Genomic DNA, 57671 nt, shown 5'->3' with positions numbered 1-57671 from the left:
TCAGCCGGAGAAACACCCGCCGAATCTTTCGATGATTCCTCTCCTCGTCACCCTCACGGCTGTCACCCGTGTGGCCCGGCGCTTTGCGTCAGCTTGTGGTACACATTCCTTCTTTCAATGTTTTTGGCGCTCAGTGCATTCCCAGCATTTTATGCAGCTTGGGCTGCCACTTCAGCTTATACAGCAGCAGCATATTGCACAGTGCACGGTCGTACAGAGCAAAGGCCACGTTACCCATAGCCAGCGTGAGCAGGGTCATTGCCAGCGCAGTGGTGCGCAGCTCCTGCGAAACGCTGCCCGCCGGTACTATCACCAGCAGCAGGCCGTACATCGCCAGCACCGCCGCGTTGCACAGCAGCAGCTTGCACACCAGCTGCAACGCCCGGGGACGGATGCGGTCAAATTTGGGCTTGATCAGTGGGTAATAGCCCAGCAGCACGGTGAAGATCAGAGCGATTTCCTTATCCGGCACAAAGAGCAGCCCCAGCAGGCTGACGGCTGCGTACGCCGTCCATGCCATGGTGATGCCGCACTCCATGCATACCGTTGCGATGAGAAAGCTGGCCACCGCAGGCGCGATGAACATGGCAATGGGGATGATGGTGCCCAGCAGCATCAGTGCCACGCACAGTGCCGCTGCCATGCCGCAGTAGGCCATGGCCCAGCTTTTGCTTTTTCGTTTCTTCATGGGATCTCCCATTTTTCAGTGTCTGCATCCTGTTCCAGCGGGTAGACCGCGTGCTGCAGGCCCAAAATCATGATATTGTTCAGCAGGGTGTCATTCAGTTTGAGATCCAGCATCTTGTACGCCCGCATCAGGTCGTTGACCGCTGCCAGCGCCTGCCGCCGGGCGTTCTCTATAGCGGCAGCCTGCCCGTTGAGCTCGTTGACCACGAACACGTTGTACTGACCGTTGCGGCGGTCGGTCTCAAAGCGCTCGGCCTTATCCAGCAGATAGAAGATGCGGCCGATGCAGCTGCCGATATACCGCATACTCTTGCGCTGGTTGGGATCGTCCGTAGCCAGCGTGGAGTACAGCGCGCCGTAAATGTTGCTCATGGGCTCAGCCGCAAGGGCGTAGTTTTTGGCGCTCAGGTTCATCTGCACCACCGCCTGCTCCCGCTCCTGCGCAAACAGCCGCTCCAGTGCCGGGTTCTCCTGCCGGGCTTTCTCGTAGGCGCGGCGCAGCAGCAACTTGTCCGCTGCGCGGCGCAAGCGCTTGACCGGGCGCAGCTCGCTGTACTTGCGGTCCTGCAAATTATGCCAGCCCATCAAGATCTCCGTCTGCGCCGCCTGCCGGATGCCCAGCGTCTGGCACATCATGCTGCGCTGGAACGGCGTACCGGGCACCCGCTGCCGTTTGCAGGTGGGCATACGCCCCGCCAGACTGTCGGACAGGATGGCAAACAGCACCCCGTTGGTGCGCAGCAGATGGCAGGCATAGAAGCCGTAAGACTTGTACATCTGCCGCCGCACCCCGCGGAGGTAACGCATATAGGTGTTGTAGTCCCGGATCGTCAGTTCCGGCAGATAGGGCCGCATCCGTCCCTTCATAAGAGCCAGCCATCCTTTCTGTACAGTTTTTGTATCCTGCGGTCAATAAGGTTAGTATAATCCTTTTTGTTCGGCAACGCAACTACCGGATGCAAAAACTGCTGTAATTTGTCATTATGCCGAATTTTGTGAAATCTATTTTTCTATTAAAAATACCCGCAGACCGTCTCTTTTCAGCAAAAGATGATCTGCGGGTGTTTGTGCCGGATTTTCCCGGAAAAGACACACTTTTTCAGTGCAATGTCTGCCGGGCGGGCAGTCAAATGACCTTACTTCTTTTCAAAATGGGTGCGCTTGCCGTCAAAGCCGGATTTAGGCATGGGCTTTGCCATCTTTTCGGTCTTGGGGGCGTTATAGTACATATACAGCTGGCAGGGGATCATGCCGTTGTACATTTTGCGGCGCTTGTTGGCGCGCTTGCCGTAATGCAGTTCAAAGTCCATATCGGCGGTAATAGCGTACAGACCGGCGCAGGGGTTTGCTTCCATCTGCTGTCCCAGCGTGCGCGCCAGCTTGGCAGCGCCCTCAATGGTGCCCAGACGCTCGCCATACGGGGGGTTCGTCAGCACGATGGCTTCCGGCTTTGCGGCAAAGGTGGCAACATCGGCCACCTCAAAGTGGCAACGGTTCTCCACGCCCGCCAGCTTGGCGTTGACGTTGGCCTGTGCCACGGCGGCGGGGTCGATATCGTAGCCGAAAGCTTCAAAGCCCACGTCCAGTTTGGACTCTGCCAGCGCCTTCTGGCGCTGCTCTGCCCACAGGGCAGCGGGCACAAAGCTGTAACGCTCGGCGGCAAAGCGGCGCTTCAGACCCGGGGCGATGTTCATGGCCTTCTGTGCGGCTTCGATCAGCAATGTGCCGCTGCCACAGAAAGGATCCTCCACCAGGCTGTCGCGGCGCACGCGGCCAAGGTCGGCGATGGTAGCCGCCAGCGTCTCACGCAGGGGGGCTTCCATGGCGTTGCGGCGGTAGCCGCGCTTGTGCAGACCCTCGCCGGTGGTGTCCAGCATGATCTCGCACACATTTTTGCGCAGCATAAAGCGCACCTTGTACTCCACGCCGCTCTCGGGCAGCACAGTGGTGCGGTGACCCTTCATCAGGCGCTTGACCACCGCCTTTTTGATGACGCTCTGGCAGGCGGGGATGCTGGTCAGCTGGCTGTTCAGGGAAGAGCCGGTGACCGGGAAAGCAGCGTCCGCGGGCAGAAACTCCTCCCACGGGATGGAATACACGCCGTCGAACAGCTCGTCAAAGGTGGTGGCCTTGTAGCGTGCCAGCAGCAGCATCACGCGCTCCACGGTGCGCAGGTTGAGGTTTGCGGCGGCGATCATCTCTGCCCCGCCGCAGAAGCTCAGACGGCCATCCTCCACCCGGATGTTCTCTGCGCCAATGCGGGTCAGCTCAAATTTAGCGGTGGATTCGCACCCGAAAAAGCAGGGCGCGATCAGTTCAAATTTTGCGGGCATGGTAGTTCCTTTCTGTTCTGTACCGAAAAAACAGACCTGTCCGACCGGGGACAGGCCTGCCTGTGTTCCTTGTGATCCCAGCTGATGCAATGGCTCAGCGGCCACGGCGGCTGCGGGGGGCATAACCGCCGCCCCGGCGGTTGTTGGTCTCGTGATCGAGATCTGCCATTTTCTCCTCGCTCTGGCTCTTGAAGCGGCTCATCATGTCCTCAAAGCTCAGGTTGTCGGAGCGGGCGGGTGCCTTGGGCTGCCACACGCGGGGAGCAGCCTCCCGGGCAGGGCCACGGCCGCCTTCACGGGGGGCACGGCCTGCGCCGCGCGCACCGCCGGAGCGTCCACCCTCCTGCCCATTGCGGAAGCCGCCCGGACGGGGGCCTGCGGGGCGGCCCTCCCGGGGCTGACGCGGAGCCGGGGGCAGCAGCCGCTTGATGGACAGTGCGATCTTGCCGTCCGGTGCAATGTTGATGACCTGCACCTTTACTGCATCGCCATCGTGCAGCACGGTGTTAATATCCTGCACGAACTCGTTGGATACCTCGGAAATGTGGACCATGCCGACACGTCCCTCCGGCAGCGCAACAAATGCGCCAAAGGGCTTTACACCGGTCACGCGGCCTTCAAATACGTTCCCTACCTCAATTGCCAAAACTCAATACTCCTTGTTTTCCAAAACTCTTGACCTGCCGCGTGGTCAGTTACCGGTCACATCCACAAAGATGCGCTCGTTGGGTGCGGCGTAGTTGTAAGAGTCGCGTGCGACCCATTCGGTGATCTGGTCGGCATCGCCGCTCAGTACGCGCTGCAGTTCCTGATTTTCCGTCTGTTGCTGCGCCACCTGTTCGTTCAGTGTTTCCAGTTCTGCCCGCTTGGAGCTGATGGTGACCTGATTGGAGATATAAGCCGCCAGCATACTCAGCAAAAGCAGCACGAAAAACAGGCGGAACGCCATGGTGACCACTGCATTCTTTCTGCGCTTTTTGCGTCCCGTATTCGTCATTGCCTTACGCTCCTGTCTGAACAGCAGACCTTTTGCGTCTGTTCTCTTACTTTGATACGTTTGAATTATACAACAATGCCCGCTGGTTTGGCAAGTTCTTTTTGGATTTTTTTGCGGTTCTTTCTGCGTTCCGGCGTAATTTGCGGGCAGTTTTAGCCGCAGCACGGCGGCGGCGCACAGGCTGCAACGCAAAACGGTGCAAAATACGGCCGGGCAGGCACAAAACAGCCCCGATCCCCCGCCCCAGCACCCGCAGCGGGATGCCCAGCACCCCGGCAGCACAAAGGGCGGCGGCAAAGGCTGCCGCCACCATGTACCATCGCAGCACGCCCGCATTGCTGTACCCGGCGGCGTAGCTCTGACACACCAGCAGCACCGCGCCGGAAAGCAGCACATCCGGCACAAAAGCCGCCCTGCCCCGCACCGGCAAAAATGCCCGCACCGCACCAAGGGCTGCGCCCAGCGCAGCACAGGCGGCTGCTTCCTGCAAGAGCCGGGCGGGCAGCAGAACCTGTACCATCAGCGCAGCAGCCGGTGCCAGAAGCCCCCGGCTGCGCGGGCGGCGGTGTACTCCAGCTCATCGAACCGCCCGGTCAGCTTTGCCTCCCCGGCTTCCAAGTCCAGCGTCTGCATACTGATCTGCGCACCGGACAGGTGCAGAATGCCCTTGCCGGTCTCCAGCGCGGCGCTTTCGGCGCTGCAATGCAGCACCCGCTGCACCCCGGTAACAGTCAGCCTGCTGCGGCTCTCCAGGATCAGGTCATGGGGCAGCGGCGGCTTTGCGGCAGCTTTTTCCATAGGCAGTCCCCCTCTGCCAGCATTGTATGCGGGCAGGGCGGGCGGTTATTCCGCGATCACCTCGTACATCTCGCGGGCAACGTCCTTGGTGCGGGGCTCTTCATCCGAGAGCACCCGCACCTTGATGGGACGGTTGCCGAAGGTGACCTCGATGATGTCCCCGGCGTTGACGGCCTGACTGGCCTTTGCCACCTTGCCGTTAATGAGGATGCGGCCTGCATCCGCCACCTCGTTTGCCACGGTGCGGCGCTTGATGAGGCGGGAGACCTTGAGATATTTATCCAGACGCATTTGGATTGTTCCTTTCCTTTCAGCAAAAAAGCCGCCGAACCTTGTGCAGGCAGCGGCGGCGTGACAGAACCGATTACAGGGTGTCCTTCAGGGACTTGCCGGGCTTGAACACGATGCTGCGGGAAGCAGCGATGGTGATGGGCTCGCGAGTACGGGGATTGATGCCCTGACGCTCGGCGCGCTCGCGCACCTCAAAGGTGCCGAAGCCGGAGATGCTGATCTTTTCGCCCTCGGTCATAGCCTTGCCCAGTGCTTCAAAAACGGCGTTGACAGCCTGCTCAGCGCTCTTCTTGCTCATTTCGGTGTTTGCCGCAACCTGTGCGATCAAGTCGGTCTTGGTCATATTATTTGCCTCCATCTGTTTTTTTGTCTTAAATTCTCTCGTTCTATCGGAGCAGGTCATTCGACCTGAATACCGCTTTGTTCCTGTTCCAGACACTGCTGTGCAAAGCGCTTGGACGCAAAAGTCAGCGCTTCCTCTGCATCCACCCCCGCAAGCCGGGCGGCGTTCACCGCTGCAAACAGCAGCTGGCCTGCGGCTTCCTGCTTTGCGGCGTCCTCTACCTTGCCAAAATTCTGCACGGCGGCTTCCAGCTGATGCTGCGCTGCGGCTGCGTCCTGTTGCCCAAGGCCATGCCCGGCGGCACGCTTTTGCAGCTTTTGCGCCCGCATGAGTGCGGGCAGCGTAGCGGGCACGGTGGCCAGTTCGTCGGCCAGAGTGGTGCGACCCTTTTCCTTATTTTTGAGCGCATCCCAGCCATTTATACCGGCGTTTTCCGCTGCGGAGGATGCAAAGATATTGGGGTGCCGGAACACCAGCTTTTCGCAGACATTGCGGCACACATCCTCAAAGGTAAAGCGTCCCCGCTCTTCCTCCATGGCGGCGTGGAACACCACCTGCATCAGCACGTCCCCCAGCTCTTCCCGGAGCAGCACGGCATCGTCTGCATCAATGGCTTCCAGCGCCTCGCAGGTCTCTTCCAGAAAATTTTTGCGGATGGACGCATGGGTCTGCACCTTATCCCACGGACAGCCGTTTTCCGGATCCCGCAGGATGCGGATCACCTGCAGCAGCTGCTCCGCTGTATAGGGCGGCTGTGGGTTCCAGTCCAGCACACGTTCCATCTCCTTTTTGAAAAGATATTGTAGATTCTACCGCAGTCGCTGCGGTTTTTCAAGCAAAAAGCCGCAATTTTCCCGCTTTGTTCATGGTTTTCTGCGCTTTTCACAAAAACAGGACGGCGTCCTGTGGGGGATACCGCCCTGTTGCAAACTTTTCCGGTTACGGGCTTACAGCTGTGCGCCGCACTTATTGCAGAACAGTGCATCGTCCGAGACGGGCGCGCCGCACTGCGGGCAGGTCTTGCGGGCAGGCTGAGCGGGCTGTTCCGGGGCAGCTTCTTCTGCCTCCTCCATGGGGGCTTCGTAGTCCACCTCGGCGGCTTCGACCGGGGTCAAGGTAGCCTTCAGGCGGGTGATCTCCTGCTCAATGGTATCGATCATCTCGATATATTTATCCACCAGCGGCTGGTTCTCCTCCTTGCCCTTGGCAAGGCTGTATACCAGTGCACCCAGCTGACGCTGTGCCTTGAGCAGCTTGCCCTGCTCGTTGACCAGCAGCGCCTGCGTCTTGCCCTTTTCGGCCAGATCCATGGCAGCGTTCTTGCCCTTTTCGGCATATTCCAAACCCATCGCTTTGATCTTGTTAAAGTCCATAAAAGACACCTCTCTTATTCTGGCAGTATTCTCTGCAGACTGCGGCGCACAGTGCGCCATACCGGGGTCGTATTCCCATTATAGCGCAGCGTTATGTCAATTGCAACGAATGCACCGCAATTTTTACAGTTTGGTGCCGGTTTGGAAACAAATTTTACGCATTTTTCACCGGTTAGGTGCGGCTGCCGTAGAACTCGCACAGCATGCTGTCAGCGGGCAGCAGCTCCAGCGGCAGCGGGTCCACCTGCTCAAAGCGGCGGGCGGTCTCGTCCCACAGCTCGGCGTTATGGCCCTCCAGCGTGAACTGACGGCGCACCTCGCCCAGCAGCCGGGAGATCAGTCCCAGCTCGTAGGTAAAAGAGGTGTCCAGCAGAAAGTCTGCGGTGGTCTTGAAGCCCTTGATATAGCGTGTTTCACCGTCCAGCACCCTGTCCCACATGGAAAGGGTCTTGGCGGGGCTGCGGCCGCGGGCTGCGGCGTCCCGCAGGGTGCGGCGGCACAGGCGGATATCCTGCGTATTGATGACCCGGCGTCCATCGATGCAGTATTCCTCCCGCAGACCGGCGTAGATGCGGTAGATCTGGTCGTCCGGCACAAGGCCGGTCAGCTCCGGGTTCAAAGCATGGATACCCTCCACGATGCACACACCGCCCTGCAGATCGATGGGCTCCACCTCGGCAGAGCGCTGCTCGGTGGCAAAATCATAGATGGGCAGCTCGGTCTTGCCGGTCTCGCTGAGCTGGTGCAGACACTGCTTGATGAGGGGCAGATCCAGCGTTTCAAGGTTTTCGTAGTCCAGTGTGCCGTCCGGCATTTTGGGGTAGTAGGCAGCGCCTTTAAAAAAGTTGTCCAGACTGACCACCTGTGCCGGGGTGCCCTGCTGTACCAAGGCCTTTGCCAGACAGTGGGCGCTGGTGGTCTTGCCACTGGCCGAGGGGCCGGTCAGCATAACGATCTTTGCCCCGGAGCCGTGTACCTTCTGGGCGGCATACTGCACCCGCCGGGCGTAGCTGTTCTCGCTCAGCTGTGCCAGCGCCTGCGGGCTGCGGGCTGCTACGTTATAAAGATCTATTTCAACCAGTCGTTTCGGTACCCAGATCGTGATCATAAAACTCAGCCACTCCTTTTTTCCGATCCAGTACCTCCGCAAAGCGCTGGATATACTCGTTCGGATACTTAAAATTGAAGATGCGCTGCATCCGTTTGCCCCCATCGGCTACCAGTTTGGTGCTGCCGCCTGCACCCGCCGAAAGGATAGTCTGGACTTCCTCCATGATATAGATATTATAGTAACCCTCGTGACCTGGCTTGCACCAGCCCACGTTTTCCAGATTTTGCAGCGTATTCTTCTGCCGGTAGAGGTAATAGGGGCGGTAACCCGCTTCGGCCAGCAAATGGCATTTTTCCAGCATGGCGGCTACGTCCGCGTAGTCGTTCTCCTTCTGATCCTCAATGACGATGCGGGACGCCCGCTTGAGGGTAAGGGTGTGGACGGTGATATTCTCCGGCTGCAGGGCAATCGCCTGCCGCAGGCTGTGCTCAAAGCCCTCCACCGTATCCCCGGGCAGACCGGCAATGAGGTCCATGTTGATGTCCTCGTGCCCGGCACGGCGGGCATCGGCATAACAATCCAGAATGTCCTGTGCCGAATGCTTGCGGCCGATGTTGGCCAGCACTTCGTCCGAGAAGGTCTGGGGATTGATGGAGATGCGGGTAGCGCCGTATTCCTTGATGACCGCCAGCTTTTCAGCGTCGGTGCAGTCCGGGCGGCCAGCTTCTACGGTATATTCTACGACCTTAGTCAGGTCAAAATTCTCCCGCACAGTGCCCATGAGCTGCCGCAGCTGGGCAGCGGAAAGGCTGGTGGGCGTACCGCCGCCGATGTAGATGCTGCACAAGGTCAGCCCTGCACGCTCGGCCTGCACCCGGATCTCTGCAACCTCCCTGCACAGGCAGTCCACATAGGGCTGCACCATCTTGCGGTCGCGGTCCAGATTGCAGCTGACAAAGCTGCAATAGCTGCACCGGGAGGGGCAGAACGGGATGCCGATATACAAACTGTACGTCTTGGGGGCACTGCCCAGCTGCAAGATCGGCTCCTGCAGGTCGGCAATTTCCTTCGCCATTTCGTATTTTTGCTCCGAGCAGTCAAACCGCTGCAAAAAGAAGCGGTCGATCTGCTCTGCGCTCCACCCGGCGGCGCGCTTATCGTGGATCAGCCGCACCGGGCGCACACCGGTCATCTTGCCCCAAGGCGGGCGAATGCCCGTCCACTGGCGCAGCAGGTCATAAGTCAGGCTGGCAAGGGCAAACTCCGGCGTTTCGCCGCCCTGCTCCACCGGCAGCGGCAGCGGAGCTTCCAGCGTTTTGCTCTTTTCTCCCTGCCGCACCAGCACCCGCAGACCGGTATCGGTCTTTTCAGCCCACAGACAGTCCTCGGCAGGCTCCGGCGGGGTCAGGGTCAGGGGTGCCATGGGGTAAAACAGGCGGGCAAGATGCTCCACCTCGTACCCGGAGGGCAGCCCAGTGATATAGATCTTCATGTCGTTCTCTCTTTAAAAAATGTCGTTGCCGCCGCGCAGGGCGCTGCGGATATAGTAGTTGTTGTCCAGCTCCGCGCCAAAGGTGGAAAATTCGCCGTGGCCGGGCAGCACCTGTGTTTCGCGGGGGATGGGCAGCTGTGCCAGCTTGCGCAGGCTGTCTGCCATCTGTGCGCTGCTGCCGCCCTCAAGGTCGGTGCGGCCGATGCTGCCTGCAAACAGCGTATCGCCGCAGAACAGATGCTCGCCGCACAGCAGCACCACGCTGCCAGGGGTGTGGCCGGGGGTGTGCCACGCGGTAAAACGCAGCTCGTCCACCGCGATCTGTTCCCCTTCCGTGTAGCCGCAGTCCGCAGCGGAAAGCGGGTACATCCGGTCGCCGGCAAGGTCTGCCTTTTCACAATAGAGGGTGGCGTTCCACTCGGCTTTCAGCGTAGCCGCACTGCCCACATGGTCGTAGTGGCCGTGGGTGCACAGAATGGTGGTAAGGGTGGCGTTGTGCTGCTTTAAAATTTCGTCGTAGCTGTCCATCTCTGCCGCCGGGTCGATGACCACGGCATGGCCTGCGTCGGAAATGAGCAGAAAGGTGTTGGTATACAGCGGCGGTGCCGCAGGAATGTGAAAGCCTAGCATCGTTACTCCTTTTTCTTCCACTCGTCGGTATCAATGATGATGGTGCAGGGGCCTTCGTTCACCAGCGACACCTGCATGTGCGCGCCGAACTCGCCGTGCTGCACGTCCTTGAGGCCGTGCTTAGCCATCTCGGCAAGGAACAGCTCATAGGCATCCACCGAGAGGGGCGGCTTTGCGGCCTTGATAAAGCTGGGGCGGTAGCCCTTTTTGGTGTCGCCGTAAAGGGTGAACTGGCTGACCACCAGCGCGGAATAGCCCAGATCCCGGGCGCTCAGGTTCAGCTTGCCCTCAGCATCCGGGAAAATGCGCAGGCCCGCACATTTATCGGCAAGCTTGGGCACGATGTCCAGCGTGTCGGTGTCCCTGACCCCCAGCAGGATCATGATTCCCGGCCCAATGGCGCGGGGCTCGCCGCCTTCCACCCGCACACTGGCGGAGGATACGGCCTGAATAACTGCTCGCATTGCGTTAACTCCTTGTCACCTTGAGCACGTCCCGCACCTTGGAAAGGCGCGCTACCACACGGTTGAGGTGCTCGGTATTGTTGATGCCGATGGTCAGGCTGACCACGGCGCAGTTGTTTTCTACCTGACGGGCGTTCATGGCATAGATGGGCACCCGGATATCGGCCAGAGCGCTGAGCACGTCCTGCAGCAGCTCGTTGCGGTTCAGGGCAATGATCTCCAGCCCGGCCTTGTAGCTGTCCTTGACGCTGTCTGCCCAGTAGGCCTTGACCCAGCGGGGAGCGTTGGAGGGGTCCTTCATGCTGGCAACGGCGTTGGCACAGGTCTGCTTGTGGATGGAAACGCCGAAGCCTCGGGTGATAAAGCCCACGATGGGGTCGCCGGGCAGCGGGCTGCAGCACTTGGCAAACTTGATGGGGGTGTTATCGAAGCCCTCCACCACCACGCCATCGGTGGCGTGCACACGGCTCAGGTCAACCTTGGGCAGATCCTCCACCGACTTATTCTCCTCAGCCTCGGCAGCCTTGAGCTTCTGCCACTCTTCCTTGAGTTTGGGCAGGCAGTTGGCAATGGTCATACCGCCGTAGCCGATGGCGGCGTACAGCTCCTCGGCGCTGTTCTGGCGCATCCGGCGGGAGCAGCCGTCGATAAAGGCATCCAGCTGGTCGTCCGGGATGATGATCATCTCCCGGCGCAGCTCCTTGGACAAGGCGTCCCGTCCCTGCTGGATATTCTCCTCCCTGCGCATCTTCTTGAACCAGTTGCGGATCTTGCTCTTGGCTTCGCTGGTGCGCACGATCTTGAGCCAGTCGCGGCTGGGGCCCTTATCTGCCGGACCCAGCAGCACCTCAATGATCTCTCCGGTAGACACCACATGGTCAATGGGCACCATGCGGTTGTTCACCTTGCAGCCCACCATGCGGTTGCCCACCGCCGAATGGATGGCGTAGGCAAAATCGATGCAGGTAGCGCCGGTGGGCAGGTTGATGACATCGCCCTTGGGGGTAAAGGCGAATACCTCTTCCGGCAGCAGGTCGCTCTTGAGATCGTGGAGCAGGTTACCGGAATCCTCGCTCAGGCGCTGGTTTTCCAGCAGCTGGCTGACCCACGCCAGACGGTCGTCCAGCTTATCGTGGCCTTCGCGGCCCTCCTTGTACTTCCAGTGGGCGGCAACGCCGTACTCTGCCTGCTCGTCCATTTTGCGGGTGCGGATCTGCACCTCAAAGGGGATGCCCTCGTGCCCGATGACGGTGGTGTGCAGGCTCTGGTAGCCGTTGGGCTTTGGGGTGGAGATATAATCCTTAAAGCGGTTGGGCAGCGGGTGGTACATATCGTGGATGAGGCCAAGGGTGCTGTAACACTCGGCCAGAGAATCCAGAATGACACGGACCGCGTAGATATCGTAGATCTCGTCGAAGGACTTATTCTGCATGATGGTCTTGCGGTAGATGCCGTAAATGCTCTTGACCCGGCGTTTGATGGTAGCGCCCTCGATGCCGCTTTCCACCAGACGGCGCTCAATGACGCCGGAAACCTTGATCAAAAACTCCTCGCCGGAGCGCTCGCTAAGCATCCGGCTGATCTCGGAATAGCCCACGGGGTCCAGATAATGCAGGCTGCGATCCTCCAGCTCTTCCTTGACGTTCAGGATGCCAAGACGGTTGGCGATGGGGGCGTACACCTCCATGGTCTCGCGGGCCTTATCGCGGCGCTTCTGCTCCGGCCAAGCGTCGCCGGTGCGCATATTATGCAGCCGGTCGCACAGCTTGATGATCATCACGCGCACGTCCCGGCTCATAGCCAGCAGCATCTTGCGCAGGTTCTCGGCCTGCAATTCCTCAATATTGGAGAACTGGATCTTGGTCAGCTTGGTCACGCCGTCCACCAGCAGTGCCACTTCCTCGCCAAAGGCTGCTTTCAGGTCGTCCAGCGTGGTGGGGGTATCCTCCACTACGTCATGCAGCAGGGCGGCGGCGATGCTCTCGGAGTCCATGCCCAGATCCAGCACCAGCCGGGCGACTGCCAGCGGGTGGCAGATATAGGGCTCGCCGCTGCGGCGGCACACGCCGTTATGGGCGTTGTTGGCCAGCTCGTAGGCTTTTTGGATCATCTCCATATTGTAGGCCTTGCCGCTGGCCTGAATGGCCTCGCACAGCTTTTCCCACGTTACGATCTCCGGGCGCACCTCAGAGGGCAGCGCCCCCTCCGGTGCGTCTGCCAGCAGTGCCGTAGCGGCTACGGTGGCGGTCTCCTGCACCGGCTGGTGCAGATGGGTCTTGGCAGAGTAGCCGTCCTCGTCCCGTACCGGAGCCGGGATTGGGGCAGTATTTTTCTTTCCCTCAGGCATTTATAGTTCCTCCAGACATTTCAGGATGGGGGCATCGGCAAGGTTCTTTTTGCCTGCTGTCGGCACCAGCTCCCAGAATTTTGCCCCGCCTTTTTCCGCTGCGGTGATCAGCCCCACCTGTTCCAAGGCGGCAACTGCCACCAGCGTTTTGCCAGTCTGTTCCTCGCCCAGTTTTGCGCACAGGGGCTGCAAGTCCTCGGCGTGCCAGCGGCGGGACTGCAATTCCCGGTACACGGCAATGATATCCGTGCGGGCAGGGGCGATCTGTTTCTTTTGTTCTTCGGTCAGGGGGGTGCCCCGGCGCAGCGCCTGCACCAGCGCAGCCTGCCGCGCCAGCTCTGCGCCCAGCCCTGCCGGGTGCAGGTCGATGATGCGGCCGGAGAGCTGTGCCCCCCGGGCGGACTCGTAGACCGAAAGATTCAGCGCCACGTCCACCACATCGCCCAGTGCGTAGGGCAGCTGCTCAGCGGGCATCCCGAACCAGACGGCGTACAGGCAGCTATTGCCCTGCCGCAGCCGCAGGCGGCTGTGCCGCCCCTCCGATACCGGGTATACGCCGTCCACCACGGCACTTTGCAGCAGGAACACCGGGGTAGGGTTCTCCGCTCCGTAGGGTGCCAGCTGATCCAGATGGCGCACGCTCTCCACTGTGATACGATCCAGATGGATGGTCACGTCACAGGTAAGGGGCGGTGTGTGCAGTACCGGGCACTCCCGGGCAGCCCAGTCGTTCAGGCGGCGGCGCAGCTCGGGCAGATTTTCTTCCCGGACAGAAAGTCCCGCCGCCATGGCGTGGCCACCGTAGCGCACCAGAAGGTCGGCGCAGGAACCGATGCAGGTGTGCAGGTTAAAGCCCTGCACGCTGCGTCCGCTGCCCTTGCCCTCGCCGTGCTCATCAATGGTGACCACGATGACCGGGCGTCCGGTGCGCTCCACCAGCCGGGACGCCACGATGCCAATGACGCCGGGGTGCCAGTCCCGTCCCCACAGCAGCATGATGCGGTCATCCAGACGCTCAGGCTGCTGCTCTAACAATTCCTCAGCGGCTTTGAAGATCTGCTGCTCGGTCTCCTGCCGGTGGGCGTTGATCTCGTTCAGCTTGTGCGCCAGTTCCTCGGCTCTGTCCGGGTCCTCGCAAAGCACCAGCTGCAAAGCGGTAACAGCGTTATCCATGCGGCCTGCCGCGTTGATGCGGGGTGCAATGGCGTAGCTGATATTCTCGGCGGTGATGGGCTTGCCCGCAAGGCCGACTTCCTCCAAAAGTGCCCCAAAGCCGGGGCGGTCGGTCTGTTGTAGCTGTCGCAGCCCGGCCTTGACAAGGGTGCGGTTCTCCCCCACCAGCGGCATCACGTCTGCCACCGTACCCACGGCGGCAAGGTCGCCGCAGTAATCCAGCATTTCCTCCGGCGGGCAGCCGTCCAGCGCAGCGCAAAGCTTGAACGCTACGCCTGCGCCACACAGACCCTTGAAGGGGCTGTGGTCGTCCTCCCGGCGGGGGTCCACCACGGCCACAGCCTTGGGCAAAGTCTCCGGCGGCAGATGGTGGTCGGTAATAATCAGGTCCATGCCCAGCGAAGCCGCAAAGTCGGCCTCCTCCACGGCAGAGATGCCGTTGTCCACTGTCACGATGAGGGTACAGCCCTTGTTGTGCATGGACTGGATGGCGTTTTTAGACAGGCCGTAGCCGTCCCCCTCGCGGCTGGGCAGCATACACTTGACGGTCGCGCCCATGCCCTTGAGATGCTGGTACAGCAGGGCGGTGGCGGTCACGCCGTCCACATCGTAATCACCAAAAACCGCGATGGTCTCGCCGTTGTCGATGGCCTGCCAGATGCGCTGACAGGCGGCGTCCATATCCGTCAGCAGGGCGGGGTCGGAAAGTTCTTCCTCCCCTGCCAGCAAGGTCAGCGCTTCGGCGGGGTCGGTGATGCCCCGGGCAGCAAGGATGCCCGCCAGCAGGGCGTTTTCCTTTTGCTGCGCAGCCAGCACGGCCTTATATTTTTCGTCTGACCACGGCGCTTCGTCCATGGCCTGTTCTTCCAGCTGTGCCGCTGCCTGCTCGGCAATGGCGGCAGTCAGTTCCCGCACAGCGGCGCGGTCCAGCGGTTTTTGTTCCCAAGCGCGGTAGGTCATTCAAATTCCCTCCCGGTCAGGCCGTCGTTGGCCAGCATTCCCTGCAAAGCGGCGATCTCGGAAGAAATATCCATGGCTACGTCCGAAAGCAGATTATTGTACAGGTTCTCATACGCCTGATTCAAGGTATGCAGGATACCCGCGATATCCCGGCGGATGGTCTCGGCATTTTCGCCCTGCTGCCCCTGCACATCGTTATAGGTGTGCAGCAGCTTGAGGGTGGTGGGAATATAATATTCCGCAAAACGGCGGGTCTTGGGCTGGCTTTCCGGGTGTGCCTCCAGCCAGTCGCAGATGGCGGTAGTGGTCTTGTGCATGGCGGCCAGTTCTTCCCGTGCCTGCGCGTCCTGCATGAGCTGCTGCTCTTTTTCCAGCACGGCAGCAAAGCGGCGGGCGGTATCGAGATTGAGCGGAGTATCGCTAGTTTCCGCTTTTTCCGGCTGCGGCTGCGCGGCGGCAGTGGCGGCTTTCTCCTTGGCGGCGCGGTAGTCCTCTGCCGTCAGGTAGAGCGTTTCAGTCTCATCGTCCAGCCATGCGTTCAGCCAGCCCTTATGGATGTAGCTGCGCAGCTTTTTCAGCGCCTTTTTCTTGGTCTGGTGGGTCAGGTCTGCCAGCATCGAAACAGGCAGGCCCTTATGGTAGTCCACGCTGTCGGCGTAATCGGCAAACTGGCCCATCTGTCTGCCCGCCTTCATCCGGGCTGCACCACAGGCCGTCATCCAGCCAAAGCCCGCCGTGGCAAGGCCCAGCACGCTGCTGACGATGCCCAGCACGTTGTAGGCGGTGTTCATAACGTAGTCCGTGCCCGTCATCAGGATGCCGCCGCCCTCAGTAGCCGACACCACAACGTCACCCAAAGCAGCCGGCGAAATAGTGCCCAGCCCGATGAGGCAGCCCAGCGTCCCCAGCCCGAAGATCACCGCAAAGGTGATGCCCACAGCCAGCAGGGTGCGGCCTGCGCTGTACCGTTTTTTGGCGCTAATACGGATACTTTCCACCGGGGTAGGCTCTGGCTTTGCAAAGATCTGCCGGAACCAGTCGGGCATACCGGCGGGGTCGGCAGCACCTTCGCGGAAAGACTGCTTTGCATCCCCGTAGGGATAACCTCTGCGCCCCTGCCGGAAGGCTTTTGCCGCCTCCCCGATGCCGTAGTTGGCTGCATGGACGGCAGCTTTGCCCACATCCCACGCCCGGTCACCGATGTCCATGCCCCTGCCCTCAAAGCCGTGGGCAAAGGCATCGGTCATGGTGTCGCCAAAGGCGCGCAGCTGGTCCTCCAGCTCCTGCTGTACCTGCCGGCCTTCGTTATTTCGGTTATCGTTTTCACGATCGTACATCAAAATTTTCTCACCCTTCTGCCGGTGCATACCGGCTGATGATGGCGCGGGCCACCCGCAGGCCATCTACGGCGGCGCTCATAATGCCGCCCGCATATCCTGCACCCTCGCCGCAGGGGTAAAGCCCTGCCAGCTGGGTGCACACAAAGTCCTCTTCCCGCTTGAGCCGTACCGGGCTGCTGGTGCGGGTCTCAAGGCCGGTCAGGATGGCGTCCGGCGCAGTGTAGCCCGCGATCTTGCGCTCGTAGGCGCGCAGCCCTGCCCGCAGGGTATCCGCCAGCTCCCCGGGCAGCAGTGCGCCGAGGTCTGCGGCGGTCACGCCGCGGTCGTAGGTGGGCTGCACGCTGCCAATATGCAGCTGCCCGCGCCCTTCCAAAAAGCTTTGCACATTCTCTGCCGGGGCGGCGTAGGCTCCGGCGGCACGGCCGGCGGCGTAGGCTTTTGCTTCCAGCTCCCGCTGGAAGGCAATGGCGCGGCGGGGGTCGTTGGCAAAATCTGCCCCGCCTACGCTGACCACCACCGCTGCATTGGCGTTTTTGCCGCTGCGGGCGTGGTAGCTCATGCCGTTGGTCACAACACGCTCTTCCTCGCTGGCCGAAGCCACTACCTGACCGCCGGGGCACATACAGAAGGTGTACACGCACCTCTCGCCAACGTGCTGGGAGAGCTGGTATTCGCCCCGGGGCAGCGCCGGATGCCCGGCGGCTTCGTGGTACAGGCTTTTTTCGATCTCGCTTTGCAGGTGCTCGGCGCGGAAGCCCACGCTGAAGGGCTTGCATTCCAGCACAAGGCCGCTGTCCATCAGCATGCTGAAGGTATCCCGTGCCGAGTGCCCCACCGCAAACACCAGCGCCTCGCAGGCAAAGCTGCCGTTTGTAGTAGTGATGCCCACAAGCTGACCGTTTTTGCGTTCCAGCCCGGTAAGGGCGGTGTTGAAGTGCACCTCGCCGCCCAGAGACTCGATCTCTTTGCGGATGGAGGTGATCACGCCGCGCAGCAGGTCGGTGCCCACATGGGGCTTCTGCTTCCATGCGATCTCTGCCGGGGCACCGTGCTGCAAAAACACCTCGGTGACAAAATCACACAGTTCATCCCCGATGCGGGTGGTCAGCTTGCCATCCGAAAAAGTGCCCGCGCCGCCCTCGCCGAACTGGATGTTGGCGTTGGGGTCCAGCTGACCGGTGGCGGAAAAGTGCTCCACCGCCTGCACACGGGCATCCAGCGCAGGGCCGCGCTCCAGCACGATGGGGCGGTAGCCCTGCCGTGCCAGCAGTAAGGCTGCAAACAGTCCTGCCGGGCCCAGTCCGCACACCACAGGGCGGTGCGCAAGCGGCTGCGTACCCGCGTGCAGGGTAAAGTCTGCGCGGCTGTGCAGGGCGGCGTCCGGACAGCGGGCCGCAAACGCGGCCTCTTCCCTGGGCTGTTTGAGGGTGACCGCCACGGTATATACCAGCTTGGGCTGGCCGTGGCGGGCATCCACCGAAAGCTTTGCCACGCCGGTGTGCTCTACCTTGCTGCGGGGCACCCGCAGGGTGTGCAGTGCCTTTTCAAATGCCTGCGGCTCTGCGGCAGAGAGGGGCAGACGGATGTTGCGAACCAGAATCATTTGTAATGTTTTCCTTTAAATTTAGTTGCTTTCAATGCGGCACTGCAGCACATAGCTGCCCAGTGCAAAGATCTTGCCGTTGGAAGGCACATACAGCCGACAGGCAATGTTCTGTTGGCCGGTAGCCACGGCAAAGTCCTCGGCGTCGATCTCAATGACCACCTGCTCGGGGGTCAAAGTTTCCATAGCGCCCTTGGGACCGCAAAGGATCACGTTCATCAGCCGCTCGGTCTCCACCGTCAGCTGATAGGTAGAGGGCAGATTGACCACCTGCACACAGCTGGAGGGCAGATTCATGGTCTTGGTCTCCAGCCCAGAGCAGTCAAAGCTGACCGTGATCGTGGAGATATTGTCCAGCAGATAGATATCTGTCGGCAGCTCAATGGGCATCTCGTACACCTTGTTCAGGCTGAAGGTGGAAAGGTCGATGGTTCCGATGGACAAGGTGGACAGGGCATCGATCTTTTCTGCCGGGCCTGCCACCTTGAGCTGCTTGCAGCTGAGGGCATAACTCAGCACCGAGTTATCGAACCCGCGCGGCGCGTTGATAAAGTTTACCTTCACCGGCAGAGTCGCCATCTTGTACACTTGCAGCGTCACGTCCACGTTGCTCTCTTCCAATGTGGTGTACTGGAACTTGACCTCCTTGCCGCCGCTGGTGTAGAAGCGCAGGGGGGTGTCCAGCGTGACCGACTCGGTCAGCTCGCTGTCATAGGATGCCTCGGCAGTGCAGGTAGCCACCTTGCTCAGCTCGCTGCTGGGGCCGGACAGGGTAACAGTCTCCTTGGAGACCTCAGTACTGTAAAGGATATAGCCGTCTGCAATGCGCAGATAGTTGGTGGTAGCGGTAACGGGCAGGGTCTTTTCCTCCACCACGTCAAACACCACGTCCACCGTGTTGTCGCTGCCTTCCATGGTCACGGTCACGCCATTGAGCAGACCGTTTGCGCCGCGCACCAGCAGCCGCAGGGTCTTTTCGCCGCTGTCGCGCACGCTGGACCAATCCGGGTAGACCACAAAATCCGAGGCGCTGAGCCCGCCGATGGTGTAGCCATCGCCGGAGAGCCTCAGGTTCACGGTCTTGTCCTCGGCGCTGACGATGCTCAGGCCCCGGGAGGTATAGGCGGCGGAATCATAGGTATAATCCACCGGCACGTTATAAATGGTGTTGGTGGTGCCGGGCTGGACGATGATGGTGACCACCATCCACGCAACGATGGCACCCAACACGGACAGTGCCAGCCGGATGCGGCGGTCATCCAGAAAATTCTTTTTTTTGTGGACGGCAGACTTTGCGCCGTTCGGCTTATTCGGCTGGTTGCTCATTGCTGCTCGTCCTCCCCCTTCTGGCTGATCCAGTTCCACAGCTTTTTCGCCTGTTCCACCCAGCTGTCGGCGGTGTTCTTTTCCACCGTAGACTCCTTGGGGATCATCTCATCAATGAGCCGGGTATACAGGCTCTGGCGGTCAAAATGACGGATCAGCACACCATTTTTGGCCATGGAGATGATGCCGGTCTCCTCGCTGACCACGATGGCAATGGCGTCGGAGTTTTCCGCAATGCCAAGGCAGGCGCGGTGGCGGGTGCCCATATCCTTGCCCAGATCCAGATTGTTGGAAAGGGGCAGCACGCAGCCCGCCGCCTTGATGCGGCCGTTTTCGATGATGGCGGCACCGTCATGCAGCGGAGTGCCCTCGTAAAAGATGGTGCCCAGCACCTCCAGATTGACCGCGCTGTTCACCGGGGTGCCGGTGCGCACGATCTCGGAAAGGTTGGTGTGGCGTTCCAGCACGATGAGGGCGCCGGTCTTGGTCTCGGAAAAGCGCTCGGCTGCATCACAGATGGCAATGATGGCACTGCGCCACGCACCCTTCAGGCTGGGGTCATTGTAGCGCCCCTTTACGTTGAACAGCTTGGACGCCCATTGGTCGGTCTGGCCCATGCGCTCCAGTGCGCGGCGGATCTCGGGCTGAAACAGTACCACAAGGGTGAGCAGACCAACTTGCAGCAGCGAGTTGAGCAACCATGTAACGGTGCGCATATTCAGGGTGTTGGCCACCAGATACACGACCATGACCAGCAGCGCGCCCTTGGCCAGCTGCCCGGCACGGGTGCGGTTGATGATGCCCAGCAGCTGGTAGATCAAGAACGCGATGATGATGATATCCAGCAGATCGACAATTTTAAAGGTCTGAAAATTTGCGATGATCGCATTCAGTGTCATGCGTGTGTGCCCCCCTTACACAGCTTCGATCAGGGCGACGGCGTGGGCGGCAATGCCCAGCCCCTCGCCGGTAAAGCCCAGATGCTCCTCCGTGGTGGCCTTTACGCTTACCGCCTCTACCGGCAGGCCGAAGGCCGCCGCCAGATTGGCACGCATGGCCGGGATATGGGGTGCAAGCTTGGGGCGCTGGCACAGCAGGGTGGCATCGATGTTCTCAATGCGCCAGCCATGCTCCTTGAGGATCTGCGCCACGCGGCAGGCCAGCTTCAGGCTGTCGGCACCGGCGTACTCCGGGTCATTGTCCGGGAAATGCTGGCCGATATCCCCCAGCGCCGCTGCGCCCAGCACGGCATCCATCACCGCATGGGTCAGCACGTCTGCATCCGAATGCCCCAGCAGGCCTTTTTCAAAGGGGATCTCCACCCCGCCAAGGATCAGCTTGCGCTGCTCCACCAAACGATGTACATCATAGCCGTGTCCAATACGCATTTCCGTTTCCTTCCTCTGTGCCGGGCGGGGCAGATCCTCCCGGGTGGTGATCTTCAGGTTTGCATAGTCGCCCTGCGTCAGCTGCACCGGGCGTCCGGTCAGCTCAAACAGGCTGCAATCATCGGTAACAAGGCGGGCGCGGTCGGCGTCCAGTTCTTCCAGCGCCGCAAGGTACGCTGTACGGTCAAAGCACTGGGGGGTCTGCACCGCATACAGGGTGCTGCGGTCCGGGGTCGTCTGCACCGTGCAGTCCGGGGGCACGGTCTTTCCATCGCCCCGGGCAGCGGTCTTGATGGTATCCTTCACCGGCACCGCTGGGGCTGCTGCGCCGCACCGGGCGGCAGCTTCCAGCGCCGCTGTAATGACCGCTGCGCTCACAAAGGGGCGGGCGGCATCGTGCACCGCCACCAGTTCTCCGTGCGCCGCCAGCACGCCGTTTTTTGCGCTCTCGGCGCGGGTAGCCCCGCCCGCTACGATCTGCACAGGCTTTTGGCAATCCGCCGCCTGCTGCGCCACAAAATCCCGGTTTTTGCCCGCCACCAGCACAAGCTCGGTAACCTGCGGGCACTGGGAAAAGGCGCGGATGCTGCGGTGCAGCACCGTTTCGCCTCCCAGATCAAAACTGAGCTTATCAAAACCCATGCGGGTCGAGCTGCCCGCCGCCACCAATACTGCCGATACAGTTTTTTCCATCTCTTCCACCTACCCTGCCGCTGTGCCGCGCTGCGCGCCCACAGCGGCTTATAATAAACCATGTTTTATTATAGCGTATCACAGCGCAAACTTCAACCGATTTTACACAGCAAAAGTGCATCCGTGCTGCATAAAGCCCTGCGGTCTGTCCTGAAAGGACAGTCACCCAGAGTGTGCACTTTCGCCCTCTCAGGCGCTGACCCCTTCCGTCTGCTCACTACGTTCGCAGCCACCTTCCCCAAGGGGACGGCTTTTCGCGGTGGCGGTAAACTTTGCGGCACCTCCATAAGGCTTTTGCTCCGGTCAACTGTCTGCTGAACACAAAAAGGGCTGCTGCACAAAAACGTGCAGCAGCCCCGCAGATGCTTTGGGATAGTTTTACTTCAGGATAGGCTCAATGGCAGCGGCCAGAGCGTCCTTCTGTGCCTGTGCTTCCGCCAGATCCTTGCCCAGCGTGGTGAAGTAGGTCTTGATCTTCGGCTCGGTGCCGGAGGGACGCACCACCACGGTAGCGCCGTTTTCCAGCGTGTAGATCAGCACGTTGGCAGCGGGCAGGCCGGTCTCTTCCGGCTTTTTATAATCGGTCACCTTGACCACCTTATGGCCAGCCAGCTCCACAGGGGGCTGGTCACGCAGCTTCTGCATGATGGAAGCCATCTTCTCCATGCCGGTCAGGCCGGGGAACTCAAAGCTGTCCACCTTGTTCAGGTAGCGGCCGTACTGAGCGTAGATCTCTTCCAGACGCTGCTTGATGGAGGAACCGATGCTGCGGTAGTAAGCGGCCATCTCGCAGATGAGCATGGAGCCGATGACGGCGTCCTTATCGCGGACGTAGGGGCCAGCCAGATAGCCGTAGCTCTCCTCAAAGCCGAAGATGAAACGATCGACCTCGCCGGCAGCCTCGAGGTTGGCGATCTGGTCGCCGATCCACTTGAAGCCGGTCAGCACATTGCGCATCTCCACGCCGTAGTGCTTTGCCACAGCGTCTGCCAGCGGGGTGGACACGATGGACTTGACTGCCACGGGGTTCTTGGGCATAGTGCCCTTCTCAATGCGGCCAGCGCAGATGTAGTCCAGCAGCAGAACGCCCATCTCGTTGCCGGACACCAGCTCGTAGCTGCCGTCCGGGCACTTCATGGCAATGCCCACGCGGTCGGCGTCGGGGTCGGTAGCCAGCATCAGGTCGGCACCGGTCTTGGTGGCCAGCTCCAGACCCAGCTTCAGTGCCTCGAAGATCTCGGGGTTGGGATAGGAGCAGGTGGTGAAGTAGCCGTTGGGGTACTCCTGCTCGGGCACGATGGTGATATCGGTGATTCCCATATCATTGAGCACATGGGTCACGGGCACAAGGCCGGAGCCGTTCAGCGGGCTGTACACCAGCTTCAGACCGGCAGTCTTGCACAGACCCGGGCGCACCTGACGTGCTTCAATGGCATCGTACAGAGCCTTTTTGCAGTCATCGCCCACAAAGCGGATCATGCCGTTCTCCACGCCCTCGGCAAAGGAGACGTATTTTGCGCCGGTGAGCACATCGGTCTTTTGGATCTCGTTGTAGACGATGGCGGCGGCGTCATCGGTCATCTGGCAGCCGTCCGGGCCGTAGGCCTTGTAGCCATTGTACTTGGCCGGGTTGTGGGAGGCGGTGACCATGATACCGGCGTTGCAGTTATAGTAACGGGTAGCAAAGCTCAGCGCGGGCACAGGCATCAGGGCATCATAGATGCGCACCTTGATGCCGTTGGCTGCCAGAACGCCTGCGGCGGTCTTGGCAAAGACATCGCTCTTCAGGCGGCTGTCGTAGCTGATGGCCACGGTCTGGGTACCGCCCTGGGTCAGCACCCAGTTTGCCAGACCCTGCGTTGCCTGACGGACAACGTAGATGTTCATGCGGTTGGTACCGGCACCCAGCACACCGCGCAGACCTGCGGTACCAAACTTCAGCGCCACAGCAAAGCGATCCTTGATCTCATCGTCATTGCCTTCGACCTTTGCCAGCTCCGGCTTCAGGTCTGCATCCTCCAGATCCGCTGCCAGCCAGCGCTTGTATTCATCCAGATACATCTTGTACACCTTACCTTTGTTTAAAATCTTTTTCCCCGGATCGAAACGGTTTGTGTAAACCTACTTATACTATAAACTCTTGCTCCGCTTATGTCAATTGCGTAAAATGGCCGAAGTTTGTGCCCTTAAAACCGACAAATACCACAAAAAACCGGTTCTTCTGCCATATTCATTGCGTTTTTTGATGTATCCAGCAGCTGGTAGGGCTGGTGCACATCCTCCAGCACCTCCAGCCACTGCTCCGGCCCCACGCCGTTTTCGCACAGGTAGCGCAGCAGCCGCATTATCCGACCAAAGCTGTCTGTCGGAGCAAGTACTGTGCTGCTGCGCACCCTGCCGCCCTGCTCCCGGCGCAGCTGTGCCAGCACCCCCTGTGGGGTGGAAGCGGCACAGTATACCAGCGTACAGGCGTGCTGCAAGCCCTCCAGCTCTGAATAGGTACGGATATACCGGCAACATTCCCAATTTGTCATGATCTCTCGTTCTCCTTTCTGCTGCATTGACAACTTTCCTGTGCTTTACTATAATGATTTCAAACAGAAAAAATTGTCGAAGCATAGTAGATATATCCATTATTTTCCACTTTTGGCATTTTTGACAAACCATGCGCCATGCAGGGAGGGACACCATGTATTCTGTGACCAACAGCTTTGGCCTGAACGGACTGCGCGGCTTTGCCGTTGCAGTGGAGGCCGATGTTTCCGGCGGGCTGCCCGCATTTTCCATTGTCGGCCTGCCGGACTCTGCCGTGCGGGAAAGCGCCGACCGGGTGCGCGCCGCCATTAAAAACCTTGGATTCCGTTTCCCGGACCGGCGCATTACCATCAACCTTGCCCCCGCCGATGTGCGCAAGACCGGCCCGGTGTACGATCTGCCGTTGCTTTTGGCGCTGCTGACCGCCAGCGGACAGCTGGAAGAGGTGCCCGCCGACGCTGCCTTTCTGGGCGAGCTTGCACTGGACGGCAGTCTGCGTCCGGTGTCCGGCGTACTGCCCATGGCGCTTGCCGCTGCTGAGCACGGCATCCGGTCGCTGTATGTCCCGGCAGAGAACGCCGCCGAAGCAGCCGAAGCCTGTGCCGACACCATGACCGTCTACCCTGCCCACACCGCCCGAGAGGTGGTGGAGGCACTGAAGGGCATCCGCCCCCTCTCCCCTGCCGCTGTCATCCCCTTTAACCCGGAGGACGCATGGCAGCAGGTGCCGGATTTCGCGGACGTAATGGGGCAATCGCTGGCACGGCGCGCCATGGTCATTGCAGCCGCAGGCGGGCACAACGTACTTTTAACGGGTGCCCCCGGCACCGGCAAATCCATGCTGGCAAAGCGGCTGCCGGGCATCCTGCCGCCTCTGACCCGGGAGGAAGCGGTGGAGACGACCAAAATCTACTCCATCGCCGGGCAGCTGCCGCAGGGACGCGGGCTGATCTCTGCCCGCCCCTTCCGCAGCCCGCACCACTCGGCAAGCGCTGCCGCCCTAGCCGGCGGCGGGGCACAGTTCCGTCCGGGCGAGTGCAGTCTGGCCAACTGCGGGGTACTGTTTTTGGACGAGCTGCCGGAGTTTTCCCGCGAGAGCTTAGAGGTGCTGCGCCAGCCGCTGGAGGACGGACAGATCACCGTGAGCCGCGCCGCCGGAAGCGCCACCTACCCCAGCCACTTTCAGCTGGTAGCCGCCATGAACCCCTGCAAATGCGGCTACTACGGCCATCCCACCCGCGCCTGCACCTGTTCGCCCAGCGCGGTGCGGCAGTACCGCAGCCGGGTGTCCGGCCCGCTTCTGGACCGCATCGACCTGTGCGTGGAGATGGACCCCATCGCCTTTGACGAACTGCACACCGCCGCCCCCTCCGAGAGCAGCGCCGAATTGCGCAAACAGGTGCTGGCTGCCCGTGCCATTCAGGCCAAACGCTACGCTGCGCCGGGCTTTAAGGGAGTGCACTGCAACGCCCAGCTGAACGCCGGACAGGTGCGGCGTATCTGCCGTATGACCCCCGGTGCCGAGCAGCTACTGCGCAGCTCCTACGATGCACTGGGGCTTTCTGCCCGGGCACACGACCGCATTTTGCGGGTAGCCCGCACCGTGGCCGACCTTGCCGGCAAGACCCTGCTGGACGAGGACTCCCTGCTGGAAGCGCTGCAATACCGGGCACAGGAGAAATTGGACGGATAAGGCAGTCTGCACTCTAAAAATACAACGGAAAGAGGATGGAACACATGAAGCGCGCATACACAAACGGCATCCTTCTGGACGGCACCGAGCAGATGGAACCGGTACGGGGCAAGGTGCTGCTGACCGAGAACGACAAGATCACCGCTATCGCAGATGCGGGTGCAAACCTTGACGGCTACGAGGTCATCGATCTGCGCGGCGGGTATCTTTGCCCGGGGCTCATCAACCTGCACGTCCATCTGGCGGGCAACGGCAAGCCCAGCGCAAAGCCCCGGGACAATGCGGCGCTGGTGCGTAAGATCCTGAGCAACAGACTGACCCGCGCCATCGCCTACCGGCTGGTATGCAGCTATGCTAAGCTGGAACTGCTGGGCGGCGTGACCACCGTGCGCACTGTGGGCGGCATTGCGGACTTTGACACCCGCTGCCGGGACGACAGCGCCGCCGGGAAGGTGCTGGCACCCCGCATTCTGGCCGCTAACGAGGGCATCTCGGTGCCGGGCGGGCACATGGCAGGCTCAGTAGCAGTGGCGGCACACAACAACGCCGAAGCGCTGGCACAGCTGAAAAAGGCCAGTGAACAGAAGGTAGACCTTGTCAAACTGATGATCACCGGCGGCGTGCTGGACACCACCGAAAAGGGCACCCCCGGCGAGATGAAGATGCCGCCGGAGATGATCAAAGCCGTCTGCGATGCAGCCCACAAGCTGGGCTACACTGTTGCCGCCCATGCCGAATCTCCTGCGGGCGTGAAGGCTGCGCTGGAAAACGGTGTGGATTCCATCGAGCACGGTGCAAAAATGGATGAGGAGACGGTGCGTCTGTATAAGGAGCGGGGCGCATTTTTGTGCACGACCATCTCCCCTGCGCTGCCCTACGCACTGTTTGACACCGCCGTTTCGGGCGCGTCGGAAAAAGACCAGTACAACGGCAAGATCGTCTTTGACGGTGTAATCGAGAGTACCAAGACTGCGCTGGCAAACGGCATTCCAGTGGGCTTGGGCAACGATGTGGGCTGCCCCTATATTACCCAGTACGATTTCTGGCGGGAGCTGTGCTACTTCCATAAATACTGCGGCGTGAGCAACCGTTTCGCCCTCTACACGGCCACCCTGCGCAACGCGCAGCTGGCGGGCATCGACGATGTGACCGGCTCTATCGCACCCGGCAAAAGCGCAGATTTTATCGTAACGCGTGAAAACCCGCTGGAGGATCTGCGGGCCTTGCAGCATCTGGAACTGGTGGTCTGCCGCGGCCGTGCCGTGAAAAAGCCCTCCCCCAAACGCAGAAAAGAGGTAGACGCCCTGCTGGACCCGTATCTTGTGTAAGCAGCCTGCCCAACAAATAAAAACGCGAGTGGCCAAAGCGGTCGCTCGCGTTTTTGTTTGCTATCGGTGGTTGCATTTTCTCTTTTCCTGCGCCGCCCGATGTGGTATACTGGAAATGTAAAATCCAAAAAATGGAAGGAGCAAAAAAATGAACATTCGTAAAGCCGAGGAAAAAGACATTCCCAGACTGCTTGCGCTGCTGGGGCAGGTGCTGCAGATCCACGCAGAGATCCGCCCGGATATTTTTATTCCCGGCACCACAAAATACACTGTCTGTGAGTTAGCAGAGCTTCTGAAGCAGGAGGATAAGCCCATCTATGTTGCCGTGAACGAGGACGATGTATGCATGGGCTATGCTTTCTGTCAGCTAAAAGAGCAGCCTTTCTCCACCAATATGGTGCCCTTCAAATCCCTGTTCATTGATGACCTTTGCGTTGACAAGCAGGCGCGCGGGCAACACATCGGGGAAAGCCTGTTTGAATATGTAAAGCAGCAAGCAAAAGCGCTGGGCTGCTATGAGGTAACCCTGAACGTCTGGGCGGGGAACACTTCGGCAGAACACTTTTATGAAAAAATGGGCATGAAAACCAAGGAACGTCAGATGGAGTATATTCTGTAACTCAGGCGAAAGCGCTGTCTCTTTAGGCGCGATAAAGCGCAGTTTACGGAGGACTGGAGCGTATATAAAATAGGTATATTCCAATTTTGGGTTTGTTCACAATGGCAATTTTATGCAATATAAATTATAGGATCGCATGACAGATAAACCATTTCATATCCCCGGCGGGCAGCCACAAAACGGCTGTCCGCTTTTTGTCGCAATATAAAGCCACCCGCATTGTGGTCAAAACCAAATGAGGCCAGCCCACAAACAAAGAGAAACAGAGCGTTCCCGATGGGGAACGCCCTGTTGTACATATCGCTGTTATCTGTGGCTTTAATCGCAAGTTTTACAGGCAGCGCAATTCTCAACGACCTGTTTGCGATATGCAATTCACGGTCGTTGCCAACGAATCAAATCATGAATTGCGAGGCAGGGTGCGTCCTATTCAGGGCGCACCCTGTTTTTGTTTCATCGCGGTTGGGTGTACATCAAACCGCATCACCGCAACTCCTTATAGGTTTCTTCCGGCACCGGCTCGCACCACTCGTTAGAGGTGCCTTCGCCGGGCACTTCCACTGCCAGATGAGAGAACCAGCAATCGGGTGCAGCACCGTGCCAGTGCTTGACCTCCGGGGGAATATTCACCACATCGCCCGGATGCAGCTCCTGCGGCGCTTTGCCCCATTCCTGATAGTAGCCCCGGCCTGCCACGCAGACAAGGATCTGCCCGCCACCCTTTGCGGCATGATGGATGTGCCAGTTGTTCCGGCAGCCCGGCTCAAAGGTGACGTTGTAAATGCCAACCCGTGCGGTGGACAAGGGTGCCAGATAGCTTTTTCCGCTGAAATACTGTGCAAAACCGTCGTTGGATGCACCGATGGGGAACACCATTTCACTCTGGTGCTTTGCCTTGGCATCCTCTGCAGATTCCTCTGCCCAGACTTCCTTTGCCATGCGGAAAGCCGCCCACGCCTTGGGCCAGCCTGCATAAAATGCCGCATGGGTCAGGATCTCTGCAATTTCACACCGGGTAATGCCGTTGTTTTTTGCTGCCGTCAGGTGATACCGAAACGAGGAGTCCGTCAGTCCCTGCGCCATCAGTGCTACCACTGTCACAAGGCTGCGGTCCCGGAGGGAGAGTTTATCCTCTCGGCTCCACACCTGCCCGAATAGTACCTCATCGTTAAGTTCTGCAAATTTTGGTGCAAATTTGCCCAGAGCATCCCGCCCTGCTGTCTGTTTTACTGCCATTATACGTTCCTCCCCATCTCGTAAGCCTGTGCCATGGCAGGCGTACCGCACACTGCACCCGGCTCGTAAACGCCACTTGCTACAAGGACGCCTTTTTCCACGGCACCTTCCACACAGTCTGCATAGCCCCGGAAGCAGGCCAGCGTAGTATCCGCAGAGGCTTTTTCCTCGTCTGCCATGGTGGTGATGTAGTAGAATTCCTTGTCTTTGACCTCAAGCCACCGTGCCACGGTACGGTCAATCACTGCCTTCAATTGGGCACTGATGGAGTAGAAGTATACCGGGCTTGCCAGCACAATGACATCGGCATCGATCATCTTTTGCAGGATGTCTGCCATATCATCCTTGTGGACGCAGGCTCCACCGTGGGTGCTGCAGTAGTAGCAGCCGGAACAGGGAGCCACCTTTTTCTCAGCGACTCGGATCTTTTCTGCTTTGTGCCCGGCATCCTGCGCTCCACGCAGAAATTCATCGCATAGAATATCAGAGTTGCCGCCCTTCCGGGGACTGCCGGACAAAATCAATACCTTCTTGCTCATAGGAACCTCCTTGACAGCGGAGTGCATCCGCATTATGATGTTGATAAAGTTTGATTTTATCATACAACTTAAAGCGCACTTTAAGTCAAGGGCTTTTTGAAAAAACGGAGGTTTCAGATGATCTATACCGTAGGTGAAATGGCACAAAGGATGGGCGTACCTGCCTCCACCCTGCGCTACTACGACAAAGAAGGGTTACTTCCCTTTGTGGAGCGTTCCTCCGGCGGCATTCGGATGTTCCGGGAAAACGACTTCGAGTGGCTGCAGGTCATCTGCTGCATGAAAAAGGCCGGAATGTCCATCAAAGATATCCGGCAGTATATTGAGCTTTCCATGCAGGGAGACGACACCATTGACACCCGGCTGGAAATGTTCCGGCATCAGCGCGAGGTGCTCACCCAGCAGATCCAGCAGTTACAGCACACGCTGGAAACCGTGGAGTATAAATGCTGGTTCTATGAAGCCGCCAAAGCCGCTGGGACAGTGGATGTCCCCGGTGCGATGACCGATGCGGATGTGCCGGAGCAGTTCCGTGCCATCCGACAGGAGCTGCGGGGACAGAAGATGCCGAATGGCGAAAAATAAGAAATGCCGTTCCAGTTGCTTTTGGAACGGCATTTTTCTTAATCTTCTAACCCATGGCTCCCGGTTACGTTTTTCAAGTATTCTTCTGGATTGCCATTCAGAATCAAATCGGCATAACCAAGTGGGTCATTATAAATGAGGTAGTCTAACTCTGACCTCTGTGCCATGGTCACATCCAGTGCATCCTCGACCCCGGTGCAGTCAATGGAGATTTCTCTTCCATCCCGGAGCAGCAGCTCCACGCAGCCGGTGTCCATGTTGAAATGGCAAGCTCTTGCATCGTACTTCATGTTCATGTCCTCCTGAAATCATGTTGTGGCTTATGTCGGTTAATCTATGATTTCGGATTTCATCTTTCACGGACACCTGCATGGAACTTGTCGGGGCAAAGCCCCTCCATCTGCTAACGCAGACCGTTCCGTCGCTTAAAAGCCCCACTGGGGCTTTCATTGCTTCGTAAACGCTAATTTTCCGAAGAAAACAAATAATCCGAACCCATCTCCTATCGGAAACAAGTTCGGATTATTTCTGTTTGGTCCGTCTATCTGGAAAGCGATTTGAACCTTCCGTTCGGAAAAAACGGAAAATTTTTATTCCAACTTGGGTATACTCCTGTTGTGTCCGACATGAAGAAAATCGTTCAGAAAACTGCCGCATTGTCTTTTCCCAAATGGACATTAGCCGTATGGGATATGGATACTGCAACATTATATATGGTCAAATACGACAGAAGTCATTGATTTTCTTTGTTTATCTGTGATACCATTCGTTACGAGACCAACGGCGTTGCTCTCTTCGCTTATGGTTGAGACTCCGGCACTCAAAGAAGCTTTCCGAAAAACACAACGAGGTGACCATTTTTGAAACGTCGAACTTTTCTTGTCTGCACCGCTGCACTTTTTTGCGGTGCGCTTCTGGCAGGAGGCTGCACTCAAAAAACCTCTCAGCCCGTCCTTCAGCAAATCGAATACTCCAATTTAGCAGATTCGGATACACAGGATCTTCTTTCCAAACTTTTGCAGGATGCCGGCGTATCCGACCTGCGGATACAGATCTTCTTTGATCATGTGCAAAAGTTCAACAATGCTGTGGACCCGGCATGGCTCACCACAGGTTTTGAAAACGCCAAGCCTTTGGACCTGAAATACGATCCTTACTCCATGCAGGACGCATGGACGGAAAAATATGACACCTTCCCCGGCTGGAACTGTCGAATCACCGCTTGTGGGCTGTTCGGTGATTTTATCACTGTCACGGGCAAGGCAGATCTTGACTCAGCTGAGGACACCCTGTTTATGGACTATGAAACACTGGATTCTGACCCGGAATCCCTTTGCGGCGACGAACGGCAAAAGTTTGATGCGCTGTTCGCCCCAGTTAAAACCACTAATACGACCGATATTCCTACCCATTTGAAAACGATTCAACAGGAATGGAAGAAACGCGGTCTCTCCTTCGTAGAAGATGATAAGATCCGTCTCGTCTCCGTAGTCCTGCACGACCAATTCTCTGAAACGGACAATTCTCTTATGATCGGTCATGTCGGCGTTATGCTTCCCACATCGGATGTGGTATATTTTGTCGAAAAGGTTGCTTTTCAGGAGCCGTATCGCTTGTTGAAGTTCAAAAATCGAACCGAGTTGAGCGATTATCTGATGCTGAAATACGACAACTCGTGGGGACAGGATACTGCCCACACCTTTATTATGGAAAATTCAGACCTGATGGACGGCTGGCGCATTCTTGACGAACAGAAAGACGCAAGCTAAAAGCATCGCATTCGTTGGGAGCCGTTCGGTCTGACAGATCATTCGCCCTCTGATGCCGAAAAGACGCTGCAACCTCTCACCCGGAGGCGGCAGCGTCCTTTTTATATCGGAATGTTTTGTTCGCAGGGGAACTCCGGGCTTATGACAGCGTGTTGATGAACTCCACAAAGGAGGACATATTTGCATTGATCCAACCGATTGTATGAGGATCTTCATAGGAGCGTTACATTATCCAGTATGAAACTGGAAGAACCTCTGCCGCTCCCTAAAGGAAAATTGGTAGATACCTTTTTTCAATACAGCCGCTCCATGCAAAGTTCCTGCTCTGCCATGATGGATTCATCCGTTGGGTCGTAGACTTGTTGGCTGCGGATCGCATTTTTTATCGGCATGGTTCTACTCTCCTTATTTATAAGGAATCTTTCTCATTTTTCAGTAGATTCTTCCAGATTCTTTCGGTACTGTGCCGGACTGACACCATACTCTTTCTTGAATACCCGGCTAAAATAGAGTGGGTTATCATACCCTACGATCTCTGCAATTTCTCCAATATTGTATTCGGTGTTCTCCAATAAGCTTTGTGCATTTACCATCCGAAGGGACAGGATATATTGTGCAGGGCTTATTTTCATGTACAGCTTAAAATTACGGATAAACCAGTTCGTACTGATATGCAGCGATTCTGCGTAATCGTCCACACTGACCTTTGTATTATAATTCTCGTTAAAGTAGGCAACGGCGGCTTCGATTTCTTCGGGGATGCTTGTAGTTGTTTTCTCGCCTTCCTGCTGTTGCCTGCTTACTAAAAGCAGAATGATGTTGAAGAGAGAAGCAATATAGTCTTCATAGCCATATTCACATTGTTGCAGCTCCCGGATGATCTTTCGGAACAGCATTTTGTAATCCGGCAGTGTGCCGCTGTAAAAAACGTGCTTGTCCAAGGGTATTCCGTGATAGTTCAGGATGTTTTTGACATCATATCCTGTAAAGTGAATCCAGAACACCTCTGGATGATCTTCTACATAGTAGACATACTTCTGGATTTCTTGCGGCTGATAAAGCACCATGTGTCCAGAAGTCACCACTTCCTCAACACCATCGAACCAGAAGTGTGCTTTACCGGATGCCACATAGAGGATTTGATAGTCTCTGCGACCCTTTGCCCAAAAAGTAGGCAGCTTAGGGCGTTTTTTCAAGCGATAAGTGCCGCAGCTGCCTACGACCAGCGGCTTTGAGTAGTCTTTGAAATCCAAACGGGAGTTGTTCAAATATCCTGAGTTGAAATACATCCCTGCGTCCTCCTCATCTTCAGATGATTTTACAGTGATTTGAGAAATGTTCTATCAAAAAATTACAAACTCTTTGATTTTGTGCATATTTTGTTCCATCTTGTCTATATCTTTTCGTTCCATTAGATTCTATAATATTTTCAGACGAAACGCAAGAGATTTGGGCAACTTGCGTAATGAGAATTCCAGTCTGAAGTGCGCAGCAGATTGGTTGCGCCCACACAAAACAAGCAAGATGGGAGAAAGCACAATGACCGAGAAACGTTATCTAAAGTGGTATAATAAAGTCGGCTATGGTTCAGGCGATATTGCAGGCAACGTGGTGTATGCGTTCCTGTCCTCCTTCGTCATGATCTATCTGACCAACACCGTTGGCCTGAATCCCGGTATTGTCGGCACTCTGATTGCAGTTTCCAAACTGCTGGACGGTGTGACGGACATTTTCTTTGGTTCTTTGATTGACAAAACGCATTCTAAGATGGGCAAAGCCCGTCCTTGGATGCTGTACGGCTACATTGGCTGTGCCATTACGCTGGTGGCAATTTTCGCCATCCCGACCAATCTGGGACAGTTTGCACAGTACGCATGGTTCCTGATCGCATATACTCTGCTGAACGCTGTATTCTACACTGCCAACAACATTGCTTACTCTGCACTGACTGCTCTCATCACGAAGAACAGTGCCGAACAGGTCGAGATGGGTTCTTGGCGTTTCATGTTCGCCTTTGCCACCAGCCTGCTCATCCAGTCCATCACGCTGGGTGCTGTTACGGCATTGGGCGGCGGTGCTGCCGGTTGGCGCACTGTTGCAATCATCTACGCCATCATCGGTCTGCTTGTCAACACCCTCTCCGTTTTCTCCGTGAAGGAACTGCCGGAAGGCGAATTGGTGGATACCACCGACAAAAAGGAAATCGAGCAGGACGAAAAGTACAATCTAGTTCAGGCTGCAAAGCTGCTTGCTGGTAACAAATATTATATGATGATTTGCGTCACCTACATTTTGCAGCAGATCTACGGTGCCATGATCAGCATGGGCACCTACTATGCAACCTACATCCTTGGCAACCAGAATCTGTTCGGTGTATTCTCTTGGGCAATCAACATTCCTCTGATCATCGCACTGGTGTTCACCCCGACCTTGGTTGCAAAGTGGAATGGAATGTATAAGCTGAATGTAATGAGCTATACTCTGGCAACGATTTCTCGTGCACTGGTTGCTGTAGCTGGTTACATGGGCAGCGGCAATGTGACCTTGATGCTGCTCTTTACTGCAATCGCAGCTCTTGGTCAGGGTCCTTGGCAGGGCGATATGAACGCTGCGATTGCTGCTTGCTCTGAATATACTTGGCTGACGAAGCATAAGCGCGTGGATGGCACGATGTACTCCTGCACTTCTCTCGGTGTGAAGCTGGGCGGCGGTCTGGGTACTGCCATCACCGGCTGGCTGCTGGCAGCAAGCCATTTTGACAGCGCTCTGACTGTTCAGCCGGATTCCTGCATCAATATGCTGAAGATCATGTATCTGGTGATTCCGTTTGCTCTGGATGCCATCATCACCTTCCTTCTCTCTCGTATGAAGGTCGAAGAAGCAAATGAAAAACTGCGTGCAGCAGTCTGATAACAAGCCATTATCATTTCTCCTTCATCTGCTGTTCCCCGGAGGAATCCAGCGGTTCCTCCGGGGAGGCTGGAGAAATATTATAAAATTATAAAAGGTAAATGAGGAAATACTATGACTGCATTTGATTTTGCAAAAGTAAAAGACCCCACCTTTTTCAAGGAAAACGTGCTGAATGCTCATGCAAGTTTCCGTACTTACGCTTCCCGCGAAGAATATCGGACAGGCTCCTCTTCTTTGGCGATGAAGCTGGACGGTATCTGGAAATTCGCCTACGCAAAGAACTACACCAGTGCCATCCCCGGCTTTGAAAAGACAGATTACGATTGCAGCGGCTGGGATGACATTCATGTTCCGGCACACATCCAGATGGAGGGCTACGACATTCCCCAGTACGCGAATGTTCAGTATCCGTGGGATGGCCGTGAAGAAGTACAGCCGGGTGAGATCCCGCAGCGGTTCAATCCGGTGGCAAGCTATGTAAGATACTTCGAGCTGCCGGAATCCATGCAGGGCAAGCCCGTCCACATCGAGTTCGAGGGTGTGGAAAGCGGCATGGCTCTTTGGCTGAACGGGTCTTATGTGGGTTACACCGAGGACAGCTTCTCCGCACACGCATTCGATCTGACTCCCTATCTCCAGCCGGGCGTGAACAAACTTGCCGTGCAGGTGTTCAAGTGGACTTCCTCCAGCTGGTGCGAAGATCAGGACTTCTTCCGCTTCTCCGGCATCTTCCGCAGCGTGTGGCTGTACGCCATCCCCACCGTGCATCTGGAAGATGTATCCGTCAAAACGCTGTTTGCCGGGGATGATTTTACTCATTCCACGCTGGAAGTTGCATTGCAGGTGGAGGGCAAGGGTGCAGCCCGTCTGACCCTGCGCCGCAGTGAGCTGGAAGTGTTCTCCGAAAAAATCGCACTGAACGGCGGCTCTGCGCTGTTCAGCCATGCGGTGGAGAACCCCCACCTGTGGAGTGCAGAGGACCCGGCTCTGTATGAACTGGAAATCGAGCTGCTGGACGATGCAGGCCATCTGGTAGAGGTGACCGGGCAGAAAGTCGGTTTCCGCAAGTTCGAGTTGAAGAACAATCGGATGCTGCTCAACGGCAAGCGCATCGTGTTCAAGGGTGCCAACCGTCATGAGTTCAGCTCCATTACGGGTCGTGCTGTGGGCGTACACACCCATGAGGAACTGCTTCGGGACATCATCACCATGAAGCAGAACAACATCAATGCCATCCGCACCAGCCATTACCAGAATCAGGATGCACTGTACGACCTGTGCGACGAATATGGTCTGTATCTGATCGCAGAGAACAATCTGGAATCCCATGGCACATGGGATATTCATCAGGCTGGCATTCGCGGCATCGAGGGCGTTTTGCCCAATGATAAGCCGGAGTGGAAAGCTGTCTTGTTTGACCGCATGAATTCCACTTACCAGCGTGACAAAAACCATCCTGCTGTTCTGATCTGGTCTCTGGGCAACGAATCGTTTGGTGGTGAGACCCTGCTCCAGATGGCAGAGATGGTTCGCCGCTTTGATGACACCCGTCTGGTGCATTACGAAGGTGTGGTCAATGATCCCCGCTTCCTCGAAACCACCGATATCGAGAGCCATATGTACAGCACTGTGAAGGACATTAAAGAGTATCTGGCACAGGGCGATAAGCGGCCTTATATCGAGTGCGAATACTCTCATGCTATGGGCAACTCCAACGGTGCTTTGCACAAGTACACGGAACTTGCCGACCAGAAGGACTGCGGCTATCAGGGCGGCTTCATCTGGGATTACATCGACCAGTCCATCTGGAAAAAAGACCGCTACGGCAAGTGGTTCCAAGCCTACGGCGGCGATTTCGGTGAGCGTCCTACCGACTATAATTTCAGCGGAAACGGCATTGCCTACGGTGGTGATCGTGCTCCTTCTCCCAAGATGCAGGAGGTCAAGTTCTGCTATCAGAACATCGCCGTTTCCATCGACAACTCTGGCTTTGAAGTCTGGAACAAGAACCTGTTCACCTCTACGGATGCTTTCGACTGCGTTGCACTGCTGCACCGTGATGGAAAGCTGTATCAGCAGCAGGAACTGACCAATATTGATGTTGCTCCCGAAGAGCGTTCCAGCTTCCCGCTGCCGTTTATGGTTCCTGCGCTCCCTGGTGAATATGCAGTGACCATCAGCTTCCGTTTGAAGGAGGACACCAGCTGGGCAAAGAAAGGTCATGAAGTCGCCTTTGGACAGGGTGTCATCGCTGCGGTCCGTTCCATTCCCAGCAAGAAGGTCACGCCGTTTACCGTTACGCACGGTACACACAACATCGGCGTCCGGGGTGAGAATTTCGATGTTTTGTTCTCCGATCTGAACGGCGGTCTGACTTCCTACCGCTATGCCGGCAAGGAGATGATTCAGGAGATTCCCCGTCCCAACTTCTGGCGCGCTCCCACCGACAACGACTGCGGCAACAACATGGGCGGCGTTCGCGGTCAGTGGAAGCTGGCAAGTCTGTACGCTACCGCCAAGGGCATCGGCAAGGAGATCCCGTCTGTTCATGGCGGCACCATCCTCCAGAACCCCACCTGCGAGGTGGAAGCCGACAGCGTGGTCGTGACCTATCTCTATAACCTCCAGACCAGCCCCGCAGCAGAGTGCAGCCTGCAGTACCGTGTGTTCGGTGATGGCCGCATCCAGACCACCCTGCACTATGACCCGGTGGAAGGACTTGCAGCAATGCCGGAGTTCGGTGTGCTGTTCAAGATCGACGCCGATTACGACACGGTGGAGTGGTACGGAAACGGCCCTGCGGAGACCTACTGGGATCGTCAGCATGGTGCAAAGCTGGGCATTTACCAGAACAAGGTCGCAGACAACATGGCGCAGTACCTTGTGCCGCAGGAGTGCGGTGCAAAGACCGCTGTGCGCTGGGCAAAGGTAGTGGACCGCAAGGGTCGCGGGCTGCTGTTTACCGCAGATGCCGCAAAGCCCATGTTCTTCTCTGCGCTGCCCTACACTCCCCATGAAATGGAGAGTGCCAAGCATCCCTACGAGCTGCCCCCGGTCCATTACACGGTGATTCGTGCCATCGGCGAGCAGATGGGCGTCGGCGGCGATGACAGCTGGGGTGCCAATGTCCACCCGGAGTATATTCCTGATGTGACTAAGCCTGTGGAGTTCACCTTTACGTTCCGTGGCATCTGACCCTCGTTATTAAGACACCTTCGCGTTGAGATAAGGACATCCCTGCATGAGATTCCTATCAAAAGCGAGGGTGTCTTTTTTGGTATCACAAAATCTCAATTCCTGACACCACTATTTATAAGTAGTGCTTCACTCTATATAAGTAGCGTTGCTATGTCAAAATAACCGTATTCCGCTTTTGTTTAGAGCATTTCTTTGAATGGTTCTTCAAACTTTCTTTAACGTATTGAAGTATACAAATTTTTAGGATATAATCAGCACATTCCCCAAAAGCTATATAGAATTACACAAAAATTTGATAGGAGGCGTACACACATACGTTGTTTCAGTTCAAGGTTTTTATTAGCAAAACCTGCAGGCTGCAAAGTCGCTGGTTGTGCTCATCCGCACCCCTTTGCACAGGTTCATCGGCTGATGATACATCGCCTACAACGGCAAGTGCAGAAAAGACGCACTTCCGATGAAATTCTGATATTCGCAGGTATTCCTCCCATATACACAAGGGGCAGCTCTGGTAACAGAGCTGCCCCTTGTGTTCGTTTATGAAAAGGAGAACTTAGATCTCATACCACTTGATCTCGTTGGCATCCAAATGCAGAGCAAAGCTGCTGCCGTCTGTGGTGTAAACGGTGGTGTCCTGCGGCTCGTAGGTGTTGTTCACCACGCAGTACTTGCCGTTTTTGACGTAGGCGTGCACCTCCACGTTGTAGTTGGAGCTGAACCATGTATGCAGCTCTTCCTCACTGTGGGCGCTCCACAGGATAGCGCGGTAAAGGGTGCGGCTGTTGGCAAAACTGTAAGGCACACCGCTGATGTACACGGCACGACCCTTGCCGAAGTCGTGGGCGGCCATCTGCACTTCTTTGTTTCGCTGCACCAGCACCTCGGTGCCCTCGAGGGCGTAGATGTTCTTTTTGCCTTCGCCAAAGTCCACGGGTTGGTCGGCGTCCTGCAGGATAAAGTGGTCGGGGTGCTCCTCCCAGTTGTATTTGTCGTAGTTCAGGGTGAAGCCGTTTTCTTCCTCCACGCCCAGCACGCTGGCAAGCTGGAGAATGTGGCCCTGATACGGGTGACCGGAAGGCTCACCCACGCCGATAAAGCCGCCGCCGTTCCAGACGAACTTGCGGATAGCGGAGGAGATCTCCGGGTCTTCCCACCAGATGCCGCCGGTGTGTGCGGTGTCGGCATCGCCGACATTGATAATGACATCCAACGAATCCAGCAGATGCGGGTCGTTCTTGATATCCTCAAAGCTGATAAACTTCACATCAAAGGGCGCACCGGACAGCATCTCAATGACACCGGCATAGCTATAGTTCTGCTTGTAATAGAGGGCGTGATGCACCATGTGACAGCCCCAAGCCCGCATTTTACCCCAACAGTTCAGCACGGCCACTCGCTTGACACAGTAGGGTGTGGTGCCCTTGATGTTCTCGTACAGTTCGCGGAACTCGTTGCAGACGCTCTCCACGTAGTCCACGAACTCCGGGAACTGCAAGGCCAGTTTCAGATAGCCGCCATAGCCGATGCGGTCGATGGGCTTGCGCAGGATAGCGCGGCGGGCTGTAACCCAGTTCTCCTTGGCTTCCCGCACCGGGTCGCCGCCCTCGTGGAAGGTGTCGGGGAAGAAGTACGGCAGGAAACGGCCCTCGGTGTACTTCACGCCCTCAATGTCAGAGATCAGGCGCAGGGTGGAGCCGTTGCCCACGCTGCCTACTACAGCATCCAGTCCGATGGTCTTGAACTCCGGCATGAAAGGTTCGGTGCCGATCCAGTGATCGCCGAGGAACATCATGGCTTCGCACCCGCACGCGTGGGTGATGTCCACCATCTCCTTGGCAAGCTTTGCCACCTCGCGGCGCTGGAATGCCTGAAAATCCCGGAATTCCTTGCTGGGCACCCGGTACTGGTTGTTATAGTAGCCCTGATCGATGATGTACTCCGGGCGGAACTTGTAGCCCACCTCCTGCTCAAACTGGTTGAGGATATAAGGGCTGACCGAGGCAGAGTAGCCGTACCAGTCCACGAATTTCTCCCGCTTCAGCTCGTCGAAGATCAGGGTGAACTGGTGGAAGAAGGTGGTGTAGCGGATGACGTTAACATAGGGGTGCTCTGCAATGAACTTGCGCAGGCGCTCCATGGAATACTTGTGGGTCTTGGGCTGACGCACGTCAAAGGTGATCTGGTGCTCAAAATTCGTCCAGCCGTTGGTGGTAGCGTTGTACATATGCACCGGGTCCCAGATGAGGTAAGCCAGAAAACTGACGGTATACTCATGGAACGGTACGGCCTGTACGGTCACACTGCCGTCGGCGTAGCTCCACTGCTCCGGCGGCACGGGCTGACCGGTGGTTCGATCCATGACCTCCCACCAGCGGGTGATGTCGTCGTTGGTGTTCACCTGCATCAGCTCCGGGCTGATGCCCTTCATCAGCGGGATGGTCACGGTGTCGCCGGGTGCGGTGTAGAAGCCGGTCATGATGTAGCACTGCTGCACCTCGTCCGGGTTTGCTTTTGCCCATGCGTTATCCTTGCGGGTGGTATAGTAGGTGGAGTAGATCTTGGCGTCCGCATCCTTGAGCTGTTGCGGAAAGTCGGTGCCATCGCAGTCGCGGATGGCATCAGCACCCCACTTTTTTAAGATCTCCAGCGTTTCGGGCACAACGTCCAAGTCTGTTGGAATGGTCACGCGCCCGGACTTTCTTGTTTCATCCATAGGGATTCTCCTTTACCTCTCTCTTATCCTCAATCCTGATAGGTCGCATTGTAGATGGCCAGCACTGCCAGCAGCAGCGCTACGCCCACCAGCATGATGCCAAGCCCTGCCAGCTGTCCGGTCATTTTCCAGCCGGACACCACCAGCACCAGTGCCAGTACGAACAGCACCAGCATCAGGATCATGCGCAGGGCGGGATGGTTTTTCCAATATGCTTTCATCGTCTGTCACCTTAACCTTTCAGGCCGCCCACGGTCATGCCCTGCGTCAGCTGCCGCTGCACGCAGATGTACAAGATCAGGGTGGGCAGCATTACCAGCACAAGGCCTGCGTACATGGTGCCGTACTGGGCGGCGCTCTGCTGCGCCTGCATCAGGTTCAAAAGACCTACCGGCAGGGTGCGGGGTGCCTTGGTGGAGCTCATCAGGGTCATGGAGATGATATACTCGTTCCAGAAGGACAGGAAGTTGAACAGGATAATGGTGATGATGGAGGGCTTTGCCATGGGGAAGATGATGCGGGTCATGGTGGAAAAGTAGCTTGCACCGTCGATGTAGGCGGCCTCCTCAAAATCGTGGGGCAGGGTGGCAAAGTAGCCCGACAGCAGGTAGATGGTAAAGGGCAGCGCGGTGGCGGCGTATACCACCGCCAGCACCACCAGATTGTTCAGCAGAAAGCCGCTGCCAAAATGGCTTTTCAGCCACACATCGCCGTCCCGCAGCATCAGGAAGATGGGCACCACGATGTAGTTCACGTTGATGAACAAGCCCGCCATGAACAGGGTGTTCAGCACCTTGCACCCCTTGAAGTGAAAGCGGGACAGGCAGTAGGCGGCGGGCAGGGCAACGACCAGCAGCAGCGCCAGCGCCAGCGCGGTGACGATGACCGAGTTGAGCATATATTCGCCCATTTTCGCGCCGTTCCATGCGTTGACAAAGTTCTGCCAGTAGAACCCGGCGGGCAGTGCCCACGGGTTGCCGTAGAACTCTGCATTCTGCTTGATGGAGGCCATGAACACCCATGCCACCGGCACGATGATGGTAACGGCCAGCAGAACCAGCACAAAATAGATGAAAAACTTGTACAGACCTTCCGCAGAGCGGGAAGATTTTTCGGTGGTATTCTGCATCTTCTTCCCTCCTTAAAATTCCAGCGTATCGCGGTTGGTGACCTTGTTGACACAGGCGGACAGGGCAAACGAGAACAGGAAGATGACCACGCCGATGGCCATACTGTAACCATACAGGCCAGCGTCTTTCTGGCTGTACATATAGCTCAGCGCCACATCCGATGCGCCGTTGGGCCCGCCGCTGGTCATGGCCTTGACGAAGAGGAAGGCCATGTTGATGGTGGAGATGATAAAGAAGGTGAGGGTGGTGCGGATATTCGTCCAGATGAGGGGGATGGTGATCTGGAAGAACTGGGTCAGCCGCCCGGCACCGTCCAGATTGGCGCTCTCGTACAGGCTGATGGGCACGGCAGACATGGAGGCCATGTACATGACCATGTAGTAGCCGATGGCCTGCCACACCATGGCAATGATGATGGAGGGGATGACCAGTTTTTCGCCCTTCCACAGGATGGGGTCGCTCATGTTGCGGAACAGGCCGATGATGCTGTTCAGCATGCCGTTTTCCGGCTTATAGATGGCAGAGAAGATGCCGGAGATGACGACCACCGACAGGATGTTGGGGATGTAGAAGATGATGCGGAAAAAGTTCTGGCCTTTGATCTTCTCCCGGGTGAGGATGGCGGCAAATACCAGTGCAAAGGCGAAGGTGATCAGGGTGACCGTTACCACCAGCAGGATCATATTCTGCATGGAGCGGATGAACTGGGCGTCCCGCAGCAGATGCTGGAAGTTTTTAAGCCCCACAAAGGTCTCGTTGGGAGAATAGGCACCCCGCTCATACAAACTCATGCGGAACACGTTGAGGGTGGGCAGGATCATAAAGAGGAAAAACAGGATGGTAGCCGGTGCCACACAGAGGAATACGAACCGTTTGCGGCTTTTATCCGTTCTCATAGGGGATTGACCGCTCCTTTCTTGATGGTACTGTACAGCCCAAAAAAGCGGAGGCGGTAAAAACCGCCCCCGCTGGGCAGGGCTTAATTACTCGATGATGTTGGCGCGCATCTGGTCGCTGGCGGACTTGATGCCGTCGATCCACTGCTGCTCGGTCATGCTGCCGGACACCAGAGAGTTGACAGGGTCGAAGAACACGGTGCGCACTTCCACGCCGGGGATGGCGCTGAAGGCTGCAAAGTTGCCCATGGCGGCCTTTGCGCCGTTGTCGTAGATGGAGTAGAACATCTTGTTGTCGCCTTCCAGACTGTCGGCGATGCCCAGCACAGGCTGGATAGCGCCGCTCTCGGCAAACAGCTTGCAGGCTTCGTCGCTGTACAGGTAAGCCACGAACTGCTTGGCGGCATCCTGATGCTCGGCACCGGCGGGGATCCATGCCTGCTCGAACCAGGTGTAGCTGTAACCATCGCCGCCGGCCTTGACAGCGGGCAGGGCGGTCATGCCCCACTCAAAGCCGTCTGCACGGGGAGCCTCGGCCATCTCGCCCACGATCCAGGTGCCGTTGGGCATGAACAGGGCCTTGTTGTCCAGCACCAGCTGCTGGTTCTGGGTAAAGTCCTGATCGTTGGCCTGTGCGGGGGTGATGGGGTTGGTGTAGGAAGCCAGCTTTGCCACGATATCAAAGCAGGTCTTTGCCTCGGGGGTGTCCCAGATGCCCTCGGTGTAGTGGGTGGCCTTATTGAAGAACTCCGGGCCGCCGGCAGCGTACATCAGCGCATAGAAGAAGGCGTCGAAGTAGCCGGTGGTGGGGTAGGTGAACAGGTAGGTGCCCTCAGCGGCAGCCTTGTCGCCCAGTGCCCACATCTCGTCCCAGGTCTTGGGCACGTCCCAGCCCTTTTCCTTCAGGAAACCGGCGTTGTAGAACAGGCCGCAGGGGCTGTAGAACATGGGAGCCAGATAGGTTTTGCCGTCGCCGTAGGGGTTGGTCAGGGAGGTGTCGGTAAAGCCGCCAGCGATCTTCTCGCTCACCTTCTTGCTCTCGCCGGGCACGGTCATGCTCAGCACATCGGTGATGTCGGCGATCAGGTTGCCCTTAATGAACTGCTCGGTCAGGGCAGCTTCACGGCCGGTGGCCAGATGGACCACGTCGGGGTAGTCGCCGCCCTGCATGGAGGGACCGATGACGTCCTCCAGCTTTTTGTCGGTGGTCAGATCCACCTTGATGCCGGTCTGGGCGGTAAAGGCCTCGGCGACCTTCTTCCACATATCAGCGCCGTAGCCGGTCTCGATGGCGGCTACCTTGATGGTAACGTCTGCAGCCGCCGCTGCGGAAGAAGCGGCGGTGGAGGATGCCACGCTGGATGCGGTGGAGCTGGAAGAGCCGCCGCAGGCAGCCAGACCCAGTGCAGCGGCGCCAACGCCGGCCGCCTTCAGGAAATTACGACGAGAAATACGATTCATACTGTGTTGCCTCCATCATTTTGTTCCGTTCAAACACAGCCGGGCAAACAGGCTTTGCCCGAAGGACTGTGTGTTTTTCTGCCTCCAATATAAATTCTTTCGCTTCCTTGCTCAAGAGGTTTGTTGTTTCATTTTTTATAGATATTGCTTTCTGAAAAATTCTTTCAGCAAAAGTGCTAAAAATCTTTTAAAAGTTTCAGCATAATCCCCAGCCTGTAACTATTTTGACATATTCCGAAGAGACTTGAGAAACAAAAATATAAAAATCAGCCTAAAATCAGGGCTTGCATTTTTTCTTCATTGCCTCTATAATAAGAAAAAACGTACGAAGCAACGCATCGTTTTTAGGCTCGTATTTTCAGTATCTTGCTTTTATTTTTATGTTTTATGTTTTTTGCCTCAAAAGGAGCCATTTATGAGTACCGAGCGATTTGATATCCGCCATGCTCCCGCTCCACGGGAATCCTTCCGGCTGCTGTACATCAGCAAAAGCAAATTTGGCGGCGATTGGAACAGCACTGCCCACACCCACTCCTGCACGGAGCTGTTCTACTGCCTCAGCGGCGAGGGACAGTTCTACCTTGCCGGGCAGCTGTTCCCGGTAAAGCCGGACGATATGGTCATTGTGAACCCGCAGGTGGAGCATACCGAGCTTAGCCTGAACGCCTCGCCCTTGGAGTATATCGTGCTGGGCGTTGCCAGCATGGAGTTTTTGTTCAGCAAGGCGGATACGAACTACGCCATCTTCAATTGCCGGGAGAACCGGGAGCGGATGGTCACGTTGCTGCACATGCTGCTGGCCGAAGCAGACCGCAGTCTGGACGGCTGCGAAACGGTCTGTCAGGATCTGCTGGAGGTACTGCTGATCTGGCTGGTGCGCTGCACCACCATTTCGCTGCAGCTGGAGGAGGCTGCCCCGACCGAGAACCGGGAGTGCGCCGAGATCAAGCGGTATCTGGACACCAACTACCGCGAGGATATCTCGCTGGACCTGCTGGCAGAGCTTGCCCACCTGAACAAATACTATCTGGCCCACACCTTCCAGCGGGAGTACGGCATTTCCCCCATTACTTACCTGAACCGCCGCCGCATTGAGGAGAGCAAGCATATGCTGGGCAACACCGGTTACAGTCTGGCGCAGATCAGCGAGTTGATGGGCTTTTCCTCTCCCAGCTATTTTTCCCAATGCTTCCGCAAGGCGGAAGGCTTGACCCCCAACGAATACCGCCGTCAGGTGCGGCAGGGACAACGCCCTGCCCCGTCAAAACGGCATGAAGTATAACGAAAACGAGGAATTTATGATGAAATCCGTTACCCTTTCTCTGCTCCAGTCTGCTGCAAATGCCTTTGATTTTGGCGGGCCTGTGCTCTGCGATGCTCACCACTATGGTGAGGGGCATATCAACGACACCTTTGTGGTCTGGCGGGAAGATCATTCCAAACGCTTTATTTTGCAGCGCATCAACACAGATACCTTTACTAACCCGGTGGGCCTGATGGAGAATGTCTGCGGCGTGACCCGGCATTTGCGGGCGAAAATTCTTGCCGAGGGCGGCGACCCAGCACGGGAAACGCTGAATGTCATCCCAACTTTGTCGGGGTCGACTTGCTATCTGGATGCAGACGGCGGCGCATGGCGTGCCTACGACTTTGTAGAAGATACCATCTGTTTGCAGCAGGTCGGCAGCGAAACCGACTTCCGCACCGTGGCCGAGACACTGGGCAAATTCCAGAACCAGCTGGAGGATTACCCGGCCTCCACCCTCCACGAAACCATCGCCCGCTTCCACGACACGCCCAACCGCTATGCCAATTTTGAAAAAGCCCTCGCCGCCGATGCACTGGGCCGGGCAAAAAATATCACGCCGGAAATCGAATTTATCCATGCGAGGGAGCAGGACTGCCATGTCCTGCTGGATCAGCTGGCAGCTGGCGAAATTCCTCTGCGCGTCACCCACAATGACACCAAGATCAACAATGTCCTCATCGATGCCGCTACCGGAAAAGGCATCTGTGTCATTGACCTCGATACCGTGATGCCGGGACTTTCGGCCTACGACTTCGGCGATTCCATCCGCACCGGTGCCAACGACTGCGCTGAGGACGAACCTGACCAGAGCAAAGTCCATTTTGACCTGCATCTGTACGAAGTGTTCGCCAAAGGGTATCTCTCCACTGCCGGGGCATCCATGAGCATGGCAGAAAAAAAGAGCCTTGCATGGGGTGCAAGGCTCATGACGCTGGAATGCGGCATCCGTTTTCTGACTGACTATCTGGAGGGCGACCATTATTTCCATATTGCTCGCCCGAATCACAACCTCGACCGCGCCCGCACCCAGTTCACACTGGTGCGGCAGATGGAAGAGGTTTTCGATCAGATGCTGGAAATCGTCTGCCCGGACAATCACTGATTTCGCAATCTCCTCCATTCGGATACAGCAAGAAGCATGGACGCTCTCCTTTTCGGGGGCGTCCATGCTTCTTTTTACAGCTTATCGCTATCGTCTGTGGCTTTTTGCAGGGTGCGTCCGGGTGGATGCACCCTGTTTTTTACTATGCTTCATCGTTTTCTGCGCGCAGCATCCGGTATCCGACACCAACATGGGTCTGAATCAGATGCGGCGCATCCGGGTATCGTTCCAATTTTTTGCGCAGGGATGCCATATAAACACGCAAGGAGGCAATGTCATTTTCCTGCGTACTGCCCCATACTTTTTGCGTGAGGGAGGTATGCGTCAGCACTTTGCCCACATTATGCGCCAGCACACACAGCAGCTTGTACTCGATGGGGGTCAAATGCAATTCATTCTCGCTCAGCCAGACGCAGCCTGCCGAGAAGTCGATCTTCAAAGGACCATTGACAAAAACCGGACTGTTTATGCCGTCAGAAGCCAGCAGATTCAATCGGCGCTGCGTTACACGCAGTCTTGCCAGCAGCTCGTCCACGGAAAACGGCTTTGTCAGATAATCGTCTGCGCCGTTGTCCAGTGCCTCGATCTTATCAGAATCTTCGCTCCGGGCACTCAGGACGATGATGGGCAGGTTCGACCATGTGCGGACGCTGCGGATGACCTCGATGCCGTCTATATCGGGCAACCCAAGATCCAGCAGCATGATGTCCGGATTGTGGCTGGTAGTCATCATGATCGCCGTTTCCCCATTGGAAGCAGTCAGATATTTATAGCCGTGGGTTTTCAGGGTCGTTGTGATCAGACACCGTACAGGAACATCATCCTCTACGACCAGAATGGACGGCTTATTCATGAATGTTCACCTCGCTTTGCGGCAATGCAAAGGAAAAGACACTGCCATTTGGAATGTTGTCACGCAGGGTCAATGTTCCGCCGTGAGCCGTCAGGATCGCACGGCAGAGGGGCAAGCCCAGTCCAAGGCTGCGGTGGCTGTCTGCGATGCGGCTCTGCCCGGTATAAAACATCTCGAACACCTGTGCTTTTGCGTGATCCGGAATGCCGGGACCGTTATCTGCAACTTCCACTACGACCTGATGGTCTTTCCGGTAAGCCGAAATCTGAATAACCGAGCCCACGGGGGTGTATTTGATGGCGTTATCCACCAGATTGACAACGACCTGCATGATCAGCCGTGCATCCACATTGACCAAGAGAATCTCGTCCCCATACTGTGTTGTGATGGTGTGTTCGCAGCTTTTCCGGTTGACATGATGCAGTGCTTCTTCGATCATTTCGTCCATCAGCTGCGGTGAGATCTGCAGATTCATCCGCCCATCCTCAATGCGGGTGATGGAAAGCAGATTTTCCACCAGACCGATCAGCCATTGCGCATCGTCAAAAATATCGGTGCAGATCTTGTTCCGGGTCTCTGTATCCAGCGTTTCTCCGTTGGAAAGCAGATTGCTGGCATTGCCGGAAATGGAGGTCAGCGGGGTGCGCAGGTCATGAGAGATCGTGCGCAGCAGGTTTGCCCGCAGCTCTTCATTCCTTGCCTGCAATGCAGCTTGCTCTTTTTCCAGCGCATTTCTGCGGTTTTCGATGGCCAGCGCACCTTCACCCAGAATGGAAAGCAGCACACTGTTTTCAAAGGCATCCAGCGGTTTTTCGGACAGATCGATCCCGATCACTCCAAACACGCCGCCTCCGGTCCGAAGCGCAAGATAAAGCCCCTTTGCATCCGGGTAGCTATCCGTGCCTGCGCCGGAACGCTTTTTGTTGGCAAACGTCCAGTTTGCTGCATCACGTTCTTCCGGTGCAGAAAAGATGTTACACGGCACTTCCCCATCAATCCCAAAAACCTGTTCTGACCCAAGATCTCCGTTTTGTTCCGGGTAAACGATCAGGCTCCGGTTCAGCAGCTTCATCAACTGGGACGCTGTCTGAGAGAGGATTTCTTCCTCGCTTTTTGCTCTCTGTAAAAGCTGATTTGTATCAAACAGTACCTTTGTCCGGAATGCTGCCTGCGCAGACATTTTTGCATGGTCTTTCAGCCGTGTTGTCAACGCACAGGTAATGATTGCAGAGGTCAGCATCAGGGCAAATGTGACCTGATAACCGGGGTCATACGCATGGAATGTCAGGCGCGGTTCCGTCAGAAAAAAATTGTACAGCGCAACACCGGCAACAGAGCCCAGCACACCGCAGGTGTAGCCGCTGGTACACAATGCGGTGAACAGCACCCCCAGCATATAGAGCATAATAATATTATAGCGTGCAAAGTCCAGTTGTAAGAAAAAGAAGCCGATGAGCGTGATGCAGCTCAGGATGCCTGCGGTGATCAGCAGATCACGGACAGACGGCAGAAGCGGACGGGTGAACAGCTTCCGTCCTGAACCGTAGCCGTTCTCTGCAGAAGCATCCGGGATGATATAAATATCCAGATTAGGCGCAGTCATCGTCAATTTTTCAGTCAGTGACGGTCCACTCCAGAAATGGCGGCGATGTACGCTGGAGCGCCCCAGTACGATTTTTGTAATGCCGGAGATGCGGGCAAACTCTGCGATCTGCTGCGGAATGTCATCCCCATAGATCGTAGAAATGTCGGCACCTGCCTGCTCTGCCATACGAATGTGCTGCTGCAAACGCCGACGATCTTCTTTTCCCATCTGATCCGAATCAGGAGTCCGGACATACAGAGCTGTAAAGGTCCCTCCGAACGCCTTTGCCATCGTTGCTGCCGTCCGCACGATTTTTGCATTGGAGGGAGAGGACGACAGACACGCCAGAATATGTTCAGTGGGTGGGTCGTTCTGATTCATAAAGATCACCTGCCTTGCCCACAGTATAGCACAATTTGATGGTCACGACCACCAGCCACGTCTTTTTCCTTCTTGTCGAAGGATCTCCTTCCGCATGTGATCCAGCGCATCTGCTGCTCGGAAACCACTCAACATGACTCCAAGAACCATCAGCAACAAAACGACATCCATACGATCCGTCCTATCTTTTCAGAGCCGGAAACACTTCTGGATCGATGCGTATTTTCCCAAAACCAGCATACTTTCATCCCGGCACAGCTGCGTATCCGGCGTGATGCTCATATCGAGCTTTCCGTCTTTTTTCAGTGCAAGAATGTTGATGTTATACTTTTTTCGGATATTGATTTCACCGATCGTGCGATCCATCCATTCCGGCGGAATAGTCACTTCCATGATGGCGTGGTCGTCCTGCAGCTCGATGTAATCCAGAATGTGTTCGGAGCTGTATCGGATCGCTGCCCACTTTGCCAGCTGCTTTTCCGGGTAGACCACTTCATCCGCACCGTTGCGCAGCAGGAACTTGGCTTGTACATCCCGCTCTGCACGCGAGACCACAAGCTTTGCCCCCAATTCTTTGAGCAGTGATGTTGTTTCCAGTGAGCTTTGGAAATTGCCGCCGATGGTTACGATACACACATCAAAATTGCCTACACCAAGGGAGCGCAGAAAGTATTCGCTGGTGCTGTCACCGATCTGTGCATTCGTCACATAGGAAAGCACGGCGTTCACACGGTCCTCATTGCTGTCGATCGCCATGACCTGATGACCCAGCTCATTCAGTTCCTGCGCAATATGGCGGCCAAAACGGCCAAGCCCGATCAAAAGAATTGATTTCATACCTGTCTCCTTTATCCGATTGCAATTTTCTCCTGCGGCAGACGAGAGTGGGCAGGGCTGCTGCCAAATGCCGCATAGATCAACGTCAATCCGCCAACACGTCCCAAAAACATCAGTGCGATCAGCACCCCCTGCGAAAGGATGCCCAACTGCGGCGTGATACCCAATGTCAGACCTACCGTTGCCACAGCCGAAGCAGTCTCATACAGACAGACCGACATCGGCAGCTGCTCTGCCGTAGCAATGACAAAGGCTCCGAGGAAGAACAGCGTCAAATACATCCCTGCAATCGTGGCAGCATTCTTGACCGCAGAACTATCTATGCGCCGCCCGAAAAATTCCGCATCTTCTCTGCGGCGGAAGGTCGCCCACATATTGGCCAGCAGAACGGCAAATGTTGTGGTTTTCATGCCGCCTGCCGTGGAGCCGGGCGAACCGCCCAACAGCATCAGAACCACCATCAATGCCTGTGAAGTGCTGCCCATCGCAGCAAGATCGGCGGTGTTAAAGCCGGCAGTACGGGGGGTAACGGATTGGAACATCGACAATAAAATGCGCTGCCGGGCAGAGCCTGCCGTGAACTCGAAGCAATAAAAGTACAGCGACGGCATTACCAGAAGAAACGCCGTTGTGACAAGGATCACCTTGCTCTGCATCCGATAGCGGTGAAAGTCAAGGCGGTATGTACAAATGTCCTCCCATGTCAGAAAGCCAAGGCCGCCAAAAACAATCAGGGCCGCGATCACTGTGGTAAGCAATGGGTCACCTGCATACCGTGTCAGCGAAACAAATTTTGCACCCTCTGTTCCCAGCAGGTCAAAGCCGGCATTGCAGAACGCCGAAATGGAATGAAACAGTGCATACCAGATCCCGCGTAAACCATAATCGGCGCAAAATGTCGGCAGCAGCAGTGCAGCACCGGCCAATTCAAACAGGGCGGTGATTCGCAGAATAAAGCCTGTCAGCCGCACGATGCCGCCCATCTGCGGGGCAGCGGTGGCTTCCTGCATCGTGCTGCGCTGCTTGAGGGAGATCTTTCGCCCGGAAAGCAGCGCAAAGGCAGCGCCTACCGTAATGACGCCCAATCCTCCGATCTGGATCAGAAGAAGGATCACACTCTGCCCGAATGCCGACCAGTAGCTGCCGGTATCCTGTACCACAAGGCCGGTCACGCAAAGGGCAGAGGTGGAAGTAAACAGCGCCTCATGGAACGGTGTAACGCACCGCTGCTGTGCAGCGATCGGGAGCATCAGAAGCAATGCGCCCACCAGATCAACTGCCGCAAAACCTGCAATAATGACCTGAAAAGAAGAAAAACGGTGCTGCCTGTAACGAGGATATTGAATCATAAAAGCTCCTTTACCTATCCGTGTGCATAAAGATTAGCATGGAATAGATAAAAGAGTCGTAAAGAAAATTGTAGAAGTATAAAGATTCCATTAAAATTGATCGGGCAACACCAAATAACAAATGCTGGACATCACCAGCTCAAAAAACGGTAATGTCCAGCATTCATTTAGATTTCTAGTCTATGGCTCCCGGCCACATTCTTCAAATATTCCTCCGGGTCACCGTTCAGAATCAAATCCGCATAGCCCAGTGGGTCATTGTAGATGAGATAGTCTAACTCCGACCTCTGCGCCATGGTCACATCCAACGCATCCTCGACCCCGGTACAGTCGATGGAGATCATTCTCCCATCCCGGAGCAGCAGTTCCACGCACCCGGTGTCCATATTGAAATGACGAGCTCTTGCATCGTACTTCACATTCATGTCCTCCTGAAATCATGTTGTAGCTTATATCGACCAATCTATGATTTCGGATTTCATCTTCCACGGACACCTGCATGGAACTTGTCGGGGCAAAGCTCCTCCATCTGCTAACGCAGACCGTTCCGTCGCTTAAAAGCCCCACTGGGGCTTTCATTGCTTCGTAAACGCTAATTTTCCGAAGAAAACAAATAATCCGAACCCATCTCCTATCGGAAAACAAGTTCGGATTATTTTTGTTTGGTCCGAGTGGCGAGAATCGAACTCACGGCCTCTTGAACCCCATTGTGCTTCTCTCAAAAACGCAATGGACACTCCGATACCACTTGTACGCAGTATCATCAAATTTCAAAATTATTTTATCATTCTGTTTCGTTAGATGTCAAGATGTTTCGTTTCTTTTGTGGTCAAATTGTGGTCAACCGACCCTGACAAATGACCATTCTCCCCTACTAAGTTACATGGCGCAATTCCGATTTTCAAAAATCGAGATTGCGCTTTTTTGTTTGCACGAATTATCTATAAGGAGGATTTGTCAACCATGTCAATGAAACATCGTCATTTTTTCATCCTTGACAGAACTGTATGACGCTCGACTACTTCTATGGACAGGCCGGAAAACTTTTTTCGTTCTATCGCATCCCCAAAGCACTGTTTCAGGAGCAGCGGTTTCAAAATCTGTCAACCGATGCCAAAACACTCTACGGCATCCTGCTTGACCGCATGAGCCTTTCTGTTAAAAATGAATGGTTCGACAAGCAAGGCCGGGTGTTCATCATTTTCACGATCGAGGATGTCAAGAGGGCTTTGTGTTGCGCAGACAACAAAGCGACCAAGCTACTCCGGGAACTTGAAAATTTTGGTTTAATTGAACGAAAACGCCGTGGACTGGGCAAACCGAGTTTGGTGTATGTGAAAAACTTTTCGTCAGACCTTTCAAATGAGCGTGTCCAGAATCGTGAAAATCACGAATCTGGAAGTCCTAAAAACGCTTGTCAAGACCCGCCCAAATCACGATGTAATAAGAATAAAAAGAGTAAGACAGAGCGGAATAATACGAATCCTATCCTTTCCGATGAATTGGAGAAAATGAAGAATCGTAAACTGCTCGAAGAATATTTTTCACGTTCTTTGGAGGTAGAACTTCTTCTCCGGCTTTACCCGGATGATGAAGATACCATCTATCAGATCGTAGATTTGCTGGTGGACACCTGTGACAGCAAGCGTAAACTCATAAGAATCGCTGGCGATGATAAGCCCGCCGAAGTTGTGCTCAGTCGGCTAAAAAAGTTGAATGCAGACCACATCCGCTTCGTACTGGACTGTCTGGCAGCGAACACTTCCCCGATACGGAATATGAAGCAGTACCTTCTGGCCGCACTATTCAATGCTCCAACCACAATACAGCTCTATTATCAAAACAAAGTCAACCATGATTTAGCAGCTCGGAGGTGATGAAAATTTCCAAAAAGGCAACAACGATAGCCGTTATCAACCAGAAAGGCGGCACGGGCAAAACCACCACCTGTGAAAATTTGGGCGTAGGGCTTGCAATGGAGGGCAAGAAAGTTCTGCTTGTGGACGCTGACCCACAGGGTTCGCTTACTGTCAGTATGGGCTGGCAAGACCCGGATGCACTGCCCACTACACTCTCCACTCTTATGCAGAAAGCCATGAACGACCAGTGTATTCCACCCGGCGAAGGGATTCTGCACCATGCGGAGGGCGTTGACCTTATCCCGGCCAACATCGAACTGGCCGGACTGGAAGTGGCTCTGGTGAATACCATGAGCCGGGAGAAAGTGATGAAACAGGTGTTGGAAAGCGCAAAACGCGAGTACGACTATATTCTGATTGACTGCACTCCCTCTCTCGGTATGCTGACGGTCAATGCGCTGGCAGCGGCAGATTCCGCACTGATTCCGGTGCAAGCACAATATCTTTCGGCAAAAGGGCTGGAGCAGTTGCTTCAAACCGTGCAGAAAGTAAGGCGGCAGATAAACCCGAAACTGAAAATTGAGGGCATCCTGCTCACCATGACGGACAGCCGCACCATCTATGGGCAGCAAATCAGCAATCTGATTCGGCAAGCCTACGGAAAGCATTTGAAAGTGTTCGACCAGACAATTCCCCGTTCTGTCCGCGCTGCCGAAACCAGCACGACCGGAAAAAGCATTTTCCAGTATGACCCGAAAGGCAAAGTGGCAGAAGCCTATCATTCCATCGCAAAGGGGGTGTTGGCCGATGCCGAAAAACGGCTTAAACGTCAGTTTGAACAGCTACGATGATATTTTTTCCACCGAAGAAACGCGGCAGGAAGAACAGCGCGAACAGGTACAGCAAATTCCCATTGATGAGTTGTATCCGTTCAAAGACCATCCCTTTAAGGTGCTTGATGATGAAGCTATGCAGCGCACAGTAGAAAGCATAAAGCAGTTGGGTGTCACAAATCCGCTGATTGCTCGTCCGCGCCCGGATGGTGGCTACGAAATCATTTCCGGCCATCGCCGCCAACACGCTGCACAGCTTGCTAGACTGAAAACCCTGCCGGTTATCGTCCGTGATATGTCGGACGATGCCGCCGTTCTGCTCATGGTTGATTCCAATCTTCAGCGCGAACAGATTTTGCCGAGTGAGCGGGCATTTGCCTATAAGATGAAACTGGATGCACTGAAAAGGCAAGGTGCTAGGTCAGATTTAACTTCATCCCAAGTTGGGATGAAGTTGCAAGCACTTGATATTGTTGGACAAGAAGCTGGTGATAGCCGCAACCAAGTACACCGTTTTATCCGCTTAACCAATCTTATCCCGGAACTGCTGGACATGGTAGACGAAAAGAAAATCTCATTTAACCCTGCGGTGGAACTCTCTTATCTTGATGAAAGCCAGCAGCGAGATTTTCTTGAAGCTATGGCTGACACGCAAAACGCCCCATCGCTTTCACAGGCGCAACGGCTCAAAAAGCTGGCGCAGGAAGGTCATTTCTCGTATGACGTTGCCTTTGCCGTGATGGGTGAACCGAAAAAGGACGAATTGGACAAAGTTGTTATCAAAAACGATACCCTGCGGAAATATTTTCCCGAAAGCTCTACTCCGAGAGAGATGGAAGAAAAAATCATTGGGCTTTTGGAAGAAAGTAAAACCGAAAAAGTTGTATTCAGGAGCGATTCTATCAAAAAATATTTTCCGAGCAACTATTCGTCAGAACAAATCGAAAATTCAATTCTCAAGATGCTCGACCAGCGCATGAAAAAGCGCAAGCATGAAGCTGAACGCTGACGATCAGATAAAACGCAAGACCCACTTTGGGTCTTTTTCTTTTGCAAACATGGAGGAAAAAGCCTATGAACAACACCGCTACTCGTATGATTCGTTCCGAGGAGATCACCATTGATATGCGCATCTGCACCATTCTGGCAGGTGGCAAGAAGCCCGGTGAAGTCTACTTTGCCGCCATTGCGCCGGATATGGAACTGACTGTTATTACTCTGGATGAAGCCCCTGACATTCTGCCCTGCTTCGATGAAAGCGATGCCAGCATCCATCTTCCCGACACTTCGCTGCTGCTCTGCTACAATCCGGCACAGGTTCTGAAGATGGCGGGCAAGCGTTACCTGACTGGCCCGGTCATTCTGGTACGCACCAACATGGACGGGAACTTCATTTCGCTTACCATTGATGACGTGTACCGTTTCCAGAAGTTTCTGGCGAGCCACAGCGTCACACTCATGGCAGACGATCAGAAGCTGCCCTGCATTTGCATCGTCTGAGGTGTGTTATGCTGAATTTTTTCATCGGTTTCGCATTTTTTGAGTTCGGCGCACTCTGCGGCTTCTTCGTGGCTGCGCTGATGCAGGCGGCAAGGGATGGTGGTGAAATTGCAGGAAGAAGTCGAACAGAAAACATTCAATATTGTAGTGTCTACTACAAAGCTGACAGCCCGAACGATTCTGAATGCCGGAAGAACTGCTATTCAGCAGTATCAGGCAAAGATGGCTGGTGGCAAGCAGAGCGTCCGAATGCTTCTGCGGCAAAATCGGGGTGTTTCCAGCGTGGAAATCGACAAAACCAATATTAAAGGCTTTGAGCGGTACGCAAAAAAGTATGGCATCGACTATGCCATCCGTAAGGACAGCTCCGAAGTGCCGCCCCGGTATCTGGTCTTTTTCAAAGCCCCGGATGTGGAAGCGTTCAATGCCGCTTTCAAAGAATATTCGGTATCCCTGCTGAGCAAAACCAAGCGTCCCTCTGTGCTGGCAAAGCTGCACAAACTGGTGCAGGCCGCAGCAGAACTTCCCGGCAAGGTGCGCCGCAAGGAACAGGAGCGTGGACTGTGACCACGAAAAAGCTGACAAAACTGCTTGCGCTGTATCTGCCGTATATCCTGCTGGGGCTGGTGGCAACGAACCTTGGTGAAGCGTGGCGGCTGGCCGAGGGCAAAGAGTTGGGCGAACACATCATGTCTATGATGGGAACTTTCCCGGTGGCATTTGCGAATCCTCTGCCCAGTCTGCATCCGCTGGATTTGCTTATTGGCTTTTCCTGCGGCACAGGGCTACGGCTTGCCGTATATTTGCGGAGCAAAAATGCAAAGAAGTACCGTCATGGCATGGAGTACGGCTCTGCCCGGTGGGGCAATGCGAAAGACATTGAACCATTCATGGCTCCCAAGTTTTCCGACAACATCATTTTAACCAAGACAGAGCGGTTAATGATGAGCAATCGTCCACCTGACCCCAAGAACGCCCGGAACAAAAACGTGCTGGTGGTCGGCGGCTCCGGCTCTGGCAAAACGAGATTTTGGCTGAAACCGAACCTCCTGCAATGCCATAGTTCCTATGTCGTAACCGATCCGAAAGGTACAATCGTGCTTGAATGTGGGCAGGCCATGCTGAAAAATGGTTATAAGGTAAAAGTTCTGAACACCATCAACTTCAAAAAGTCCATGCACTACAACCCGTTCAGCTACGTCCACAGCGAAAAAGACATTCTGAAATTGGTCACTACCCTTATGACCAACACCAAGGGCGAAGGCAGCGGCGGAGACCCATTCTGGGAAAAATCGGAACGTCTTTTGCTGACTGCGCTTATCGCCTATCTGCATTATGAAGCCCCGGTAGAGGAACAGAACTTTGCTACCCTGCTGGAAATGCTCAACACCATGCAGGTGATGGAGGACGATGAAGAATACCAGAACCCGGTTGATCTGCTCTTTGAGGATTTGGCAAAGACAAAACCGAACAGTTTTGCTGGGCGGCAGTACAAACTTTACAAGCTGGCTGCCGGTGATATATGCTCTAAGTGACTTCTTAATCATGATTTTGTCATGGTTAGTGAAGCAATCACTTAGAGCATTTTTGTTTCAGGAGGTACAGCTATGAGAAACGAAAAAATCACCCCACTGTACGAGCGCCTGAGCCGGGACGACGAGTTACAGGGTGAGAGCAACTCCATATCCAACCAAAAGCAGATGTTAGAGGATTTTGCTCGCCGGAATGGGCTGCCAAACCCTACGCACTTTACCGATGATGGTATCTCAGGCACCCGTTTTGACCGCCCCGGATTTTTGGCGATGATGGAGGAAGTGGAGGCAGGGCGTGTAGAGGCAATCGTCATCAAGGACATGAGCCGGTTAGGGCGCGACTATCTAAAGGTCGGTCAGGTCATGGAGGTTTTGCGGCAGCGCGGCGTCCGGTTAATTGCCATCAACGATGGCGTGGACAGTCTGAAAGGCGACGATGATTTTACGCCCTTCCGCAATATCATGAATGAGTTTTACGCCCGCGACACCAGCCGGAAAATCCGCTCTGTGTTTAAGTCAAAAGGCATGAGCGGTAAGCACCTGACAGGCACCGTGATTTACGGCTACTTATGGGACGAAAAACGGAAGCATTGGCTGGTAGATGAGGAAGCTGCCGAAGTGGTACGC

The 57671-nt window shown here is 55.9% G+C and carries 54 protein-coding genes and 1 pseudogene; 17 read left to right on the top strand and 38 right to left on the bottom strand.

Annotated features, from left to right (window positions below; all coding sequences use genetic code 11):
- Positions 1-130: 130 nt before the first annotated feature.
- The 24 genes from DXB44_RS12070 to DXB44_RS11955 form a co-directional block, all read right to left on the bottom strand.
- The gene (locus DXB44_RS12070) at positions 131-688 is read right to left on the bottom strand and encodes a hypothetical protein (protein ID WP_118658873.1); all 558 of its coding nucleotides are present in this window, start codon (positions 686-688) and stop codon (positions 131-133) included.
- Complete coding sequence (locus DXB44_RS12065) at positions 685-1554, bottom strand: DUF5685 family protein (RefSeq protein WP_118658872.1); 870 nt, start codon at positions 1552-1554, stop codon at positions 685-687. Before DXB44_RS12065 ends, DXB44_RS12070 begins: the two co-directional genes overlap by 4 nt.
- A gap of 269 nt (positions 1555-1823) precedes the next feature.
- Positions 1824-3020: a class I SAM-dependent RNA methyltransferase gene (locus tag DXB44_RS12060; RefSeq protein WP_118658871.1), complete on the bottom strand. Its 1197-nt coding sequence runs from the start codon at positions 3018-3020 to the stop codon at positions 1824-1826.
- A 94-nt stretch (positions 3021-3114) separates the two neighbouring features.
- Positions 3115-3666 carry a S1 RNA-binding domain-containing protein gene (locus tag DXB44_RS12055; RefSeq protein ID WP_118658870.1) on the bottom strand — a complete coding sequence of 184 codons (552 nt, stop codon included), beginning with the start codon at positions 3664-3666 and terminating at the stop codon, positions 3115-3117.
- A 45-nt stretch (positions 3667-3711) separates the two neighbouring features.
- Positions 3712-4017, bottom strand: coding sequence for a septum formation initiator family protein (locus tag DXB44_RS12050; RefSeq protein WP_005926847.1), 306 nt, complete (start codon positions 4015-4017; stop codon positions 3712-3714).
- A gap of 46 nt (positions 4018-4063) precedes the next feature.
- Entirely contained in the window at positions 4064-4537 is a 474-nt protein-coding gene (locus DXB44_RS12045) for a hypothetical protein (RefSeq protein ID WP_118658869.1), read from the bottom strand.
- The gene (locus DXB44_RS12040) at positions 4537-4815 is read right to left on the bottom strand and encodes a YabP/YqfC family sporulation protein (protein WP_118658868.1); all 279 of its coding nucleotides are present in this window, start codon (positions 4813-4815) and stop codon (positions 4537-4539) included. The genes DXB44_RS12045 and DXB44_RS12040 overlap by 1 nt, the downstream gene beginning before the upstream one ends.
- Before the next feature lie 45 nt (positions 4816-4860).
- Positions 4861-5106: an RNA-binding S4 domain-containing protein gene (locus tag DXB44_RS12035; RefSeq protein ID WP_112091714.1), complete on the bottom strand. Its 246-nt coding sequence runs from the start codon at positions 5104-5106 to the stop codon at positions 4861-4863.
- Between the two features lie 73 nt (positions 5107-5179).
- The gene (locus tag DXB44_RS12030; RefSeq protein ID WP_055184818.1) at positions 5180-5449 is read right to left on the bottom strand and encodes an HU family DNA-binding protein; all 270 of its coding nucleotides are present in this window, start codon (positions 5447-5449) and stop codon (positions 5180-5182) included.
- 56 nt (positions 5450-5505) lie between these two features.
- Positions 5506-6231: a nucleoside triphosphate pyrophosphohydrolase gene (gene mazG, locus DXB44_RS12025; RefSeq protein ID WP_118658867.1), complete on the bottom strand. Its 726-nt coding sequence runs from the start codon at positions 6229-6231 to the stop codon at positions 5506-5508.
- Positions 6232-6396: 165 nt separating this feature from the next.
- A complete protein-coding gene (locus tag DXB44_RS12020) occupies positions 6397-6822 on the bottom strand; it encodes a zinc ribbon domain-containing protein (protein WP_055184821.1) in 426 nt (141 codons plus the stop codon).
- Between the two features lie 172 nt (positions 6823-6994).
- Positions 6995-7930: a nucleoside kinase gene (locus DXB44_RS12015; RefSeq protein WP_118658866.1), complete on the bottom strand. Its 936-nt coding sequence runs from the start codon at positions 7928-7930 to the stop codon at positions 6995-6997.
- A complete protein-coding gene (gene hemZ / locus DXB44_RS12010; RefSeq protein WP_118658865.1) occupies positions 7896-9365 on the bottom strand; it encodes a coproporphyrinogen dehydrogenase HemZ in 1470 nt (489 codons plus the stop codon). Before hemZ ends, DXB44_RS12015 begins: the two co-directional genes overlap by 35 nt.
- A gap of 12 nt (positions 9366-9377) precedes the next feature.
- Positions 9378-9995, bottom strand: coding sequence for an MBL fold metallo-hydrolase (locus DXB44_RS12005; protein ID WP_118658864.1), 618 nt, complete (start codon positions 9993-9995; stop codon positions 9378-9380).
- Between the two features lie 2 nt (positions 9996-9997).
- Complete coding sequence (gene dtd, locus DXB44_RS12000; protein WP_055184830.1) at positions 9998-10459, bottom strand: D-aminoacyl-tRNA deacylase; 462 nt, start codon at positions 10457-10459, stop codon at positions 9998-10000.
- 4 nt (positions 10460-10463) lie between these two features.
- On the bottom strand, positions 10464-12806 hold the full coding sequence (locus DXB44_RS11995; protein WP_118658863.1) for a bifunctional (p)ppGpp synthetase/guanosine-3',5'-bis(diphosphate) 3'-pyrophosphohydrolase: 2343 nt from the start codon (positions 12804-12806) through the stop codon (positions 10464-10466).
- Positions 12807-14939: a single-stranded-DNA-specific exonuclease RecJ gene (recJ, locus tag DXB44_RS11990; RefSeq protein WP_118658862.1), complete on the bottom strand. Its 2133-nt coding sequence runs from the start codon at positions 14937-14939 to the stop codon at positions 12807-12809.
- Entirely contained in the window at positions 14936-16276 is a 1341-nt protein-coding gene (locus DXB44_RS11985) for a 5-bromo-4-chloroindolyl phosphate hydrolysis family protein (RefSeq protein WP_243111140.1), read from the bottom strand. Before DXB44_RS11985 ends, recJ begins: the two co-directional genes overlap by 4 nt.
- Before the next feature lie 10 nt (positions 16277-16286).
- Positions 16287-17882: an FAD-dependent oxidoreductase gene (locus DXB44_RS11980; RefSeq protein WP_118658860.1), complete on the bottom strand. Its 1596-nt coding sequence runs from the start codon at positions 17880-17882 to the stop codon at positions 16287-16289.
- A gap of 21 nt (positions 17883-17903) precedes the next feature.
- Positions 17904-19208, bottom strand: a complete 1305-nt coding sequence (locus DXB44_RS11975) for a CdaR family protein (protein WP_118658859.1) — start codon at positions 19206-19208, stop codon at positions 17904-17906.
- Positions 19205-20107: a diadenylate cyclase CdaA gene (cdaA, locus tag DXB44_RS11970; protein WP_005926885.1), complete on the bottom strand. Its 903-nt coding sequence runs from the start codon at positions 20105-20107 to the stop codon at positions 19205-19207. The genes DXB44_RS11975 and cdaA overlap by 4 nt, the downstream gene beginning before the upstream one ends.
- A 15-nt stretch (positions 20108-20122) precedes the next feature.
- Positions 20123-21289 carry a 2-C-methyl-D-erythritol 2,4-cyclodiphosphate synthase gene (ispF, locus tag DXB44_RS11965; protein ID WP_118658858.1) on the bottom strand — a complete coding sequence of 389 codons (1167 nt, stop codon included), beginning with the start codon at positions 21287-21289 and terminating at the stop codon, positions 20123-20125.
- A gap of 378 nt (positions 21290-21667) precedes the next feature.
- Positions 21668-23350 (bottom strand): phospho-sugar mutase, encoded by a 1683-nt coding sequence (locus DXB44_RS11960; RefSeq protein ID WP_118658857.1) that lies wholly within the window; start codon positions 23348-23350, stop codon positions 21668-21670.
- A gap of 125 nt (positions 23351-23475) precedes the next feature.
- Positions 23476-23823: a hypothetical protein gene (locus DXB44_RS11955; protein ID WP_243111139.1), complete on the bottom strand. Its 348-nt coding sequence runs from the start codon at positions 23821-23823 to the stop codon at positions 23476-23478.
- A 155-nt stretch (positions 23824-23978) separates the two neighbouring features.
- On the opposite strand from DXB44_RS11955, the gene DXB44_RS11950 reads away from it, so the two are divergent.
- The 3 genes from DXB44_RS11950 to DXB44_RS11940 all read left to right on the top strand — a co-directional run bounded on the left by DXB44_RS11950 (position 23979) and on the right by DXB44_RS11940 (position 27464).
- A complete protein-coding gene (locus DXB44_RS11950) occupies positions 23979-25517 on the top strand; it encodes a YifB family Mg chelatase-like AAA ATPase (protein ID WP_118658855.1) in 1539 nt (512 codons plus the stop codon).
- 44 nt (positions 25518-25561) lie between these two features.
- Positions 25562-26845 (top strand): amidohydrolase family protein, encoded by a 1284-nt coding sequence (locus DXB44_RS11945; protein ID WP_118658854.1) that lies wholly within the window; start codon positions 25562-25564, stop codon positions 26843-26845.
- Positions 26846-26993: 148 nt separating this feature from the next.
- On the top strand, positions 26994-27464 hold the full coding sequence (locus DXB44_RS11940; RefSeq protein WP_118658853.1) for a GNAT family N-acetyltransferase: 471 nt from the start codon (positions 26994-26996) through the stop codon (positions 27462-27464).
- A 483-nt stretch (positions 27465-27947) separates the two neighbouring features.
- Here the strand turns inward: DXB44_RS11940 and DXB44_RS11930 are convergent, their stop codons facing one another.
- Both DXB44_RS11930 and DXB44_RS11925 read right to left on the bottom strand, forming a co-directional pair.
- The gene (locus tag DXB44_RS11930; RefSeq protein ID WP_118658852.1) at positions 27948-28700 is read right to left on the bottom strand and encodes a carboxymuconolactone decarboxylase family protein; all 753 of its coding nucleotides are present in this window, start codon (positions 28698-28700) and stop codon (positions 27948-27950) included.
- Positions 28700-29239 carry a flavodoxin family protein gene (locus DXB44_RS11925; protein ID WP_118658851.1) on the bottom strand — a complete coding sequence of 180 codons (540 nt, stop codon included), beginning with the start codon at positions 29237-29239 and terminating at the stop codon, positions 28700-28702. The genes DXB44_RS11930 and DXB44_RS11925 overlap by 1 nt, the downstream gene beginning before the upstream one ends.
- 117 nt (positions 29240-29356) lie before the next feature.
- Between DXB44_RS11925 and DXB44_RS11920 the strand changes: the two genes are divergently transcribed.
- Complete coding sequence (locus DXB44_RS11920) at positions 29357-29824, top strand: MerR family transcriptional regulator (RefSeq protein WP_118658850.1); 468 nt, start codon at positions 29357-29359, stop codon at positions 29822-29824.
- Positions 29825-29862: 38 nt separating this feature from the next.
- Here DXB44_RS11920 and DXB44_RS11915 read toward each other — a convergent pair whose 3' ends face one another.
- Complete coding sequence (locus tag DXB44_RS11915) at positions 29863-30114, bottom strand: DUF6061 family protein (protein ID WP_097780007.1); 252 nt, start codon at positions 30112-30114, stop codon at positions 29863-29865.
- Positions 30115-30684: 570 nt separating this feature from the next.
- Here DXB44_RS11915 and DXB44_RS11905 point away from each other — a divergent pair.
- Positions 30685-31593, top strand: a complete 909-nt coding sequence (locus DXB44_RS11905) for a DUF4300 family protein (protein WP_243111137.1) — start codon at positions 30685-30687, stop codon at positions 31591-31593.
- 425 nt (positions 31594-32018) lie between these two features.
- Here the strand turns inward: DXB44_RS11905 and DXB44_RS11900 are convergent, their stop codons facing one another.
- The gene (locus tag DXB44_RS11900) at positions 32019-32882 is read right to left on the bottom strand and encodes an AraC family transcriptional regulator (protein ID WP_118658849.1); all 864 of its coding nucleotides are present in this window, start codon (positions 32880-32882) and stop codon (positions 32019-32021) included.
- A gap of 250 nt (positions 32883-33132) precedes the next feature.
- On the opposite strand from DXB44_RS11900, the gene DXB44_RS11895 reads away from it, so the two are divergent.
- Both DXB44_RS11895 and DXB44_RS11890 read left to right on the top strand, forming a co-directional pair.
- Positions 33133-34503 (top strand): glycoside-pentoside-hexuronide (GPH):cation symporter, encoded by a 1371-nt coding sequence (locus DXB44_RS11895; RefSeq protein WP_113992153.1) that lies wholly within the window; start codon positions 33133-33135, stop codon positions 34501-34503.
- A gap of 114 nt (positions 34504-34617) precedes the next feature.
- Positions 34618-37701 carry a glycoside hydrolase family 2 TIM barrel-domain containing protein gene (locus tag DXB44_RS11890; RefSeq protein ID WP_118658848.1) on the top strand — a complete coding sequence of 1028 codons (3084 nt, stop codon included), beginning with the start codon at positions 34618-34620 and terminating at the stop codon, positions 37699-37701.
- 556 nt (positions 37702-38257) lie between these two features.
- On the opposite strand, the gene gnpA is transcribed toward DXB44_RS11890, so the two are convergent.
- The 5 genes from gnpA to DXB44_RS11865 all read right to left on the bottom strand — a co-directional run bounded on the left by gnpA (position 38258) and on the right by DXB44_RS11865 (position 43904).
- Positions 38258-40417, bottom strand: a complete 2160-nt coding sequence (gene gnpA, locus DXB44_RS11885; RefSeq protein ID WP_113992155.1) for a 1,3-beta-galactosyl-N-acetylhexosamine phosphorylase — start codon at positions 40415-40417, stop codon at positions 38258-38260.
- 29 nt (positions 40418-40446) lie between these two features.
- Positions 40447-40638 (bottom strand): hypothetical protein, encoded by a 192-nt coding sequence (locus DXB44_RS11880; RefSeq protein ID WP_097793535.1) that lies wholly within the window; start codon positions 40636-40638, stop codon positions 40447-40449.
- 11 nt (positions 40639-40649) lie between these two features.
- A complete protein-coding gene (locus DXB44_RS11875; RefSeq protein WP_005946252.1) occupies positions 40650-41546 on the bottom strand; it encodes a carbohydrate ABC transporter permease in 897 nt (298 codons plus the stop codon).
- A 12-nt stretch (positions 41547-41558) separates the two neighbouring features.
- The gene (locus DXB44_RS11870; RefSeq protein WP_005926926.1) at positions 41559-42443 is read right to left on the bottom strand and encodes a sugar ABC transporter permease; all 885 of its coding nucleotides are present in this window, start codon (positions 42441-42443) and stop codon (positions 41559-41561) included.
- Positions 42444-42530: 87 nt separating this feature from the next.
- On the bottom strand, positions 42531-43904 hold the full coding sequence (locus tag DXB44_RS11865; RefSeq protein ID WP_005926929.1) for a carbohydrate ABC transporter substrate-binding protein: 1374 nt from the start codon (positions 43902-43904) through the stop codon (positions 42531-42533).
- 415 nt (positions 43905-44319) lie between these two features.
- Here DXB44_RS11865 and DXB44_RS11860 point away from each other — a divergent pair, with 415 nt between their 5' ends.
- Positions 44320-45186: an AraC family transcriptional regulator gene (locus DXB44_RS11860; protein ID WP_118658847.1), complete on the top strand. Its 867-nt coding sequence runs from the start codon at positions 44320-44322 to the stop codon at positions 45184-45186.
- A 19-nt stretch (positions 45187-45205) separates the two neighbouring features.
- Positions 45206-46315 carry an aminoglycoside phosphotransferase family protein gene (locus DXB44_RS11855; protein ID WP_199680611.1) on the top strand — a complete coding sequence of 370 codons (1110 nt, stop codon included), beginning with the start codon at positions 45206-45208 and terminating at the stop codon, positions 46313-46315.
- A gap of 142 nt (positions 46316-46457) precedes the next feature.
- Here DXB44_RS11855 and DXB44_RS11850 read toward each other — a convergent pair whose 3' ends face one another.
- The 5 genes from DXB44_RS11850 to DXB44_RS11830 form a co-directional block, all read right to left on the bottom strand.
- A complete protein-coding gene (locus tag DXB44_RS11850; protein WP_005926942.1) occupies positions 46458-47168 on the bottom strand; it encodes a response regulator transcription factor in 711 nt (236 codons plus the stop codon).
- Positions 47161-49134, bottom strand: coding sequence for a DUF4118 domain-containing protein (locus tag DXB44_RS11845; RefSeq protein ID WP_118658845.1), 1974 nt, complete (start codon positions 49132-49134; stop codon positions 47161-47163). Before DXB44_RS11845 ends, DXB44_RS11850 begins: the two co-directional genes overlap by 8 nt.
- A 189-nt stretch (positions 49135-49323) precedes the next feature.
- Positions 49324-49971, bottom strand: a complete 648-nt coding sequence (locus DXB44_RS11840; protein WP_097779996.1) for a TrkA family potassium uptake protein — start codon at positions 49969-49971, stop codon at positions 49324-49326.
- Between the two features lie 11 nt (positions 49972-49982).
- On the bottom strand, positions 49983-51320 hold the full coding sequence (locus DXB44_RS11835) for a potassium transporter TrkG (protein ID WP_118658844.1): 1338 nt from the start codon (positions 51318-51320) through the stop codon (positions 49983-49985).
- A 167-nt stretch (positions 51321-51487) separates the two neighbouring features.
- A complete protein-coding gene (locus DXB44_RS11830) occupies positions 51488-51739 on the bottom strand; it encodes a DUF6061 family protein (protein ID WP_118658881.1) in 252 nt (83 codons plus the stop codon).
- A 588-nt stretch (positions 51740-52327) separates the two neighbouring features.
- Between DXB44_RS11830 and DXB44_RS11820 the strand changes: the two genes are divergently transcribed.
- The 8 genes and pseudogenes from DXB44_RS11820 to DXB44_RS11790 all read left to right on the top strand — a co-directional run.
- Positions 52328-53197 (top strand): DUF6017 domain-containing protein, encoded by an 870-nt coding sequence (locus DXB44_RS11820; RefSeq protein WP_118658843.1) that lies wholly within the window; start codon positions 52328-52330, stop codon positions 53195-53197.
- Positions 53197-54030: an AAA family ATPase gene (locus DXB44_RS11815; RefSeq protein ID WP_097773643.1), complete on the top strand. Its 834-nt coding sequence runs from the start codon at positions 53197-53199 to the stop codon at positions 54028-54030. The genes DXB44_RS11820 and DXB44_RS11815 overlap by 1 nt, the downstream gene beginning before the upstream one ends.
- Complete coding sequence (locus tag DXB44_RS11810; protein WP_015565005.1) at positions 53987-55021, top strand: ParB/RepB/Spo0J family partition protein; 1035 nt, start codon at positions 53987-53989, stop codon at positions 55019-55021. Before DXB44_RS11815 ends, DXB44_RS11810 begins: the two co-directional genes overlap by 44 nt.
- A gap of 65 nt (positions 55022-55086) precedes the next feature.
- Positions 55087-55512 (top strand): hypothetical protein, encoded by a 426-nt coding sequence (locus DXB44_RS11805; RefSeq protein WP_015565006.1) that lies wholly within the window; start codon positions 55087-55089, stop codon positions 55510-55512.
- A gap of 8 nt (positions 55513-55520) precedes the next feature.
- Positions 55521-55820, top strand: coding sequence for a hypothetical protein (locus tag DXB44_RS14810; RefSeq protein WP_243111143.1), 300 nt, complete (start codon positions 55521-55523; stop codon positions 55818-55820).
- Positions 55714-56079, top strand: coding sequence for a PcfB family protein (locus DXB44_RS11800; RefSeq protein ID WP_243111142.1), 366 nt, complete (start codon positions 55714-55716; stop codon positions 56077-56079). Before DXB44_RS14810 ends, DXB44_RS11800 begins: the two co-directional genes overlap by 107 nt.
- Positions 56076-57029 (top strand): annotated as a pseudogene (locus tag DXB44_RS11795) (type IV secretory system conjugative DNA transfer family protein); the annotation flags it as partial. The gene DXB44_RS11800 and the pseudogene DXB44_RS11795, both read left to right, overlap by 4 nt.
- 90 nt (positions 57030-57119) lie before the next feature.
- Positions 57120-57671: recombinase family protein (locus tag DXB44_RS11790; protein ID WP_158581893.1), on the top strand; the 552-nt coding region annotated here is incomplete at its 3' end.

Source organism: Faecalibacterium sp. OM04-11BH (assembly GCF_003482185.1).
GTDB lineage: Bacteria > Bacillota > Clostridia > Oscillospirales > Ruminococcaceae > Faecalibacterium > Faecalibacterium tardum.
The sequence above is the reverse complement of the archived record's forward strand: the minus strand, read 5'-3'. Positions and strand labels throughout refer to the sequence as shown.

Coding starts and splice junctions, on each gene's coding strand:
- DXB44_RS11950 (WP_118658855.1), top strand. CDS start 23,979: ATGTATTCTGTGACCAACAGCTTTGGCCTGAACGGACTGCGCGGCTTT.
- DXB44_RS11920 (WP_118658850.1), top strand. CDS start 29,357: ATGATCTATACCGTAGGTGAAATGGCACAAAGGATGGGCGTACCTGCC.
- DXB44_RS12050 (WP_005926847.1), bottom strand. CDS start 4,017: ATGACGAATACGGGACGCAAAAAGCGCAGAAAGAATGCAGTGGTCACC.
- DXB44_RS11875 (WP_005946252.1), bottom strand. CDS start 41,546: ATGCAGAATACCACCGAAAAATCTTCCCGCTCTGCGGAAGGTCTGTAC.
- DXB44_RS11960 (WP_118658857.1), bottom strand. CDS start 23,350: ATGTATCTGGATGAATACAAGCGCTGGCTGGCAGCGGATCTGGAGGAT.
- DXB44_RS11835 (WP_118658844.1), bottom strand. CDS start 51,320: ATGATTCAATATCCTCGTTACAGGCAGCACCGTTTTTCTTCTTTTCAG.
- DXB44_RS11930 (WP_118658852.1), bottom strand. CDS start 28,700: ATGGCAGTAAAACAGACAGCAGGGCGGGATGCTCTGGGCAAATTTGCA.
- DXB44_RS11850 (WP_005926942.1), bottom strand. CDS start 47,168: ATGAATAAGCCGTCCATTCTGGTCGTAGAGGATGATGTTCCTGTACGG.
- dtd (WP_055184830.1), bottom strand. CDS start 10,459: ATGCGAGCAGTTATTCAGGCCGTATCCTCCGCCAGTGTGCGGGTGGAA.
- DXB44_RS11895 (WP_113992153.1), top strand. CDS start 33,133: ATGACCGAGAAACGTTATCTAAAGTGGTATAATAAAGTCGGCTATGGT.
- recJ (WP_118658862.1), bottom strand. CDS start 14,939: ATGACCTACCGCGCTTGGGAACAAAAACCGCTGGACCGCGCCGCTGTG.
- DXB44_RS11985 (WP_243111140.1), bottom strand. CDS start 16,276: ATGTACGATCGTGAAAACGATAACCGAAATAACGAAGGCCGGCAGGTA.
- DXB44_RS12045 (WP_118658869.1), bottom strand. CDS start 4,537: ATGGTACAGGTTCTGCTGCCCGCCCGGCTCTTGCAGGAAGCAGCCGCC.
- DXB44_RS12005 (WP_118658864.1), bottom strand. CDS start 9,995: ATGCTAGGCTTTCACATTCCTGCGGCACCGCCGCTGTATACCAACACC.
- DXB44_RS11955 (WP_243111139.1), bottom strand. CDS start 23,823: ATGACAAATTGGGAATGTTGCCGGTATATCCGTACCTATTCAGAGCTG.
- DXB44_RS11880 (WP_097793535.1), bottom strand. CDS start 40,638: ATGAAAGCATATTGGAAAAACCATCCCGCCCTGCGCATGATCCTGATG.
- DXB44_RS11945 (WP_118658854.1), top strand. CDS start 25,562: ATGAAGCGCGCATACACAAACGGCATCCTTCTGGACGGCACCGAGCAG.
- DXB44_RS11900 (WP_118658849.1), bottom strand. CDS start 32,882: ATGTATTTCAACTCAGGATATTTGAACAACTCCCGTTTGGATTTCAAA.
- DXB44_RS12070 (WP_118658873.1), bottom strand. CDS start 688: ATGAAGAAACGAAAAAGCAAAAGCTGGGCCATGGCCTACTGCGGCATG.
- DXB44_RS11975 (WP_118658859.1), bottom strand. CDS start 19,208: ATGAGCAACCAGCCGAATAAGCCGAACGGCGCAAAGTCTGCCGTCCAC.
- DXB44_RS14810 (WP_243111143.1), top strand. CDS start 55,521: ATGCTGAATTTTTTCATCGGTTTCGCATTTTTTGAGTTCGGCGCACTC.
- DXB44_RS12020 (WP_055184821.1), bottom strand. CDS start 6,822: ATGGACTTTAACAAGATCAAAGCGATGGGTTTGGAATATGCCGAAAAG.
- DXB44_RS11940 (WP_118658853.1), top strand. CDS start 26,994: ATGAACATTCGTAAAGCCGAGGAAAAAGACATTCCCAGACTGCTTGCG.
- DXB44_RS12065 (WP_118658872.1), bottom strand. CDS start 1,554: ATGAAGGGACGGATGCGGCCCTATCTGCCGGAACTGACGATCCGGGAC.
- DXB44_RS11860 (WP_118658847.1), top strand. CDS start 44,320: ATGAGTACCGAGCGATTTGATATCCGCCATGCTCCCGCTCCACGGGAA.
- DXB44_RS11995 (WP_118658863.1), bottom strand. CDS start 12,806: ATGCCTGAGGGAAAGAAAAATACTGCCCCAATCCCGGCTCCGGTACGG.
- DXB44_RS11870 (WP_005926926.1), bottom strand. CDS start 42,443: ATGAGAACGGATAAAAGCCGCAAACGGTTCGTATTCCTCTGTGTGGCA.
- DXB44_RS11855 (WP_199680611.1), top strand. CDS start 45,206: ATGAAATCCGTTACCCTTTCTCTGCTCCAGTCTGCTGCAAATGCCTTT.
- cdaA (WP_005926885.1), bottom strand. CDS start 20,107: ATGACACTGAATGCGATCATCGCAAATTTTCAGACCTTTAAAATTGTC.
- DXB44_RS11840 (WP_097779996.1), bottom strand. CDS start 49,971: ATGAAATCAATTCTTTTGATCGGGCTTGGCCGTTTTGGCCGCCATATT.
- DXB44_RS11890 (WP_118658848.1), top strand. CDS start 34,618: ATGACTGCATTTGATTTTGCAAAAGTAAAAGACCCCACCTTTTTCAAG.
- DXB44_RS11980 (WP_118658860.1), bottom strand. CDS start 17,882: ATGATTCTGGTTCGCAACATCCGTCTGCCCCTCTCTGCCGCAGAGCCG.
- DXB44_RS12060 (WP_118658871.1), bottom strand. CDS start 3,020: ATGCCCGCAAAATTTGAACTGATCGCGCCCTGCTTTTTCGGGTGCGAA.
- DXB44_RS11820 (WP_118658843.1), top strand. CDS start 52,328: ATGACGCTCGACTACTTCTATGGACAGGCCGGAAAACTTTTTTCGTTC.
- DXB44_RS11805 (WP_015565006.1), top strand. CDS start 55,087: ATGAACAACACCGCTACTCGTATGATTCGTTCCGAGGAGATCACCATT.
- DXB44_RS11865 (WP_005926929.1), bottom strand. CDS start 43,904: ATGAATCGTATTTCTCGTCGTAATTTCCTGAAGGCGGCCGGCGTTGGC.
- hemZ (WP_118658865.1), bottom strand. CDS start 9,365: ATGAAGATCTATATCACTGGGCTGCCCTCCGGGTACGAGGTGGAGCAT.
- ispF (WP_118658858.1), bottom strand. CDS start 21,289: ATGGAAAAAACTGTATCGGCAGTATTGGTGGCGGCGGGCAGCTCGACC.
- DXB44_RS11810 (WP_015565005.1), top strand. CDS start 53,987: ATGCCGAAAAACGGCTTAAACGTCAGTTTGAACAGCTACGATGATATT.
- DXB44_RS11815 (WP_097773643.1), top strand. CDS start 53,197: ATGAAAATTTCCAAAAAGGCAACAACGATAGCCGTTATCAACCAGAAA.
- DXB44_RS11915 (WP_097780007.1), bottom strand. CDS start 30,114: ATGAAGTACGATGCAAGAGCTTGCCATTTCAACATGGACACCGGCTGC.
- DXB44_RS12030 (WP_055184818.1), bottom strand. CDS start 5,449: ATGACCAAGACCGACTTGATCGCACAGGTTGCGGCAAACACCGAAATG.
- DXB44_RS12015 (WP_118658866.1), bottom strand. CDS start 7,930: ATGATCACGATCTGGGTACCGAAACGACTGGTTGAAATAGATCTTTAT.
- gnpA (WP_113992155.1), bottom strand. CDS start 40,417: ATGGATGAAACAAGAAAGTCCGGGCGCGTGACCATTCCAACAGACTTG.
- DXB44_RS12040 (WP_118658868.1), bottom strand. CDS start 4,815: ATGGAAAAAGCTGCCGCAAAGCCGCCGCTGCCCCATGACCTGATCCTG.
- mazG (WP_118658867.1), bottom strand. CDS start 6,231: ATGGAACGTGTGCTGGACTGGAACCCACAGCCGCCCTATACAGCGGAG.
- DXB44_RS11845 (WP_118658845.1), bottom strand. CDS start 49,134: ATGAATCAGAACGACCCACCCACTGAACATATTCTGGCGTGTCTGTCG.
- DXB44_RS12035 (WP_112091714.1), bottom strand. CDS start 5,106: ATGCGTCTGGATAAATATCTCAAGGTCTCCCGCCTCATCAAGCGCCGC.
- DXB44_RS11925 (WP_118658851.1), bottom strand. CDS start 29,239: ATGAGCAAGAAGGTATTGATTTTGTCCGGCAGTCCCCGGAAGGGCGGC.